The sequence below is a fragment of the Paenibacillus sp. BK720 genome (genome assembly GCF_011761545.1).
GTDB lineage: Bacteria > Bacillota > Bacilli > Paenibacillales > Paenibacillaceae > Pristimantibacillus.
The window spans coordinates 1-57,470 of sequence record NZ_JAASRQ010000013.1 but is presented as its reverse complement, the minus strand read 5'-3'; the positions used below and the strand labels follow the sequence as shown (position 1 = coordinate 57,470).

General features: G+C 50.7%; 58 protein-coding genes and 1 riboswitch. Of the genes, 47 read left to right on the top strand and 11 right to left on the bottom strand.

What is annotated here, in order from left to right; translation table 11 throughout:
* The first annotated feature begins 583 nt into the window (after positions 1–583).
* The 4 genes from FHT67_RS29130 to FHT67_RS30260 all read left to right on the top strand — a co-directional run bounded on the left by FHT67_RS29130 (position 584) and on the right by FHT67_RS30260 (position 3,204).
* Positions 584–946 (top strand): hypothetical protein, encoded by a 363-nt coding sequence (locus tag FHT67_RS29130; protein ID WP_167202097.1) that lies wholly within the window; start codon positions 584–586, stop codon positions 944–946.
* Positions 947–1,089: 143 nt separating this feature from the next.
* The gene (locus FHT67_RS29125) at positions 1,090–1,743 is read left to right on the top strand and encodes a DEAD/DEAH box helicase family protein (RefSeq protein ID WP_167202096.1); all 654 of its coding nucleotides are present in this window, start codon (positions 1,090–1,092) and stop codon (positions 1,741–1,743) included.
* Between the two features lie 469 nt (positions 1,744–2,212).
* Positions 2,213–2,662, top strand: coding sequence for a histidine phosphatase family protein (locus FHT67_RS30740; protein WP_167202098.1), 450 nt, complete (start codon positions 2,213–2,215; stop codon positions 2,660–2,662).
* Positions 2,663–2,817: 155 nt separating this feature from the next.
* Positions 2,818–3,204, top strand: coding sequence for an NUDIX domain-containing protein (locus FHT67_RS30260; RefSeq protein ID WP_347880139.1), 387 nt, complete (start codon positions 2,818–2,820; stop codon positions 3,202–3,204).
* Between the two features lie 50 nt (positions 3,205–3,254).
* Here the strand turns inward: FHT67_RS30260 and FHT67_RS29110 are convergent, their stop codons facing one another.
* The 3 genes from FHT67_RS29110 to FHT67_RS29100 form a co-directional block, all read right to left on the bottom strand.
* A complete protein-coding gene (locus FHT67_RS29110; RefSeq protein ID WP_167202095.1) occupies positions 3,255–3,656 on the bottom strand; it encodes a hypothetical protein in 402 nt (133 codons plus the stop codon).
* 501 nt (positions 3,657–4,157) lie between these two features.
* Complete coding sequence (locus FHT67_RS29105) at positions 4,158–5,399, bottom strand: MFS transporter (protein ID WP_167202094.1); 1,242 nt, start codon at positions 5,397–5,399, stop codon at positions 4,158–4,160.
* Between the two features lie 66 nt (positions 5,400–5,465).
* A complete protein-coding gene (locus FHT67_RS29100; protein ID WP_167202093.1) occupies positions 5,466–6,605 on the bottom strand; it encodes a winged helix-turn-helix domain-containing protein in 1,140 nt (379 codons plus the stop codon).
* 236 nt (positions 6,606–6,841) lie between these two features.
* Between FHT67_RS29100 and FHT67_RS29095 the strand changes: the two genes are divergently transcribed.
* The 5 genes from FHT67_RS29095 to groL all read left to right on the top strand — a co-directional run bounded on the left by FHT67_RS29095 (position 6,842) and on the right by groL (position 12,141).
* Positions 6,842–7,867: an aminoglycoside phosphotransferase family protein gene (locus FHT67_RS29095; protein WP_167202092.1), complete on the top strand. Its 1,026-nt coding sequence runs from the start codon at positions 6,842–6,844 to the stop codon at positions 7,865–7,867.
* Between the two features lie 286 nt (positions 7,868–8,153).
* Positions 8,154–9,320 carry a YhgE/Pip domain-containing protein gene (locus tag FHT67_RS29090; RefSeq protein ID WP_481856742.1) on the top strand — a complete coding sequence of 389 codons (1,167 nt, stop codon included), beginning with the start codon at positions 8,154–8,156 and terminating at the stop codon, positions 9,318–9,320.
* A gap of 34 nt (positions 9,321–9,354) precedes the next feature.
* A complete protein-coding gene (locus FHT67_RS29085) occupies positions 9,355–9,945 on the top strand; it encodes a TetR family transcriptional regulator (protein WP_167202090.1) in 591 nt (196 codons plus the stop codon).
* A 219-nt stretch (positions 9,946–10,164) separates the two neighbouring features.
* Positions 10,165–10,446, top strand: coding sequence for a co-chaperone GroES (gene groES / locus FHT67_RS29080; protein ID WP_132313193.1), 282 nt, complete (start codon positions 10,165–10,167; stop codon positions 10,444–10,446).
* A gap of 66 nt (positions 10,447–10,512) precedes the next feature.
* Entirely contained in the window at positions 10,513–12,141 is a 1,629-nt protein-coding gene (groL, locus tag FHT67_RS29075) for a chaperonin GroEL (RefSeq protein WP_132313195.1), read from the top strand.
* A gap of 102 nt (positions 12,142–12,243) precedes the next feature.
* Here the strand turns inward: groL and FHT67_RS29070 are convergent, their stop codons facing one another.
* Complete coding sequence (locus FHT67_RS29070) at positions 12,244–12,771, bottom strand: DinB family protein (protein WP_167202089.1); 528 nt, start codon at positions 12,769–12,771, stop codon at positions 12,244–12,246.
* 93 nt (positions 12,772–12,864) lie between these two features.
* A riboswitch (purine riboswitch) is annotated at positions 12,865–12,968 on the top strand.
* A 140-nt stretch (positions 12,969–13,108) separates the two neighbouring features.
* Here FHT67_RS29070 and FHT67_RS29065 point away from each other — a divergent pair.
* On the top strand, positions 13,109–13,717 hold the full coding sequence (locus tag FHT67_RS29065) for a xanthine phosphoribosyltransferase (RefSeq protein ID WP_132313199.1): 609 nt from the start codon (positions 13,109–13,111) through the stop codon (positions 13,715–13,717).
* Between the two features lie 3 nt (positions 13,718–13,720).
* A complete protein-coding gene (locus FHT67_RS29060) occupies positions 13,721–14,995 on the top strand; it encodes a nucleobase:cation symporter-2 family protein (protein WP_167202088.1) in 1,275 nt (424 codons plus the stop codon).
* A gap of 71 nt (positions 14,996–15,066) precedes the next feature.
* On the opposite strand, the gene FHT67_RS29055 is transcribed toward FHT67_RS29060, so the two are convergent.
* A complete protein-coding gene (locus FHT67_RS29055) occupies positions 15,067–15,402 on the bottom strand; it encodes a hypothetical protein (RefSeq protein ID WP_208403701.1) in 336 nt (111 codons plus the stop codon).
* Between the two features lie 206 nt (positions 15,403–15,608).
* On the opposite strand from FHT67_RS29055, the gene FHT67_RS29050 reads away from it, so the two are divergent.
* From FHT67_RS29050 to FHT67_RS29040, 3 genes are all read left to right on the top strand, one after another.
* Positions 15,609–16,469, top strand: coding sequence for an ABC transporter substrate-binding protein (locus FHT67_RS29050; protein WP_167202087.1), 861 nt, complete (start codon positions 15,609–15,611; stop codon positions 16,467–16,469).
* An 81-nt stretch (positions 16,470–16,550) separates the two neighbouring features.
* A complete protein-coding gene (locus FHT67_RS29045) occupies positions 16,551–17,222 on the top strand; it encodes an amino acid ABC transporter permease (protein ID WP_132313207.1) in 672 nt (223 codons plus the stop codon).
* Positions 17,215–17,937: an amino acid ABC transporter ATP-binding protein gene (locus FHT67_RS29040; RefSeq protein ID WP_132313209.1), complete on the top strand. Its 723-nt coding sequence runs from the start codon at positions 17,215–17,217 to the stop codon at positions 17,935–17,937. Before FHT67_RS29045 ends, FHT67_RS29040 begins: the two co-directional genes overlap by 8 nt.
* A gap of 90 nt (positions 17,938–18,027) precedes the next feature.
* On the opposite strand, the gene FHT67_RS29035 is transcribed toward FHT67_RS29040, so the two are convergent.
* Together FHT67_RS29035 and FHT67_RS29030 are read right to left on the bottom strand one after the other, a co-directional pair.
* On the bottom strand, positions 18,028–19,290 hold the full coding sequence (locus FHT67_RS29035) for an alkaline phosphatase (RefSeq protein WP_132313211.1): 1,263 nt from the start codon (positions 19,288–19,290) through the stop codon (positions 18,028–18,030).
* A gap of 142 nt (positions 19,291–19,432) precedes the next feature.
* Positions 19,433–19,927 (bottom strand): CAP domain-containing protein, encoded by a 495-nt coding sequence (locus FHT67_RS29030; RefSeq protein ID WP_167202086.1) that lies wholly within the window; start codon positions 19,925–19,927, stop codon positions 19,433–19,435.
* Between the two features lie 108 nt (positions 19,928–20,035).
* On the opposite strand from FHT67_RS29030, the gene FHT67_RS29025 reads away from it, so the two are divergent.
* From FHT67_RS29025 to FHT67_RS29005, 5 genes are all read left to right on the top strand, one after another.
* Positions 20,036–20,515 (top strand): GAF domain-containing protein, encoded by a 480-nt coding sequence (locus tag FHT67_RS29025; RefSeq protein ID WP_132313215.1) that lies wholly within the window; start codon positions 20,036–20,038, stop codon positions 20,513–20,515.
* Positions 20,516–20,664: 149 nt separating this feature from the next.
* A complete protein-coding gene (gene yjcZ / locus FHT67_RS29020) occupies positions 20,665–20,787 on the top strand; it encodes a sporulation protein YjcZ (protein ID WP_015842688.1) in 123 nt (40 codons plus the stop codon).
* Positions 20,788–20,925: 138 nt separating this feature from the next.
* Positions 20,926–21,930: a CobW family GTP-binding protein gene (locus FHT67_RS29015; RefSeq protein ID WP_132313217.1), complete on the top strand. Its 1,005-nt coding sequence runs from the start codon at positions 20,926–20,928 to the stop codon at positions 21,928–21,930.
* Between the two features lie 110 nt (positions 21,931–22,040).
* Complete coding sequence (locus FHT67_RS29010) at positions 22,041–22,520, top strand: hypothetical protein (RefSeq protein WP_132313219.1); 480 nt, start codon at positions 22,041–22,043, stop codon at positions 22,518–22,520.
* 303 nt (positions 22,521–22,823) lie between these two features.
* Positions 22,824–25,247 (top strand): EAL domain-containing protein, encoded by a 2,424-nt coding sequence (locus tag FHT67_RS29005; protein WP_167202085.1) that lies wholly within the window; start codon positions 22,824–22,826, stop codon positions 25,245–25,247.
* 58 nt (positions 25,248–25,305) lie between these two features.
* Here the strand turns inward: FHT67_RS29005 and FHT67_RS29000 are convergent, their stop codons facing one another.
* Together FHT67_RS29000 and FHT67_RS28995 are read right to left on the bottom strand one after the other, a co-directional pair.
* Positions 25,306–25,944, bottom strand: coding sequence for a hypothetical protein (locus FHT67_RS29000; RefSeq protein ID WP_167202084.1), 639 nt, complete (start codon positions 25,942–25,944; stop codon positions 25,306–25,308).
* 121 nt (positions 25,945–26,065) lie between these two features.
* Positions 26,066–26,845 (bottom strand): AraC family transcriptional regulator, encoded by a 780-nt coding sequence (locus FHT67_RS28995; RefSeq protein WP_167202083.1) that lies wholly within the window; start codon positions 26,843–26,845, stop codon positions 26,066–26,068.
* A 149-nt stretch (positions 26,846–26,994) separates the two neighbouring features.
* On the opposite strand from FHT67_RS28995, the gene pyk reads away from it, so the two are divergent.
* Entirely contained in the window at positions 26,995–28,416 is a 1,422-nt protein-coding gene (pyk, locus tag FHT67_RS28990) for a pyruvate kinase (RefSeq protein ID WP_167202082.1), read from the top strand.
* Positions 28,417–28,514: 98 nt separating this feature from the next.
* Here the strand turns inward: pyk and FHT67_RS28985 are convergent, their stop codons facing one another.
* The gene (locus tag FHT67_RS28985) at positions 28,515–29,261 is read right to left on the bottom strand and encodes a YqaA family protein (RefSeq protein ID WP_167202081.1); all 747 of its coding nucleotides are present in this window, start codon (positions 29,259–29,261) and stop codon (positions 28,515–28,517) included.
* A 379-nt stretch (positions 29,262–29,640) separates the two neighbouring features.
* Here FHT67_RS28985 and FHT67_RS28980 point away from each other — a divergent pair, with 379 nt between their 5' ends.
* From FHT67_RS28980 to FHT67_RS28855, 26 genes are all read left to right on the top strand, one after another.
* Positions 29,641–31,014 carry an asparaginase gene (locus FHT67_RS28980; RefSeq protein ID WP_167202080.1) on the top strand — a complete coding sequence of 458 codons (1,374 nt, stop codon included), beginning with the start codon at positions 29,641–29,643 and terminating at the stop codon, positions 31,012–31,014.
* A 34-nt stretch (positions 31,015–31,048) separates the two neighbouring features.
* Positions 31,049–33,502, top strand: coding sequence for an asparaginase domain-containing protein (locus FHT67_RS30590; RefSeq protein ID WP_167202079.1), 2,454 nt, complete (start codon positions 31,049–31,051; stop codon positions 33,500–33,502).
* A 167-nt stretch (positions 33,503–33,669) separates the two neighbouring features.
* Positions 33,670–34,905: a LolA family protein gene (locus FHT67_RS28970; protein ID WP_167202078.1), complete on the top strand. Its 1,236-nt coding sequence runs from the start codon at positions 33,670–33,672 to the stop codon at positions 34,903–34,905.
* 167 nt (positions 34,906–35,072) lie between these two features.
* Entirely contained in the window at positions 35,073–36,257 is a 1,185-nt protein-coding gene (gene alr / locus FHT67_RS28965; RefSeq protein ID WP_167202077.1) for an alanine racemase, read from the top strand.
* Between the two features lie 216 nt (positions 36,258–36,473).
* On the top strand, positions 36,474–36,755 hold the full coding sequence (locus FHT67_RS28960; protein ID WP_041613299.1) for a CopG family ribbon-helix-helix protein: 282 nt from the start codon (positions 36,474–36,476) through the stop codon (positions 36,753–36,755).
* Between the two features lie 3 nt (positions 36,756–36,758).
* Positions 36,759–37,109 carry a type II toxin-antitoxin system PemK/MazF family toxin gene (locus tag FHT67_RS28955; RefSeq protein ID WP_015842701.1) on the top strand — a complete coding sequence of 117 codons (351 nt, stop codon included), beginning with the start codon at positions 36,759–36,761 and terminating at the stop codon, positions 37,107–37,109.
* Between the two features lie 348 nt (positions 37,110–37,457).
* Positions 37,458–38,171 (top strand): flagella basal body P-ring formation protein FlgA, encoded by a 714-nt coding sequence (locus FHT67_RS28950; protein WP_132313239.1) that lies wholly within the window; start codon positions 37,458–37,460, stop codon positions 38,169–38,171.
* Entirely contained in the window at positions 38,168–39,016 is an 849-nt protein-coding gene (locus tag FHT67_RS28945; RefSeq protein ID WP_167202076.1) for a CpaE/TadZ family protein, read from the top strand. Before FHT67_RS28950 ends, FHT67_RS28945 begins: the two co-directional genes overlap by 4 nt.
* Before the next feature lie 77 nt (positions 39,017–39,093).
* Positions 39,094–40,380: an ATPase, T2SS/T4P/T4SS family gene (locus tag FHT67_RS28940; protein ID WP_243867550.1), complete on the top strand. Its 1,287-nt coding sequence runs from the start codon at positions 39,094–39,096 to the stop codon at positions 40,378–40,380.
* Entirely contained in the window at positions 40,377–41,312 is a 936-nt protein-coding gene (locus tag FHT67_RS28935) for a type II secretion system F family protein (RefSeq protein WP_132313245.1), read from the top strand. The genes FHT67_RS28940 and FHT67_RS28935 overlap by 4 nt, the downstream gene beginning before the upstream one ends.
* A 21-nt stretch (positions 41,313–41,333) precedes the next feature.
* A complete protein-coding gene (locus FHT67_RS28930) occupies positions 41,334–42,200 on the top strand; it encodes a hypothetical protein (protein ID WP_132313247.1) in 867 nt (288 codons plus the stop codon).
* Positions 42,184–42,420: a hypothetical protein gene (locus FHT67_RS28925; RefSeq protein ID WP_167202068.1), complete on the top strand. Its 237-nt coding sequence runs from the start codon at positions 42,184–42,186 to the stop codon at positions 42,418–42,420. The genes FHT67_RS28930 and FHT67_RS28925 overlap by 17 nt, the downstream gene beginning before the upstream one ends.
* Before the next feature lie 12 nt (positions 42,421–42,432).
* Positions 42,433–42,579 carry a hypothetical protein gene (locus FHT67_RS28920; RefSeq protein ID WP_165930840.1) on the top strand — a complete coding sequence of 49 codons (147 nt, stop codon included), beginning with the start codon at positions 42,433–42,435 and terminating at the stop codon, positions 42,577–42,579.
* On the top strand, positions 42,576–43,001 hold the full coding sequence (locus FHT67_RS28915) for a hypothetical protein (RefSeq protein ID WP_167202074.1): 426 nt from the start codon (positions 42,576–42,578) through the stop codon (positions 42,999–43,001). The genes FHT67_RS28920 and FHT67_RS28915 overlap by 4 nt, the downstream gene beginning before the upstream one ends.
* 20 nt (positions 43,002–43,021) lie before the next feature.
* A complete protein-coding gene (locus tag FHT67_RS28910; RefSeq protein WP_132313251.1) occupies positions 43,022–43,507 on the top strand; it encodes a hypothetical protein in 486 nt (161 codons plus the stop codon).
* Between the two features lie 134 nt (positions 43,508–43,641).
* A complete protein-coding gene (locus FHT67_RS28905) occupies positions 43,642–44,868 on the top strand; it encodes a M24 family metallopeptidase (protein ID WP_167202073.1) in 1,227 nt (408 codons plus the stop codon).
* 26 nt (positions 44,869–44,894) lie between these two features.
* Positions 44,895–45,374 carry a PH domain-containing protein gene (locus tag FHT67_RS28900; protein ID WP_132313255.1) on the top strand — a complete coding sequence of 160 codons (480 nt, stop codon included), beginning with the start codon at positions 44,895–44,897 and terminating at the stop codon, positions 45,372–45,374.
* A complete protein-coding gene (locus FHT67_RS28895; RefSeq protein ID WP_132313257.1) occupies positions 45,358–46,800 on the top strand; it encodes a PH domain-containing protein in 1,443 nt (480 codons plus the stop codon). Before FHT67_RS28900 ends, FHT67_RS28895 begins: the two co-directional genes overlap by 17 nt.
* 100 nt (positions 46,801–46,900) lie before the next feature.
* Entirely contained in the window at positions 46,901–47,281 is a 381-nt protein-coding gene (locus FHT67_RS28890) for an ATPase (RefSeq protein WP_132313259.1), read from the top strand.
* 142 nt (positions 47,282–47,423) lie between these two features.
* Positions 47,424–47,711: an Asp-tRNA(Asn)/Glu-tRNA(Gln) amidotransferase subunit GatC gene (gatC, locus tag FHT67_RS28885; protein WP_132313261.1), complete on the top strand. Its 288-nt coding sequence runs from the start codon at positions 47,424–47,426 to the stop codon at positions 47,709–47,711.
* A 32-nt stretch (positions 47,712–47,743) separates the two neighbouring features.
* Positions 47,744–49,204, top strand: coding sequence for an Asp-tRNA(Asn)/Glu-tRNA(Gln) amidotransferase subunit GatA (gene gatA, locus FHT67_RS28880; protein WP_167202072.1), 1,461 nt, complete (start codon positions 47,744–47,746; stop codon positions 49,202–49,204).
* Positions 49,205–49,218: 14 nt separating this feature from the next.
* Positions 49,219–50,661, top strand: a complete 1,443-nt coding sequence (gene gatB, locus FHT67_RS28875; RefSeq protein ID WP_132313265.1) for an Asp-tRNA(Asn)/Glu-tRNA(Gln) amidotransferase subunit GatB — start codon at positions 49,219–49,221, stop codon at positions 50,659–50,661.
* Positions 50,662–50,846: 185 nt separating this feature from the next.
* The gene (locus FHT67_RS28870) at positions 50,847–51,488 is read left to right on the top strand and encodes an MgtC/SapB family protein (RefSeq protein ID WP_165930842.1); all 642 of its coding nucleotides are present in this window, start codon (positions 50,847–50,849) and stop codon (positions 51,486–51,488) included.
* A complete protein-coding gene (locus tag FHT67_RS28865) occupies positions 51,470–53,308 on the top strand; it encodes a DUF4097 family beta strand repeat-containing protein (RefSeq protein WP_167202071.1) in 1,839 nt (612 codons plus the stop codon). The genes FHT67_RS28870 and FHT67_RS28865 overlap by 19 nt, the downstream gene beginning before the upstream one ends.
* Before the next feature lie 75 nt (positions 53,309–53,383).
* Positions 53,384–53,818, top strand: coding sequence for a peroxide-responsive transcriptional repressor PerR (gene perR, locus FHT67_RS28860; RefSeq protein WP_132313271.1), 435 nt, complete (start codon positions 53,384–53,386; stop codon positions 53,816–53,818).
* Positions 53,819–53,990: 172 nt separating this feature from the next.
* The gene (locus FHT67_RS28855; protein WP_243867552.1) at positions 53,991–55,700 is read left to right on the top strand and encodes a glycosyl hydrolase family 18 protein; all 1,710 of its coding nucleotides are present in this window, start codon (positions 53,991–53,993) and stop codon (positions 55,698–55,700) included.
* 65 nt (positions 55,701–55,765) lie between these two features.
* Here FHT67_RS28855 and FHT67_RS28850 read toward each other — a convergent pair whose 3' ends face one another.
* On the bottom strand, positions 55,766–56,110 hold the full coding sequence (locus tag FHT67_RS28850; protein ID WP_165930843.1) for a YgzB family protein: 345 nt from the start codon (positions 56,108–56,110) through the stop codon (positions 55,766–55,768).
* A gap of 162 nt (positions 56,111–56,272) precedes the next feature.
* Here FHT67_RS28850 and FHT67_RS30585 point away from each other — a divergent pair, with 162 nt between their 5' ends.
* A complete protein-coding gene (locus FHT67_RS30585) occupies positions 56,273–57,142 on the top strand; it encodes a nucleotidyltransferase-like protein (protein ID WP_167202069.1) in 870 nt (289 codons plus the stop codon).
* The last annotated feature ends 328 nt before the right edge of the window (positions 57,143–57,470 follow it).

The window sequence follows — 57,470 nt, the reverse complement described above, 5'->3', positions numbered from 1 at the left end:
TTGGTTTAGTGAAGAAACGATGTTACAGGATATCCCCCAGTTTACAACATTGTCGTTAGCAGCTTAGATTCTATGCTTTCTTAGTAGAACATTAGTACGGAATACAGACAATTGAAGCACGGATGAGTCGGAACAGAACTATCATACGGACGAAGATCCTGTCGGGCAGCATATCCGACCTCCACCTCATGGACAGGTTGAATGAAGGAATGTGGGAGCGAAGACTCTGTGAGACATGGGAGGGTTGACCGCCATGAGCCTAAGTGGAGATCCAAAGGTGCGACCATATATCTCCAGAATGTCCACTTTTTAAAACGAGTGGTCTGGGTGGATATATTTTTGCGCTTTCTCCGCCCCATATTTTACATCTTCTACAACCTTGTTCCATCTAATGATTGTCTGGTATGAAAGAAAAACGTTCAAAATCTAAGGAAACATGAGAATTTAAGAGAAAAGTGATTCTTCATAGAGGGAGGACAGTTCCAATATGTGGTATTATGAAGTGATGAACAAGCCGCGACAGTTGCTATCGAGGAACTATAGTTTCAATACAAGGTGATAACTAACATGAGGGGGGAATGTAGTGCGTGCCGGTAAGAAAATTGGGGTTTTGATTATCTTGTTGCTTATAATGGTTACTCTGGTTATTGGATTGTATCAAATTCAAAAGCCTCTTCTTCCGGAAGATCAAGCCCTATCCAAAGCAATAATGTACCTTGATGCAGTAAACCGTAACATGGATTTAACATATAACACGAAAAACGGTGCTGAAAGTAGTTGGTTAAATGAAGATACATTCTGGAATCAATTAACTAGAGATAGAACCTGGACCATTAATATTGATGGCGTTGCTGTTGATCTTGATGCATATACAGGGGAATTTATAGATATGGTGTTCCCTATGGATGGTGTTATAACAAGAGGTGAGCATCCTGACTGGTTTTAGATAGATATTGATAATTCTTAAGGGGTTGCACTAACGGAGAACATTAGTTTCAAAGCATGCATAATACGGCTGCAGATTAGAGATCCGCTGCCGTTTTTTATGGAGTAAAAGAGGTTACCGCAACAAATTATGGAGGAGAAGGTATGACCATTATAAGTATCGAAGGTGCTAGTGCTGTAGGAAAAACAAGCACATCCTCTGAACTGGCTGCCATTCATGGGGCTTTTCATATCCCTGAAATTAATACCTGGTGGAAAGAACGACCTAACCCTGAATATAGAGAATGGTGGTTTGAACGTCAGGCAGATCGATGGAGAATAGCCTTGGAAAACAGGAATAAGCACTCATTTGTTGTTATAGACATCGATTTATTTCAACCCTTTTGGTATAACTGGGCGTATGATTTTACTTTATTTGATAATCAGTCGTTAGAGTTTATAGCCGATTACTATCGGAATCTGATTCTAGACCAAAAAATCGGATTCCCTGACAGATATTATCTACTCAGCTGCAGTGAGGATGAACTAATTAAACGGAAAGAATCGGATTCTTCGAGGAAACGAGGGGGCTTTGATATGAATTTACAGTTCATTAAGCCACAAAAACATTACTTCGAAGCGCTTAATAAAGAGGTTCCCGGTCTAGTCCATTTTATAGATTCCGTGAGCGTTGATAGAAATATTGGGGAAATCATTACATCGATTCCGAGTACCCAAAATAAGCATACTTACTCAATCGAGTTGTTTGATTTTATGGTGTATTGGCTATCTCGAAATAAAGCTGATCAGTTCAGATGAGCCGTTACGCTATCGGGGAACATTAGTTGAACTATCTAGGGAGCAGACTGCCGGCGCAGCTGCTCCCTGTTTTTATTAAACGAAAGGGATAGCGCAACAAATGGAAATTAATTACGTCTAAACAGCTATTAAGAATAAGGTGAAACTGAAAGGGCCATAAAATGAGACAACGCATTGCACTGATAATCTTATTATTTTTATTGGTCATATTAGTAGCTTATTTTTTCGATAAATAGAATAAGATGAGCCTTTTTTTGAGTGACCAGTGTCACTGAAGTTAAAAAGGAGATTCGGAAAAAGAAATGGAACTTCTTATTTTTATTGCGCTTATAATCGGTTATATCGAGGATCTGAACTGGGAGAATTGCTCAGCGATCGTTAATGGCAAGGGATCGAAGCAGCGAGAAGTTTACTTTACTATAGAGTGCAAAGTATGGCTAAAGAAGTATCTAGCCAGCCGTGAGGACTCCTGCAAGGCCTTGTTTGTTACCGATACACATGGACAACAAAAGGACTTGAAGTAAATATAAATAAAGAGCTTCGGGAAATCAACACAGGTGACGCGGCAGGTAAAACTAAAGAATGGGCGAGAGCTAATAGAAATCCGAGAGTCGATAGTAGTTTTGATTTGGACTATCAAGAATTTCAAAATGGCGAAACTTGGAGACAGTTTTATGGAAGGGTTTGTAACTGCTTAGAGTTACTATGTAAAACGAATGAGAAGAATTTACTAATAATTACCCATGGTGGTACCTTAGCTTATATAACGGCTTGGTGGCTCCAATTTTCCGAACAGATGCTAGAGAATGCATACTTTTCAGCATCTCCAGCTAGTATTTCTATCTTGACTAGGAACGCTTTTAATCAGAATGTTTTGGAGATTTTTAATGACTCCGCTCATTTGTCATTATTAAAGTAACGGGATACGATAGCTTGATACACACCTGCGACGAAAATAGGGGGATTAAATTCAATGGAGGAAAAGTTTTATCGCCACATAGGTGTTTACGGAATATGTATAGTTAATGAAAAAATTCTAGTTATACGAAAAAGTATAGGCCCTTATGCCGGCCAATTGGACTTGCCTGGGGGCGACTAGAAGGATCGGAGTCTTTAGAGCAGGGCTTAAAAAGGGAGTTTAACGAAGAAACAGGTTTCAAAGTCAAAGAACTCAACAATATTGGTGTTTGTGATTTTTCTGTGTTATGGACGCTTCAGGATAACACTAATGAGTGTGTGCATCATATTGCGATTTTGTATGAAGTTATTATTGTAGCTAGAAAAATTGGGGGTCCTGTGGTTCAATTCGAAGGACAAGACTCTAATGGTTATGACTGGATTTTAATCGATGATGTTACACCGATAAATTCATCACCGTTGGTCCAGCAAGCGGCCAATTGGTTTCGTACGAAGACAATCCCCGTTAGTAGAAGCTCATATGACTACAGATCTTTAAGCTAACGGGGAACGATAGTTGAAACTTAAACGATAGTAAAAGACAGCTGCAAAAATCACTCAGCAGCTGTCTTTTCTAAGACTTCATTAACCTTAATTGCCTCGATTCTATATTCACACAGGTCTAAAAACGACCCTAGACTAAAGAGGAAGTACTTAATTTCGTCGTATCTCTGACTCTTACGTATAGTAAGGAATTCGAGAAAAATTCGCGTACCGCCGATTTGATGTTCTTTAAGTTTAAATGCTTTAATTCTTCTATCTTCTCCCCAAGTCCAAGAAGAAGCTAAAGAGAAAACCATGTTAGAATCAATTTCATCAAGCGGTTTATCAATCTTTACTTCGATATTAAATATGGTTCCCTTCTTATGTATGAAGTTGGGGGATTGGTAATATTCCAGTATCCCTGTCCATTCGAATTCCTTGTCTGTATAGTAGTCAAAATTGTCTTTAGTCACCTTTTTGCCCCTTCAATTAGCCCATTTCTCAGACGGGGTAATTCATTACCTCATCTAACACCATTCAATTTAGCATGCATTGTATTGCTTTTGTACTGGATATTTTTATCATTTGTGTTTTCAACTAACGGAGAACGATAGCTTAATGAGTGAAGCAGCCAGCCCGTCATTAATGACCGGCTTCAGACGTTTCTTGACGGCCTAAAATTTAATCGGGAGAAGAAGTTTAACGACATAATATTCCCGATTTAGAACCTTGATATTAACAAGGTTCTTTTTCATTTGTACGTATTTTCTTGTCGTTTGTTTTAAGACGTGAATATCCCTTTATACTGCACTAACGACAAAAGAGTCACTAAAATAAAGTGTGACAGCCTAATCTTCATTAGCGGAAGAACGTTAGTTTAACACAACAAACCGGCAGCAGATCAGAGAACCACTGCCGGTTTGTTGTTGAAGTAGTGGGAGGTTAGTTTTGTAACTGGCTTTATTAAAATAAATTTAAGCGTTGCGCGAAACCTCCTGCCTCCGGGTATCCGTCCTTCCCCACAGCTGCCAACGCAGCACAATTCCGACGAAACCGATTATCCCAACCGAGAGCCCGACGAACAAGAACGTGCGGCTCGCGCCCATTAGACCAATCAGCGCGCCGCCGCTGAGCGGAGCGATGACAAAGATGACGCTACTTAAGGATTCAAATATGCCGCTGACGCGGCCTACGGCATCGGGTGGCGTTTCTTTTTGCAGTATGTAGTTCATGCCCGAGGAGGTAAAGCCGGTTCCGATCCCTCCGATGAAGAATACCAGCAGCATAAGCCACAGTGGACTGTCTTGCCGGAAAACGCCTGCAGCCGCGAACATCAGGCCGATCAGCGCCACGCCCCCACCGAGCAGCCGTCCATATGCCGTAAGCTCTTGGTACCGGCGAAGCCAAGTAACACTTACGAGTCCACCAGCACCGATCGCGGTTACGAGCCAGCCCATTAAATCGGGTTGTTCCGGGGCAATCTCGCGGAAGAGGATGGCGAATTGGGCATCAATCATTTGGATGCCGGCCAGCCCGATTAAGCTGAAGAGAATACTCATGCGCAAGGTGCGGCTGCGCCAGAGAAGGCGCCATCCATCACGCCATTCGCCCCGCAGGCCCTTCTTCTCCCTGGTTGCGGATGCTGTGACCGGTACGCGCCCATCGACGGCGGGGACAAGCAGGAGCAAGAAGGCGGACACGACGTAGCAGCCCGCGTTCACCGCCATGCTGAAAGAGGGGGAGAATACAGACGCCGCGGAGGCGCCAAGCAAAGGCCCGAATATTTTGGACAGCTGGAAGACGGCGCCGTTAAGAGAGGTCGCCTGCAAGAGTTGATCCGGTGCAACAACGGTCCGCGTCATCGATTGTTGTGCGGGAAAGTGGAAGACGCGGGCGGTCGATCGGATTGCGATCAAGCCGAGCAGAACTCCCGCGTTTGGGGCGAAGATGAGAATGACGGTTAATCCGGAGCGCAGGAGATCGGTGGCGATCATCAGATTCCGTTTGTTCCAACGATCCGCCAAAATACCTGCCAACTGGCTGAATGCAATGCCGGGCACGGCAAAACACAGAGGCAGCAGCGCGATCGTCATCGCGTCCTCCTTCCAGATGAAGCCGAGAAGAATCGTGACTGCCATAAAGTCGAAATAATCGCCGAAAGCCGAGAGGCCGTAGGCGGCGAACATTTTGGAGAACGATCGGTTTTTTCTTAACATTGGATGCAACCCCCGTGAATGAAATCGTTATGATTCCAATCGTAGCAGGGGAATGTCAGAGAATGATCAGAGATGCTTTATAAGCAACTGCTCCGTTTGAGGCAGCAGCTCTTCAAAGCGGTAACGGACAGCAAGCTGGTCCCACTGCCGTTGATAGGCTAGCCGATACGTTTCATCGCATTCATGGATGGACAGAAATCGCAGCATTATACTTAAGCTAAATAGCAGATGGGGGAGGAACTCCGTATGGCGGAGCGTCTCCAACCCTTCATCCAGCGCAAGTCTCGCGGCGGGAATGTTGCTTTGCCGGTACAGGAGCAGTGCCATGGCCACGAGATAAGCTCCCCGCTCGCGCTTGATTGGATAACGCAGCAGCAGCTCGTCGCATTCGCGCAGCTTGGCGTCCGCAGTCTCAAGCTTCCCCGTCCATATCGCCAGATACGTTTCCTTCAGCAGAAAGAGCGCCTTGAAGCTAGGGGAGTCGAGCGCTTCAATCTCCTGCCGGATCGCTTTGAGAACCTTCCGCGCATTATCCGGCTTGCCGGCTTCCGTATAGAGGAGAACGAGGCTTAGCTGCAAGTCATACCGCCATGCCAATGTGTTGGCTTTGTCTTTGGCAAGAAGCTTTACGATATAAGGGAGCGTAGCTGCAGGCTCCGGTTGAATGATGGAGTGGATATACACGGCATACGTCAGCTTCTGCCAGAGGGAAACGCTGTCCGTTGTCAGGAGCCATTCGAAATCGCCGCGAATAAAACGCAGATAGGCGTCATTGTAAGGGTCGCCGGGCAAGCTTAAAACTTCACGGTTCTCCGATAACAACTGCATGGCCGCTCCCATGCCAAGGCTGTGATACCTGGAGAACAAACGCTTCATGTCCATCGCGAACTGTTCGTCGTAGCTTAGCGGATTATCGTTCGACTCGTGAGCGCGGCGCACGAGCTTGTAGCCCTTGCCCCGGACGGTTTCCACGCGGAGCAGGTGGTTCCAGCCGGCCAATTTTCTCCGAACGCGGTAAATGTGGTCGTCCACGGTCCGGTCGGTCGGGGCTTCCATCGGCCATACGGCATCAAGCAAGGCCTCCCGGGTGAACGAGCGTCCAGCATGCTCGTATAGAAAGCGAAAGAGCGCGAACTCCTTGGGCAAGAGATTCACGCGTTCTCCCGCATATGCGACTTGATAGGTATCCGAATTGAAATGAATCATGCCAAACTCCCTGCCCTTTCACTGTACGCTTGCCAATAGTTCTTTTCTTGATGATGGCATGGCGGGTCGGAGAAAGCAAGCAAGCGTCTTCCATCCTTTGCAGATGATAGGTTACGGGCAGTTGGTAAATCGGCTGTTGTTTTCGTAGATGGGTATCTATGCCGCGCAACATGATAAAGATTATGCCCAGGATAATACGCGCTGCCTCATCGGCAAAGAAGAAGATGGAGGAATTAATGAACATTAAACTTGAACAGCTGATTTATGCCTTAAACCGACGGTTTAAGAAGGATATCATCACGGCCGACTGCCAAACTATGCCTCTACAGGGCGGGACCGTGGGAAATGTGTACCTGGTATCGGGGACCGCCGAAACCGCAGAAGGTGAAATATTGCCGTACCGTATTGTACTGAAGATCCAAAAGAAATGGGAGCGTTATGGTGATCCGGGTTCATGGCGTCGGGAATATGATCTGTATTCGTCTGACTTGGGGGCGACTTTCTCGGAAGCCCTCCGCTGGCCGACATGCTATCATGCCGAGTTCAATTCCGAAGTTAATGAATACCAGTTGTGGCTGGAATACATCGATGGTGTAACCGGATTAGACTTAACCAGTGACATGTATGAAAAGGCCGCTAGGGAGTTAGGGCGCTTTCAAGGAAAGCTGTATGCGCAGCAACCCGCCGTGCTGCAGAGCTTGACCAACCTGAGTCATGTGGATTTTATGAAGAATACGTATTTGCATTACAGATCATGGCCGGTCGTCTACGATTATATACGATCGGAGGACTGCGAATTGTTGTTGCACGTACGGCAAATGCTCATCGAAATCGATGAGCAAGCAGACGAAATATTCGACCGTATTGAAAAATTGCCCCTCGTTCTATGTCACAGGGACTTCTGGGTAACCAACCTTATCTATGCTGATGGGAATATCGCGCTCATTGATTGGGATACCAGCGGATGGGGCTATCTGGGCGAGGATCTCGCAAGCCTGATCGTGGATGAACCGGATATCGATCACATGGTCGAACACTATCAGCGATGCATCCCTGCGTATTACAAAGGCTTTTCGGAGTATGCGGATGTATCCCGAATCGCCGATCATTGTGTGTACGAGATAATCCTTCTTGTATTCGGGTACAGGCTTGTGGAGGGGTATCTCCACAATGAGGCTGATGACGAGAAGAGGAAGCATGTCCAAACTCTCCAAAAAATCTATGAAATGAAGACCATACCCTTAATCGTCACATCTGGTTAAATAGCCTAAATTAATTGGGAATTTTAGTTTAATAGGAACAGTGCAGCAGCCGGTCAATAATGCCAGGCTGCTTGCTGACGTTGCTCTACTATGGGCAGTTGAATGCCTGGTTCATAACTTAATCGGGATTTTCATGTCGCTAATGAGGTGATTTTCTTGTCGTTGTACTTCTGAACCGCCGACTCTGGTGAATTTGTTTGCCATCATTGACAAGGGAAGAATTGCTTGATAATGTATTAAACAGTTGTTTTAAACATATGTTTAAAACGAGAGATAGATAGAGGGAGTGGAGAGATTGAAACAAGCATTGCAGGCATTTATGAAGCGCCCGACCACATGGATCGGGATTATTACGGCACTGATGTTCCAGATCATATTCTCTTTGATTTGGATGACGGGCTACGACGGGGTAACGGACCGTGCCGATCAGCTGCATATTGCGGTTGTCAATAAAGATAAGCAGCTTGGAGAGCAGGTAGCGGCAAATCTGTTGAAAGAGTTGCCTTTCCGGATGTCCCGGCTGGATGATTTGGACGCTGCCAAGCAGCAGCTGGATGACCGGAAGCTTCAGATGATTATTTATATGCCGGAGGATTTTACGCAGAAGGCGGCGTCTCCAGGCGGGCACGCGAACATTCAGTATTGGATTAATGAGTCGAATCCTGCTTTAATTAAAAGTATGATGGGCGGGGTAGCCGAGCAGGTTACGGCCGAGGTCAACAAGCAGGCAGTAGCTGCCGGCGTTAAGACAAGGCTTGGAGAGGCTGCAAAGATTCCGGAGGAACAAGCTGCAACGGCTGCGCAAAGTTTGGCTGAGCGCGTAACGGCGGATATTCAGTCGACTAACGCCATACATGGCATGAACAATCAGATGGTGCCGATGATGATGGTGCTTGCTTCTTATGTCGGTGCCATGATTATGGGCATGAACCTCGAGCAGTCGGCGATGGCCGTATCGGCCGGGGTAAGCCGCTGGAGAAGATTTGGCGCGAGGAGTATCATTAATATTGCGGCAGCAGCTGTTGTATCATTAGTAGGCTCGACATTGCTGTTATCGCTTGGCGGACAAATCGAGCAGGGCTTTTTCCATCTATGGTTGTTTGAAATGCTGTTCCTGCTCACCTTTATGTTCGTATCGCAAATGTTTCTCTACCTGTTCGGGATGGCAGGCATGCTGTTTAACATTATGCTTCTGTCGGCGCAGCTGGTATCTTCGGGTACGATTGTGCCTCGGGAGCTGTTATCGGATTTCTATACCGGGCTTGGTTCCGTTCTTCCCGCAACGTATGCGGTGGAAGGAAACATGAACTTACTGTTTGGCGGACCCGGCGTAGGCCATGAGGTAGCGGTTCTCTTCCTGATTACGGCGGTAGCCGTAGCGGTGAGCGCTGCAGCGACTGGGCTGAAACGCAGCGCCGTCCGAAAGCATGAGGCAGCGGTTGCGGCCAAATAAATCGTTCTAATAGATAGGCTTGGAGGATAAGACAATGACAACGAATGAGAGCGATGTGAAGTCCCGCATCCTGCTTGCGGCAAAGAAGCTGTTTGCCAGCCAGGGCTTTGACGGGACGACGGTAAGGCAAATTTGCGAGGAAGCGGGCGGGGCTAACGTCGCTCTCATTTCGTATTATTTTGGCGGGAAAGAGAATATGTTCGCGGCTTTGTTCGATGCCTATTTTCCTAGTCACCAATTTGTCAAAGTGGACAAAAGCCTTCCTCCGCTTGAGGGCGTCAAGCTGGTAATCTCGGAGGTAACCAAGTTCCGTTACAGCGATCCGGAGCTGGTTCAAATCATCCAGCATGAAATCCTGCTGAACACCTCCCGTATCGACAAGATCCGCTATTACGTCATGCCGCTGTGGCAAGCGCTGCGGCAGTGGCTGGAGGCGGGCCGCGAGCAAGGCGTGTTCCGGTTCAATTCGGTTGATCTTACTCTGTACTCTATTGCGGGCGTATTATTGTTTAACCGCAACTCCGAGTATTGGCAGGTTATCCGCCGCGAGGGGCCTTACACGCTGGAATACACGATAGAAGAGATGACTCATTTTATTTTAGGCGGCTTGCAAGTCAAGCCGTAAATGAAGACGGCATGCGCATCATTCGCGTATGCCGTCTTTTAGCTAGGGCTATAATGGTGAAGGTGCCTTCGCTCAGTTGTTAAATAACTGCAAAAATGATTCAAGACACTTGAAATCAGACCCGAAAATGAGTATGATAAAAATGGTTGTTAGCACTTAAAGCTTACGAGTGCTAATTTAAAACAATAAGCGACAAATTTTTTAAGGAGGCTATTTTCAATGATCAGACCTTTAGGTGAACGCGTATTGATCGAACCGATCGCAAAAGAAGAAACGACTGCAAGCGGCATCGTTCTGCCGGATACGGCTAAAGAAAAGCCGCAAGAAGGCAAAGTGGTGGCAGTTGGCAGCGGCACGCTGAAAGACGGCGTTCGCGTTGCGCTTGAAGTTCAAGTTGGCGACCGCGTCCTTTTCTCGAAATATGCGGGAACAGAAATCAAATACGAAGGCAAAGAGTATTTGATTATGAAGGAAAGCGACATTCACGCGATCTTTGGATAAGCCCGTTTTCTAACATAGAGGGCAAGACGGAAGATACTTATTATACTTTTTGGGAGGTAACTGGTAATGGCAAAAGAAATTAAATTTAGCGAAGACGCTCGCCGCGCAATGCTGCGCGGTGTTGATCAACTTGCAAACGCGGTTAAAGTAACGCTTGGTCCTAAAGGCCGCAACGTGGTGCTGGAGAAGAAATTCGGCAGCCCGCTCATCACGAACGACGGCGTTTCCATCGCGAAAGAAATCGAGCTGGAAGACGCATTCGAGAACATGGGCGCTCAACTGGTTAAAGAAGTAGCGACGAAGACAAACGACGTTGCCGGCGACGGTACGACTACGGCAACCGTTCTGGCTCAAGCGATGATCCGCGAAGGCCTGAAAAACGTTACGGCCGGCGCTAACCCTATGGTTATCCGCAAAGGCATCGAAAAAGCGGTTAAAGCTGCGGTTGAAGAGCTGAAAGCTATCGCTAAGCCAATCGAAGGCAAACAATCGATCGCGCAAGTGGCATCGATCTCCGCCGCTGACGACGAAGTTGGCCAACTGATCGCTGAAGCGATGGAAAAAGTGGGCAACGACGGCGTTATCACAGTAGAAGAATCCAAAGGCTTCGTAACCGAGCTTGAAGTGGTTGAAGGCATGCAATTCGACCGCGGTTACGTTTCCCCTTACATGATTACAGATACAGATAAAATGGAAGCTGTCCTCGACAATCCATACATTCTGATCACGGACAAGAAGATCTCCAACATTCAAGAGATCCTGCCGGTTCTCGAGAAAGTTGTTCAATCCGGCAAACAGCTCCTGATCATCGCTGAAGATATCGAAGGCGAAGCGCAAGCTACGCTCGTCCTGAATAAACTGCGCGGCACATTCACTTGCGTAGGCGTTAAAGCTCCGGGCTTCGGCGACCGCCGCAAAGCGATGCTGGCTGATATCGCTGCACTGACTGGCGCGCAAGTAGTAACGGAAGAACTCGGCCTTGAGCTGAAATCGGCTACTGTGGACCAACTCGGTTCCGCTCGCCAAATCCGCATTACGAAAGAAAACACGATCATCGTGGACGGCAGCGGCAACCCTGAAGATATTCAAGCTCGCGTTAACCAAATCCGCGTGCAACTGGAAGAAACAACTTCCGAGTTCGACCGCGAGAAGCTGCAGGAGCGTCTGGCTAAACTGGCTGGCGGCGTAGCGGTTATCAAAGTCGGCGCGGCAACCGAAACCGAACTGAAAGAGCGCAAGCTCCGCATCGAAGATGCCCTGAACTCGACTCGCGCGGCGGTTGAAGAAGGTATCGTATCCGGCGGCGGTACAGCTCTGATCAACGTATACAAAGCGGTTGCAGCTGTTCAAACGGCTGGCGACGAGCAAACTGGCGTTAACATTGTATTGCGCTCCCTCGAAGAGCCGCTTCGCACAATCGCTGCGAACGCTGGTCAAGAAGGTTCCGTTATCGTTGAGCGTCTGAAAAACGAAAAAGTTGGCGTTGGCTACAATGCCGCAACCGGCGAATGGGTAAACATGTTCGAAGCGGGTATCGTTGACCCTGCGAAAGTAACTCGTTCCGCTCTGCAAAACGCAGCTTCCGTAGCGGCTATGTTCCTGACTACCGAAGCGGTTGTTGCCGACAAGCCTGAGAAAGACAAACCGGCTATGCCTGATATGGGCGGCATGGGCGGTATGGGCGGCATGATGTAAGAATTGGACAGAACGTCCAATTCGGAAATCAGTCATCTAACAAGAGAGGCTGCAAACGAGCTGTTACAGCGCGTTTGCAGCCTCTCTTTATTATATTCCGCATTATTTCCTATTCAGAATCCCCAAGTATTCATGCCACGGTCCCACGTCCCCGACATAACGGTTTGCCATAACCCTGACGACTTGGGCGATATGCGTCATGTCGTGTACGGCCCAAGTAGCAATTAACTCCCGTACCTTTACGACGCCGAATGCAGGATGGGAACCGGTCTTCTCAAGACTGGATTCATCCTTTACGAGCTCCTCGAGTCTCGCGATATTAAGGGTCCGGATTTCAATAAATTCAAGTAAAGACTGTTCAATTGACCGGGGGGAGGTAGGCTTCAAATGGGCGAAACGGTTAAAGGAGGGAAACGGCGCTTGTTCGCCTTCGGCAAGGATAAATTCGAGGCGCGGAATCCAATTGCTTTTCTCTCCCTCAATCAGATGGTCAATGACCTCCCGCGCATTCCAAGTCCCTTCGCCTTCGCTGGATGCCAGCCAGCCATCAGACAAACCGGATAAAAAAAGCTGTAAGGTTTGGGGCGTGCGTTCCAATACTTCGATCGCTTCCGTGAGATTAAAATTCATTTGATTACTCCTCTCCTAGAAACCGTTCTGTCGTAATAGCCAATCATAAAAAAATACCACTTGTAATCCAGGCTTCTTTCCTAGTATGATTAGAAATGCATTTTTAAAAAGACTCATATAATCATGGGAATACGGCCCATAAGTTTCTACCGGATAACCATTGCAACTATCCGACTATGAGTGATCGCTTTTTTACATTTAGCTTTGCTATGCTTCTCTGTACCGGAAGTAGTGGGAAAGTGGAAGAATGTAGTTCAGCGTGCACGAATTCGTTTAACGTAGGGACAGGCCAATTATAGGCTTGTCCCTTTTTTTATCAACTAGAGGAGCGAAAAAGATGAAACTGCTGGAAGATCGCATACGCAAAGAAGGATTAATATTGTCCGATACGGTGCTGAAGGTGGATTCCTTCTTGAACCATCAGGTAGACACGGAGCTTGCTCTGGAGATTGGCAAGGAATTGGTCGCCCGGTTTGCGGATAAGACCATTACGAAGGTGCTCACGATCGAAGCGAGCGGCATTCAATTTGCGATGGCTGCGGGCATTGCGCTTAAGGTTCCGTTTGTATACGCCAAGAAGAAAAAGGCGGTTACGCAGTCGGAGCAGGTCTATTCGGCGTCCGTTCATTCCTTTACCAAGCAAGAAACGTATCAGGTGACGGTTTCTAAAAATTATTTGGGACCCGGCGACAAGGTCCTTATCGTAGACGATTTTCTCGCGACGGGCGCAGCCCTTGTTGGCTTAGTTGAGATCGTGAGAGAATCCGGTGCCGAGCTCGCCGGCGTTGGCTGCGTGATTGAAAAAGGATTTCAAGAGGGCAGGGGATTGCTGGAGCAAATGAATGTCAGCGTCGAGTCGCTTGCAACCATCTCCAGAATGGCGCCGGGGGAAATATATTTCGAGGAACCTGCGATAAGCAAAAAGCTCGTAAAGGAGACGGTATAAGAGATGCTGGGCAAACAGAGGGCATTTACATTAGGATTTCAGCATGTCTTGGCGATGTACGCGGGCGCCGTTGTAGTTCCGATAATCGTTGGGGGTCAGCTCCACTTGACTCCAGCACAGATGGCTTACCTGATTGCGGCGGACCTGTTCACTTGCGGTCTTGCAACGATTCTGCAGGTGCTGGGCACCAAATATTTCGGCAGCAGACTGCCGGTTATTCTCGGCTGCACGTTCACGGCCGTTGGCCCGATCATAGCGGTTGCGTCTGCCTCGAATCTGGCTACGGCTTACGGGGCCATCATTTTATCAGGCTTATTCGTTGTATTGGCAGCACCGCTATACGGGAAGCTGTTGAAGTTCTTCCCGGTTATCGTTACCGGTTCGGTCGTTACAATCATTGGACTTTCGCTGATACCGGTGGCCATGAATAACGTTGCCGGCGGGCAGGGCAGCGATGACTTCGGATTGCCGCGCAATCTGTTGCTGGCGCTTGGCACGCTTATCGTGATTTTGCTCGTTAACCGTTTCGCCAAAGGCTTCTTGCGCTCCATTTCCGTGTTGATTGGACTTGCCGTTGGCACGATCGCCGGGTATGCGATGGGAATCGTCAGCTTTGCGCCGGTAAACGATGCTTCCTGGTTCAACATGGTTCAGCCGTTCTACTTCGGCACGCCGCAATTCAGCCTGACTGCCGTGTTCACGATGATTATCGTCAATATTGTCAGTATGGTGGAATCCACGGGCGTTTACCTGGCTGTCGGAAGAGCGACGGATCAGAAGGTGGAGCAAAAGCAAATCATTAACGGTCTCCGCTCGGAAGGCGCGGCCATTATGCTTGGCGGATTATTCAACGCGTTTCCTTATACGGCCTTTTCGCAAAATGTCGGTCTGATCACGTTGACCCGCGTAAAGACCCGCGACGTGATATTTGCGGCCGGCGGCATTATGGTTGTGCTTGGCCTGATCCCGAAGCTTGCCGCGATTACAACGGTTATCCCGAACGCGGTGCTTGGCGGAGCAATGATAGTGATGTTCGGCTCCGTTGCGGCATCCGGCATTTCGATCTTGTCGGAAGTCAATTTGCGCGAGGAGCGGAATTTGCTTATCGTTGCATGCAGCATCGCCGTTGGTCTCGGATCCTCTGCGGTCCCTCAAGTCTTCGACCAGCTGCCGGATTTTGCGAAGATGCTTCTGCAGAACGGGATCGTAACCGGCTCGCTTACGGCAATTTTGATGAATTTATTATTATCCGGCAAGAATAGCCCGGAAGAAGCTTAGGTTTCATGCGGGTTGTTTATGGGGATGTAACCGGATAGGGGTTACATCCTTTTTTGCTTCAGTAAATCGTCTCAGATTCCTTTTTCCTTAGCCAGTTGAAGCCGAAGCTCGGCGTTTTTTACGGACAATTGTTTGGCCAGACCCGTTTGCGATTCCGCCAATTGCACGGCTTGAGCGCTGAGCTTTTTGATTTGGGTCATTTTACTCTGGTCCGCCGGCGAGGAGCCTTCCGGTTTATCCGTTTGCAGCTGTTTGATTTTGGCGTTTATTTTAGCGATTTTACTTTTATCTTGAACAATCTGCCGCTCTATTTCCGCTATATCTCGTTTTAACCGGCTGATGATCGACGACGTGAAACTGATGGACATGGCAAGCACCTCATTATCGTATTGGGAAGCACGCCTCATTCTACTATAAAAAGGAGTATGCCGTATATTGGCTTCTATTACTCGTGCTCTCGAGTGAGGATGAGGTTATTTGGGAATGCTTCCATAGTAGGGCTGACGACTTAGTAAATCTGAAAATTATGGGAGAAAAAACCTGTATCTTTATACGCGATAATGAATTATAATCAACTGGTTTTCTAATGATTAGACATCAGGAGCTGAATGACATGACGTTTAAAAAAAGCTTAGTTTTTATTTTGACTTTAGTCGTTGTAATGACGCTGGCAGCATGCGGCGGTAAAAACAACGCGAATAATTCTTCCTCTAACGAAAGCCCGGCTGCATCCGCGGATAACGGTGCCGCAGCGGCTACAGGCAAGCTGGCCGACATTAAGAAAGCGGGCAAAATCGTTCTGGGCACAAGCGCCGAATACGCGCCGTACGAGTTCCACAAGAATGTTGAAGGCAAGGATCAAATCGTAGGCTTCGACATTGAAATCGCAAAGGAAGTTGCCAAGGACCTCGGCGTTGATCTGGAGATTAAAGATATGGACTTCGGCAACCTGCTTGCGGAGCTGAAGCTGGGCAAGATCGACTTCGTTATCGCGGGCATGACGCCGGATGAGGAACGCTCGAAGGCGGTAGACTTCTCCAAGATTTATTACGAAGCAAAGCAAGGCGTACTTGTGCGTGCGGAGGATAAAGACAAATTCACGACGATGGCTGACCTTGAAGGTAAAGCGATCGGCGTTCAAATGGGCTCGACGCAAGAGAAAATCGCTCAAGGCATCAAAGGCGCGAAGCTGAAATCCTTGGGCAAAACAACGGATTTGGTACTTGAGCTGAAATCGAAAAAGGTTGATGCTCTGATTGTCGAGCTTCCGGTTGCGCAAGGCTATGCCAACGTAAACTCGGATCTCGCGTTGACAAGCATTTCCCCTGAATACGAGTCCGGCGGTTCCGCGGTAGCGGTTAACAAAGGCGAAAAAGACCTTCTGGCTGAGATTCAAAAAACGCTTGATCATCTGACCGCGGACAAGAAGATCGATCAATGGGTATCGGAAATGACGCAAATCTCGGAACAATAAACCGCGAAACGTATGCGGCTCCCTTAGAGGGAAGCCGCATACGTTTACGCTTGCGCGAATACAAAAGGCAGGGTAGACATCATGGAATTAGCGTATCATTGGGATTTTTCTTTTCTAAACGACTACGGTTCGTACTACTGGATCGGCATTAAAAAGACGTTAGAGGTATCGCTGCTCGCCGTGCTTAGCGGTCTTGTGCTTGGCACTCTCGTGTCCCTTCTGCGCTTGTCGGGATTGTGGCTGCTTCGTTTCATCGGAACGGTATATGTTGAAATCATACGCGGAACACCGCTTCTCGTTCAGCTGTTCTTGTTCTATTACGGGCTTCCGATCTTCCTTGGCTTCGATATCGGAATCTTTACGGCCGCTTATCTGACTCTTACCGTCAACAGCGGGGCTTATATTGCCGAGATTATGCGCGCGGGGATTCAGGCGGTGGACAAAGGGCAAATGGAGGCCGCCCGTTCTCTGGGGATGTCGAAGGGCTTGGCGATGCGTCAAATCATTCTTCCTCAAGCCTTCAAAAACGTATTGCCCGCGCTTGGAAACGAGTTTGTCGTTGTAGTGAAGGAGTCGTCGGTGCTGTCCGTTATCGGGTACGCCGAATTGACTTACCAGGCCAATGCGATTAGGGGCGCGACCTATATTTCCATTGAGCCGATGCTTGTTTCGGCGCTGATCTATTTCGTCTTGATCTTTACGTTGTCCAAGCTGCTTGGCATTGGCGAACGGAGGTTGAAAACAAGTGATTAAAGTAACCGGACTTAAGAAATCTTTCGGCAAAGCGAATATTCTGAACGGCATTGACGCGGAGATCGCGAAAGGCGAGGTTGTTGTCGTCATCGGACCAAGCGGCTCCGGCAAAAGCACCTTCCTCAGATGCCTGAACCTGCTCGAGACGCCTACGGACGGCGTAATCGAATACGAAGGCAAACGTCTAACGGACCGCAACACCAATATCAACGAGCTTCGTCAAAGCATGGGCATGGTGTTCCAGCAGTTTAACCTGTTCCCGCACAAGACGGTGCTGCAAAATATTACGCTTGCTCCAACCAAGGTGCAGAACGTCGCAAAGGCGGAAGCGGACAAAATCGGTCTTGAGCTCCTGCGCCGCGTTGGCCTTGAGGAAAAGCGCGACACGTACCCGAACCGCTTGTCCGGCGGCCAGAAGCAGCGCGTAGCGATTGCGCGAGCGCTTGCGATGCGCCCGCATGTGATGCTGTTCGACGAGCCTACGTCGGCACTCGATCCCGAGATGGTCGGCGAGGTGCTGGATGTCATGAAGTCGCTCGCGAAGGAAGGCATGACGATGATCATCGTCACCCACGAGATGGGCTTTGCGCGCGAGGTCGGGGACCGCTTGTTGTTTATCGACGGCGGCCAGATTGTCGAGCAGGGACCTCCGCGGGAAGTTTTCGCGAATCCGCAGCATCCAAGAACGAAAGAATTCCTCAGCAAAGTGCTATAAGGATTATAAGAAATACAGAAAGAGACCTCGGATGGCGCATCAGCCAAACGAAGTCTCTTTTTTGCCTAACGGGGATTGTTCAAGCGGGGTTTACTTCTTGATCGTAATATTCAAAGCCTGAGCCAGCTTGTTGAAAATGGAGGTATTCTCGAAAATGCCCGTGAACAGCTCCGACCCTGCGCCTGTTGCCGTAACCGGAACGTCAACGCCCGTATGGCCGGAAGTTGTCCAGTCTACGACAAAGTTCAATTTAGAGTTCGCGATTGCGAACGGACCGTCTTCGCCGGAGATGGTCTTGCCGTCCGTAGACTCGTCGGAATCGTCTACCTCTTCAACCGAGAAGCCGCCTGTTTCGTGGTCGGCGAGAACGAGCACCAGCGTATCCGGATGCTGCTTCGCAAAGTCCTTCGCTACTTTAACCGATTTGTCGAGCTCTTGACCGGCTTTGATCGTGAGCTTCGCGTTGTTGTTGTGAGCCATTTCGTCCGTTGCTTCCTCTTCGACCATAAGGAAAAAGCCTTTTTTATTTGTTGACAGAGTATCCAGCGCCTTTTTCGTCATGTCGGCAAGCGGCACGATCGGGTTGTAGACATCGCCTTGGCCTTCCGGCTTTTGCTGGAACATTTCTTCGTTGGCAAACAGACCAAGCAGCTTGCCCTTCGCTTTTGTCATGTCCGTTTTGTTCGTTACGTACGTATAACCAAGCGACTTCGCTTTTTTCACCAGGTCGCCTTGCGTTCCTTTGCTTTTCTCGGAAGGATCGGCCGCCGTCTCATCATCGAAAGCGCCCTTGTTGCCTGCAGGATACCAGAAGTCTTCGCCGCCGCCAAGCAGCACGTCAACCTTCGACTTCGTCAAATATTGCAGGGCGATATCGCTTTGCTTGGAGCGGTCCTCTACATGGGAAGCGAAAGCCGCAGGCGTTGCGTCCGTAATTTGGCTTGTTGTAACAAGGCCGGTAGACATGCCTTTATCCTTCGCGTACTCCATGATCGTTTTTACGCTTTTTTTGTTTGCGTCCACGCCGATTGCGCCGTTGTACGTTTTTACGCCGCTCGCGTATGCGGTTGCGGAAGCGGCGGAATCCGTAATGGCCGTTGTGGAGCTTGTATGAATGAGGCCGACGTAAGGCATCGAATCCATAGCCAGCTGTCCGCTTTCGCCAACTGTAGCCAGCCGGATGGCATCACGCTGCGCGGTGCCCATGCCGTCGCCAACGAAGAGTACAACGTTTTTTGCTTTTTGGTTAGCAGCGTTAACCTGATTGCTGCTCTGAATACCTGTATAACCGGTAACAACAAGTGCGGCTGCTGCTGTGCCAAGGAGTGCCGTTTTCAAAACTTTGCCTTTCATACTTGTATCTCCTCCTAATTGATCGCTCGTATTCAATTGCATCTTAACGAGCCTCTATTAGGAGAATGTATAGGAGAGGTGAAGGTTTTGTAAATTAGTAACAAAAATAGGAGTAAAGTTGGATTTTGGCGAAAAATCGGAACTATAGTCTTATAAACTCCTGCACCCAATAAGCCCGGTAGCGGCTGTCCGTTGTCCCGGGTGCATAACCGATTCCCAGATGCGTGAATTTAGGAGACAAAATATTAGCCCGATGCCCCGGACTATTCATCCAGGCTTCCATGACGGCGTCCGCCGTCCGCTGACCTGCGGCTATGTTTTCCCCGTAAGCGGTCCATTCCACGCCAAATTGCGCCAGCATTTGCCCGGGAGTGCCGTATGTGGGAGAAAGATGATCGAAATAATGGTTGTCTCTCATATCCTGCGCTTTGGCTTCCGCCGCCTCGAAAAGCACTTCCAGTCTGGTGAGCGCCTGCAGGCCGGCCGCCTCCCTTGCTTGATTGACCAGGGCAAACACTTCGTCCTCAAAGTTTTCCTGCAAAGGATAGAGCAGATCGGTTTTTGCGCTTTTGCTTTCCGTGTTCGTTTTCTTCGTTGCGCTAGATTTTTTCCTTGTTGCGGTTTTCTTCTTCGTCACCCAAATTATCCCCCTAATCGCTCGTGCTGCCGGAATATGATATTCTATTCATACGATCAAGTCTGGTTTGGATGGTTGGTCAGGTTGATAGAGTAGGAGTGATATAAAATGTTTAACGCAAGCTTGTATACGGGCACAAGAGAAGAAAACTATTCGCTGCTTATCAAGCAATTAACGGGCTTGGTGGAGGACGAGAGCAGCCGGATCGCCAATCTGGCGAATGCCTCGGCGCTTCTTCAGCAGTTCCTGGACGATATTAATTGGGTGGGCTTTTACTTGCTGGAAGGAGATGCGCTTGTCCTCGGGCCATTCCAGGGGAAGCCGGCCTGCACGCGTATCGCGGTTGGCAAGGGAGTATGCGGCACGGCCGTGGCGCGCAAGGAAGCCGTTCTGGTGGAAGACGTCCATCAGTTCCCGGGGCATATTGCCTGCGACAGTGCTTCCAACTCCGAACTCGTTATTCCGCTATACGGCGGCGGACAGATGATCGGCGTGCTGGATATCGACAGTCCGTCGTTTGGCCGCTTTGACGAAACGGATCTTAAGTATTTGACTATTTTTTGCGAGCGCTTAGGAGAGTATCTATAATATCCTGCTAAAAAAGGGGTACATGCTCAGTTTTCTTGGCAATGTGCATCATTCGTTAAAATTCAGCAAACGCACAATTTTGATGAATGCCTATACCGTTTGGGTTTTTAAACATAGGATACTGTACATTAGTTAAAGGAGATGAACAAATGAGCTACGGAGTAGGTCCTGTTGCAGGTGCCGGTTGCGGATATGGCGGCGGCAGTGCTTTCGGATTCATTCTTGTCCTCTTCATTCTGTTGGTCATCATCATCAGATCCGTATGGCTTTAATGTCGATTAAATAAAAGAAGGCTGCCCGCGCCATCCCATGGCGCGGGCAGTCTTCTTTCCGCTGCGGCGGGGCATGGTTGCAGGCGGCCGCGGTAGCGCTATAATGAAGGGAATGACAGACGGAAGGGAACTACAGCGATGAACACGAACATTATACCGATTTATTTGCTGTCGGGGTTTCTTGGCAGCGGCAAGACGACGCTTCTAACCGGTTTGCTGGACCACTGGCAGGCTCAAGGGCTGAAAGCGGCCGTTATCATGAATGAGCTGGGCGATATTAATCTGGACGGCCAGATGGTCGGGGATAAGGTACCGATGTCGGAAATGCTGAGCGGCTGCATCTGCTGCACGATCCGAAGCGATCTCAGCCTGGAGATCAAAGCCCTCATCGATACGCATCAGCCGGATGTCATCGTGATCGAATCGACCGGTGCGGCGAATCCGATGGAGATTATGGACGGGGTAACGGAAGCAGCCTTGTATTGCCGGATCGAGCTGCAGAGCGTTATTACCGTCGTGGATGGTCCTGAACTGCTGCAGCGGAGCCGAAGCGGGAAAGGCAAAACGTTTAAGCTGATGCGCGACCAGATCCGGTGCGCCACAAGGCTGCTTCTGAACAAAGCGGACAAGCTGGCCCCGGACGAACTGGTGGAGGCCCAGCAGCTGGTCCGCGAGATGAATGCCGTTGCTCCGGTGTTAACAACGGTCCGCTGCCGGGTGGAGGATTGGACTTTCATCGAGCGGCAAGCGGGGGAGGCCCCGCGGCTATCCGGCGCGAATCGAGAAGAGGCGGCAAGCGAACATGGTCATCATGAAGGTCATCACCATCATCACACGCATGAGCATGTTATGGTTATGACGCATTACATGAACGGGGCGGTTGACAGCGAAGCGTTTGAGGCGTTCTTGAAGCAGCTCCCGGATCAGGTGTACCGGGCGAAAGGAATCGTGTCGTTCTCGGATACGGCCAGCCGCTTCTTGTTCCAATACGCTTACCGGGAGACGGACTTTATCCGGATCACGCCGCAGGGCGAAGTGAATGACGTAGCCGTCTTTATCGGCGAGCATTTCTCGAAGGATGCTTTGCTAGAGGAGCTTCGTAAGCTCGAGCGTGAGGGCGAGCCCAGCAATTCGACAGAATAATCGTCTATGCGACAAGGTCATGTCTATCTATTCGTATGCTTGGGAAAAATAATTCATGAGGGGCATCAAAGCTCCGGCATCACGAATTGGATAGGAAGGTGTGGCAAGGCATGAAAAGAAAAATCATCGGCGCATTCGCAGCGACTATGCTGCTGCTATCGGCTCCAGTCTATGCGGCGCAGCCGGAGGAGAAGGCTCCTGCAGCTCAGGATAACAGGATCGAGGATGGCCCTGAGCATGGTCATCATCATCATGACGGTATGTTCGGCAAGAACAAAGAAGAGCACCGGATGGAGAAGCTCCGTTATATGGCCGATTACTTCGGCATCAAGACGGAGGGTAAGACGGCCGAGCAGCTCCGAACGGAGCTGGAAGCAGCAAAGCAGAAGGATAAAGCGAAATGGGAAGCCTTCAAGACGGAGCATAAAGCGAAAATGCTGGAGCATCTGCGTCAGAAGGCCAAGGAAAACGGCATTGCAACGGAAGGCAAGACGGCCGAGCAGCTTCGCCAGGAGCTTCATAAGCTTCACCGGATGCACCACAAGAGCGATGCGCAGCAAGAGCCTCAGCGGGATGTCAAACAGGGCTGAACGAAGCCAGGACTATAGAATCAATAGGATAGAGGCTGCTCCGCTAGCGAGCAGCCTCTATTTGTTTTCAGAAATTTTGATAAGTTACAAAATTCGACATTAATATGTCGAAGAATTGATTATTCTGTCATATTAATTCCCGATCTTCCGTTGAATTTATCTTATTTTGTCAAGTATACTAGAACCATATCATATATTGGAAATTACGCATGACTAGGTCTTTGGAAAGAGAAGGAGGATAGAATTTTGAGGAAAATAAGGCTCAGCATCGCACAGAAACTAATTACTGCATTGGGAGTTCTAATGCTGACGTCTTATTCTTTGTTGGTTTCTTTCTATCTCACCAAGCTCTATCATAACAGTCTGGAGAAGGGCGAACTGCTCGCGCAAAAGCAATCTATCCAATATATCGACCAATTCACCGCATCTATTAATACAAGCCTAGCATCTCTTACTACGGTAAGGGATGCTTTGCTTCAAATGCGCTCGGATGGCGTGCAGAGCCGTTCTTATGCCGTGCATATGCTCGAAACCGTCGTTCGCAACAATCCGGATTTGATTGGCTGCTATACGGTGTGGGAGCCGGATGCCTTTGATCGGCAGGATGCGAAGAACCGCATGGCGAGCAGCTACGATGACGAGACAGGGCGCTTTGTGCCTTATGTCGTGCGAACCAATAACGGACTTGAAGCCATACCGACCGTTGATTACAACATGCTGAACGGGGACGGGGATTTTTACCAGGTCGTCAAGCAATCGAGGAAATTCACCTTGTTTGATCCTTACCCCTACAATCTGAACGGCAAGGATATTGTCGTTACTTCCTTTATTCTGCCGATTCTCGAGAACGGACGGTTTCTCGGAATTGTCGGCGGCGATATTTCGCTCCAGACGGTACAGGACAAGATTCGCAGCATCCGGCCGCTCGGCGGCCATGCCAGCATCATTACGTCCAATAACTACTATCTGGCTAACGGCGCCTATCCGGACCTTGTCATGAAGCCGTATGAGATGTGGGAGGGCGGAGACTCCATTAACGACTATAAGAAGAGCTTCTCCACCATTCAATACACGCCTGACAGGCATGCAGACGGGCAAATGCTCCGGATACTGATTCCGATTCGGATTCAGGATTTTACGTGGCATTTCGAAATGGTGATCCCAAAGAGCAACATGCTGACGCAGTATTACTCGTCGTTATGGAGTTCGATTCTGATCGCTGCCGCAACGGTTATCCTGATGTCTCTGCTGGCATGGTTGATGCTTAAGAAAATTGTTCTGGGAAATATAAAAAAGGTGATTCAGGTTACCTCGGCCGTTGCGATCGGCAACGAAAAGCTGAAGCTCGATATCCGGTCGAACGACGAGTTCGAGACGATGGCCAATCACTTTAACCGGATGGTTGATTTCCGCAAGGAAGCCGAGCATCTGATCCAGCATCAGGCGACCCATGATCTGGTTACCGGGTTCCCCAACCGTTACGGTTATTCGCGCTATGCGGAGACGATAACGGGCAGCAACGGTCAATTTGCCTTGCTGTATATCGATTTGGACCGGTTTAAAATTATTAACGAGACGCTGGATTATACGATGGGGGATATGCTGCTGAAGCAGGTCGGCAATCGGATCTTTGAAGTAACGGGTCAGGCCGGCCGGGTATTCCGGTTTGGCGGCGACGAATTTGTCGTGCTTTTGGATGAAATCAGCTACCTCGGACAAGCAATGGCGGTTGCGGCGCGGATTTTGAGCGTTATTGCGGAGCCCATCAAGATGAAGGGAAGACTCTTCTACCTGACCGCAAGCATCGGGATGAGCGTTCAACAGGAATGGACGCCAGGTACCGGCGACCGTCTGGTGAAGGAATCGGATATCGCCCTGTACGTGGCGAAGAAGCAGCGCAATACGTACAAGCTGTATTCCCCGATGATGAACAATGTTCCGACCAAAGAGCTTATATTGGAGAACAGTATGTTCGAAGCGCTGGAGTCCAACCAGTTCATGCTTCATTATCAGCCGAAGCTGGAGATTGGAACGGGCCGTATTCACGGGGTTGAAGCGCTGCTGCGCTGGAAGCATCCGGAGTTTGGCATGGTGTCGCCGCTCGAATTTATTCCGATAGCCGAGAAGACGGGCTTTATTATTCTGCTCGGGGAATGGGTGTTAAGGACGGCCTGCCGGCAGGCGAAGCAGTGGGAGCGGATGGGGCTTGATTCGATACTCGTCAGCGTAAATATGTCCATGCTCCAATTCCAGCAGCAGGACATTGTAGCCGGCATCAAGTCGATTATTGAGGAGGCTGGTGTCCGTCCGGAGCAAATCGAGCTGGAGCTCACCGAGTCGATCTTTATGGAAAATCCGGAGCATACGCTGCGAATTCTGCATGAGCTGCAAGCGCTTGGTTTAAAGCTGTCGCTTGATGATTTCGGTACGGGCTATTCCTCCTTGAGCTACCTGCAGAACATTCCGATTCATTATTTGAAGCTGGATAAATCGTTTATCCGGGGAATCGTGACGGATATCCGAAAGCAGATGATTTTCAAATCGATCATTGTAATTGCGCATAATCTCAATATGAAGGTGGTCACGGAAGGCGTGGAGACGGCGGAGGAGCTGCAGATTATAAAAGAGCATAATTGCGATCTGATGCAGGGCTATCTGTTCAGTCCGCCGGTTACGCCGGAACGCTTCGTTGAATTGTTCCGGTCGGACAAATGCCCGGAAGAATAAACGCTTAAAGGAAAAGGCGCTCCCCCGTCACGAAGACGGAGGAGCGCCTTTGATATGGTTAGATCGTCCATTGGGAATGGACGATGGCAATTAGGTACCAGGCGCCGTTATGCTCCTCGAGGACCAGGATCAGGCTTTCCCAATCCATGCCGCTAAGCTCCGGATCGAATCCGCTGAAATAATAATCAAAGTAGGTGCTGCCCGGATAGATCTCCTCAATATTGACAAGCATATTGCCTTTGCCGAGTATTTCGTTACGCTTGACCTTATCGGCCTCCGCGAAGTTTTGATCATAGACGAATTTATTGAAATAATCGCGGAACGCTAGGCTGATCGGTTCGCCCGAGCCGTCGTAGCTTCCCCATGTATATAGCTTCGGATCGTCCCAAGCGGGCAGCTCGCCGGCCTTGAAGGTCAAGGCGGCGTCCTTTTCGATATGACCGTATGGAGAGAACAATAGTCCCTTCTCGGGATGAATATAGCCGGACAGCTTCTCAAGGTCGTGCTGCTTTATGGCGTTGATCACAGCTTTGGCCGCTTCTTCCGCCGTTGCCGTCGGCGTCGAAGTTGGAGTTGGCGCAGGCGTAGATGCAGGCGTAGGTGTAGGTTCGGCCGACAGCAAATTATCATTACCTCCTAGACCCAAGCATCCGCCAAGTACCAGCATGACGGCCAAAATACTCAATAGACGCCACATAAGCCTCACTCCATTTTCAGCGTATTTTATTTTATCTTACCTGTTTTCTTATCCTATTAAACGGAAATCCAACCGGGATGTTGCATCTGCCGTTTGTTTTCCGCTATTGTACGGCTTTTGTTTAGGACAAGGGCTTGGGGCGGTCCTTCATGTACGCGGTTGGCGTTTTGCCGGTCTCGCGTTTGAAGATGCGCTGGAAGTAAGACAGGTCGCGGTAGCCGACGGATTCCGAAATTTCCCCTACCGTAAGATTGGAATCCACGAGGAGATAGATTGCTTTTTTCACCCTCGCTTTATGGACGTATTCGCTTATGGTCTGTCCGGTAACCCGCCGGAAAAGCGTAGCCGCGTAATTCGGACTTTTGTGAATATGCTCGCCAAGCTCCTCTTTCGTAATTTTCTGCTGATAGTAGTTCATGATATAGCTTTTCATCCGTTCGACCTGCTGATGGGCGGCGGACGTAGCCGGTCCCTCGTCAAGCTCCCTGTTCCAGAGGGCCAGGCATTCGTACAAGATCGCAAGGCCAAGCACATCGGCATACAAATGCTTCTCCGTCCATTCGTTATGCATGGTCTTGATCCGCTCCAGAATCAACTCATACGCGCCGGTTCTCGCTTTCACCCAATGATTGTTCTGCAGGAGAGGGAGCGGCGGAGTATCCGCGGTAAATTCAATGACATACTTCTCATGAAACACGGTAGGCACACATTTGCCATAGTAAGATTGGCAAGCCGGGATATATAATAGATCGCCTTTTTCTAAAATAATTTTCTCGTTCCCGACCCAGTATACCACCTTGCCGTAACTCGCCAATACAAGCGTGGATACGCCCTCCGGGCGATTGCCATTGTCGAACCAGTCGGTGCCTCTGTCTTGTCTGATTTGCTGCAGGGTAAGCATCTAGAACGATGTCCTCCAATTCCGTTGTGTACTATATTTCTATAAGAGTACTATATTTCATGGTCGATTGGGAAGAAACGAGCTACAATAAGGTTATTCTTGTTTACCACAAATACAGACTTGTACAACCAGGAGGAATCAGCGACATTATGCGCAAGACGAAAATTGTTTGCACCATGGGACCTGCATGCGAATCGACGGAAGTATTGATTGACATGATTAAAGCGGGGATGAACGTTGCCCGTTTGAATATGGCACACGGAGAGCTGGAGGATCATGCGGCGCGTATTGCGCGTATTCGCGAAGCTGCTGCGGCTACGAATAGCATAGTTGCGATTTTGCTTGATATTAAAGGTCCGGAAGTGCGGATCGGCAAGCTGGAGGAGGCTTCTTACCTGCTGAAGGTTGGGGAGAAGCTGACGCTGACTACGGAAGAGATTATCGGTAACGGCGAACGTATTCACGTGAACTATGCGGAGCTGCCGCTAGTCGTGAATCCAGGCAATAAAATTTTACTCGACGACGGTCTTATCGAACTGGAAGTTGTGTCGGTGGACGGAACGGAAATCGAGTGCTTGATTCTGAACGGCGGCGTCATTAAAGCAAGAAAAGGCGTCAACCTGCCGGGCATCCGCACAACGCTTCCCGGCGTAACGGAACGCGACATCCGCCACATCCAATTCGGCATCGAGCAGCAGATTGATATCATCGCTCCTTCCTTTGTGAGAAGAGCGGAGGATATTTTGCAAATCCGCGAGCTGCTTCATGACGGCGGCGCAGGGCATATTCAAATTATCTCGAAGATCGAGAATGAAGAGGGCGTTAATAACCTGGATTCGATCATCGAAGCTTCGGACGGCATTATGGTTGCCCGCGGCGACCTTGGCGTAGAGGTGCCGGCTTGGGACGTGCCGATGATCCAGCGCGAAATGATCGCGAAATGTAACACGGCGGGCAAAGTGGTTATTGTTGCGACGCAAATGCTGGATTCGATGCAGGTTAACCCTCGTCCATCCCGCGCGGAAGTAAGCGACGTGGCGAACGCCGTCCTCCAAGGCACGGACGCGATTATGCTGTCGGGCGAGACGGCTGCCGGCAAATATCCGGTAGAATCGGTCAGCATGATGGCTTCGATCGCGGTGAAGGCCGAATCCATGATGGATTACTTCGATGAGTTCCAGCAGCGCAGAGGCGCTCAACCAACCACGATTACGGAAGTTATCAGTCAAGCGGTCGTAAGCTCGTCTCTCGAGCTGAACGCGAAAGCGATCGTGACCCCAACGGAGAGTGGCTTCACGGCACGCATGGTATCGAAATACCGTCCGAAATCGCCAATCATTGCGGTTGCTTCGGATGAGAAGGTTCTGCCTCGCCTGGCTGTTATGTGGGGAGTTATCCCTGTTAAGGGCGGCCGGCCTAATTCGACGGACGATATTTTTGAATCGGCCTTAACAAACGGCGGCAGCACGGGCCTTCTGGAGAAGGGCGACTACGTTGTTATTACGGCGGGTACGCCAACAGGCAAAGCAGGCGCTACCAATCTTGTGAAGATTGCTCAATACGGCCTATAATAGATCGATATAAAGCGTTACATGTAGATTTGCAGTAAATACCGTTTAAGACACAACAAGCCCCTTCCCGGCCGGGAAGGGGCTTGTTGTATATCCGCTTAGGCGTTGCTTACGGGAGTTGCTGCAGGGATTGGGGGTTCGCCGGCAGTCTCGCGGGTCTCGCTTGGAGCTTCATCTGTTTGCTCAGCCGATTCCTCTGCGGCTGCGGATGCAACCGCCGAATGCTCCTGAACCGTATCTTCTTCTGCGCTTGCCGCAGCCGCTTCCGCCGCTGCTTGAGCGGCTTTCTTCTTGCGGTGTCTTTTTCGGAAGAACAGAAACAAGACGATTAGCGGGACGGCGATAGCGAACAAATAATACGATGCGTTATGTACCATCTTTTCGGCCGCTTGGCCATAGAAGTAAATCAGTCCGCCGACCAAATAAAACTTTGCCGCTCTGCCCACTGCCGCGTACATAATAAGGCGCCACAAAGGAAAGTTCAGCGCGCCCGACAAAATCGTAAACACTTTGAATGGAATGGGGGTAAAAGAACCGATCAGTACTGCGGTGTCTCCATTCTTCTGGAACATGTTCGTAGCGGATTCGATCCATTCCTTTTTGAGGATTTTGTACAGAATGGAATTACCCAATAATTTGCCGATCATATAGCCGATAGGGGTGCCTATCAAACAACCGATATATCCTACGGTAGCCAGCATAAACGCGTCATGCGGATTTACGAGGCTTAATGGAACCTGGAGGAATAAGGCCGGTATTGGAAAGATGATTGCATCAATCATGGAATGAACGAACAAACCCCAGGGGCCAAATTTCATTAGGAAGTCTACAATTTCTTGGAGCATGAAAATGGCACACACCTCTCTACGCATGGAAAGCCGTAGTTAATTATACGATAGTTTAGGACTTAGGTTTCACTTTTTTTCTGGTCACGCAAGAATGATAAGTAAATTCCTTTATTTTCGACGCCTTCTCCTGCCTCGATTTTGTATCTCCGTTACGCTTGATACCTTTTATGTTCAGATGGTGTTAAATACATGTTAGTTTATTTAACAATATTATCTACTAGAAATTCTCAAGTGTTCAGGAAAAATAAAGAAAAACCTAGATATATGCTGATGATAACGCTTAAATGGTGCTAAATGAGGTTTGTTAATATATGTAACATAAAATAGACTTATAGATGTTCGACATAAATAGATAGAATAGGGAGGAAGACAAATCATGACAAACGTTGTAAGAGGTGTGTTGGGTAAAAGGTTTATTGTACTGCTTTTGCTGCTTTCCATGGCGGCAGGGACGGTTGGGATCGTTGTTTCGAGAAACTTGGCGAATGCTGCCGAACCCGTGCAGCTCCCAACGTTCAACATTCCGCCGGTCTCTGCTGAATTCGAAGCTTCGGAAAAGCCGAATGTTCTTGTCATTGCTACCGGAGGCACGATTGCGGGAGCGGCAAGAAACGGCGACAAAACAAACTTCCAGAACTATGCCGCGGGTACATATACGATGGCGGACATGGTAGCTCAGCTGCCGGTGCATAAGACCGCGGACGTATCGACTTTCCAGTTCGGCAATAAAGGCTCAGGCAGTTATACGATAAAAGATTTATATGATCTCTCCCTGGCGGTTGATACCGCTCTTGCGGACTATGACAGCGTAGTCGTTACGACGGGGACCGACACGATGGAGGAAATTGCTTATTTCCTAGACCTGACGGTCCGCAGCGAAAAGCCCGTAGTCGTTACGGGTGCTATGAGACCTTGGGACGTTATCGGAACGGATGCTCCGGCAAACCTGTACCAAGCGATCAAGGTAGCAAGCAGCAATAAAACAAAATGGTTTGGCACCGTGTTGATGCTTAACGACGTAATTTACGCGGCTCGCGAAGTGACCAAGACGAACGCGCATCGTCTGGATACGTTTGATGCCCCGATGTTTGGCGCCCTTGGCTATGTGGACGATCCGGCTGTTCGGATTTATCGCGCGCCTGCCAGAGCGATTAAAGCCGGCACGGAACAATGGGCAACCCCGTTTGATCTGAAAACGATCTCCAAAGACAGCCTTCCCATTGTGGAAATTGCGTACAGCTACCAAGAAGCAGGCGGCGGCGCGATCCGCGGATTCGTGGAAGACGGCGCGAAAGGGATTGTAACAGCGGGAACCGGCGCCGGCGGCATCTCCTCCAAGATGAGTCAGGCGCGTTCGGCAGCTATTCAACAAGGCGTAGTATTTGTTACGACTACTCGGACAGGCTCCGGTACGATGTACGACAGCGGAACGGGCGCAACGATCGGCGGGGATAACCTGAATGCGGCGCATGCCCGCATGCTGCTTCTGCTGTCCTTGGCGTTCACAAGCGACCTGCCGACTATTCATTCCTGGTTCCAATCGTTTGGTACGGGAGATGTTGAAATTTCGGTTGACGAAAATACGGTATTGAAAACATCGGTTGAAGAAGAAGCGGAAGAGCCGGTGGTAGAGGTGCCTGCATCGGAAGAGCCTTCGGTTGAACCTTCGGCAGAGCCATCCGCCGAGCCCGTTGTGACGGAGCCGGTAGAAACCGCGCCTGCGGTAGAAGAGCCTGTTGGCGCGCATTAAACAGGAACCGTACACGAAGGGAGGGTAACCGGATATGACTGTCATCGGCAATAATCGAATGCTGCGGAGATTTCTCTCTCCTCTCCTGATCCTAGCGCTGCTCTCCGGATTTATGGGGTATGCGCGAGCGGCGGAAGAAGCAGCTCCACAGCTTCCCACTTTTGATATCCCCGCCTTATCGGCGGAGTCTGCGGCATCGCCGCTTCCCAATATTATGGTTGTGGCAACCGGAGGTACTATCGCGGGAGCGGCATCGCGCGGGGATAAAACAAATTTCCAGAACTATGCGGCCGGCACGTACAAAATGGCGGATATGGTCGCGCAGCTTCCAAGCCATAAAAATGCCGACGTATCGACTTTCCAGTTCGGCAATAAAGGTTCGGGCGGCTATTCGATGAAGGATCTGTACGATTTGTCTCTGGCCGTCGATCAGGCTCTTTCGGTTTACGACGGAGTAGTCGTAACAACAGGCACGGACACGATGGAGGAAATCGCGTATTTCCTTGATTTGACGGTGCGCAGCGAGAAGCCGGTTGTAGTGACAGGGGCTATGCGGCCATGGGATGTTATCGGAACGGACGGTCCGGCTAACCTTTATCAAGCGATTAAGGTAGCGGCCAGCAATAAGACCAAATGGTACGGAACGGTTATTATGCTCAACGATGTCATCCAGGCGGCGCGCGAAGTAACCAAGTCGAATGCCCATCGCCTCGATACCTTTGATACTCCGATGTTTGGAGCGCTTGGGTATGTCGATGATCCAGCCGTTCGGATGTACCGACTGAATGCCCGGGCTCTGAAAGCGGGAACGCCGGAATGGTCGACTCCGTTTGATCTGCGGACGATATCGAAGGATGATCTGCCGCTAGTCGAGATTGCCTACAGCTATCAGGAAGCGGGCGGCGGCGCGATTCGCGCGCTGGTGGAAGACGGTGCCAAAGGGATTGTCACCGCCGGAACCGGAGCGGGCGGCATTTCCTCGAAGATGAGCCAGGCGCGCAGCGCGGCGATTCAGAAGGGCGTAATCTTTGTTACGACAACCCGGACAGGCTCCGGCACGATGAGCGGCAGCGGCAACGGAATTATTGCCGGGGATAACCTGAATCCGCAGCATGCTCGCATGATGCTTCTGCTTTCACTGGCCTTTTCAAATGATTTTAATACGATAAAAGATTGGTTCGAGACCGTAGGCGCGCAGGATATCGTAATGGATGATCCGGCTCCTCCGGTGTGGCCGGCTAATGCGGCGCTTGTCTCGGATACGCAGACGACGGACAGCATTGCTTTAAGCTGGCCTCAGGCTGCCGATTCTACCCGCGTGGCTGGTTACGCCATCTATCAAGGTTCGGAAGAGACGCCAATCGCCAAGGTAGCTTCCTCGGCTAGAACGTATATAGCAAAAGGTCTTTCTTCCAATACGTCTTATACCTTTACGGTCAAAGCCTTTGACGATAAAGGAAATGAGAGCGTTGGCCTCACCGGTTCGTTCAAGACGGGCTCATCCGGCTCAGGCTCCGGCTCAGGCGGCGGAACAGGTACTCCTCCGGGCAGCAACGAGCTTATCGTTCCGCCTGGCGGCTCCGGCGAGCTGAGCGTCTTTGACAACAGTCTTACGGTGAAGGTGCCAAGCGGAGCGTCCAAGGAGCAGCTTATCGTTTCCATTCAAAAGCTGACGCAGGCCGGCGGCCTTATCGATGCGGATGATGTGCTGCTGTCCTCCATATTCGAAGTGCTCAAAAACCAAGCGGGCAACTTCCTGGTTCCGGTAACGTTGACCTTCAAATTTGATGCTTCGTTAGTGAAGGAAGGCAAAAAGCCTTCGGTCTTCTATTATGATGAGACGAAAAAGCAATGGGTGGAAATGGGCGGAACGGTTAACGGAAGCACGATCTCCGTGCCAACCGACCATTTCACGAAGTTTGCCGTATTTGCGGTAGACGCGGATCCGGCGGCACCGGACTTCTCCGATATCGCGGGACACTGGGCAGCAGCTTCAATCCGCGCCGCGGTAGCAGCCGGTATCGTCAACGGCTACAGCGACGGCACCTTTAAGCCGGAGCTTACCGTAACCCGCGAAGAGTTTATTGCGATGCTGATGCGCGCGCTTAAGTCGGAAGAGCCAGGAGCGGACTTGACCTTCAAGGATAACGGTTCAATCGGCGCATGGGCGAAAGCAGCCGTAGCGCAAGCGGTCGCCGCAGGAATTACAAGCGGTTATCCGGACGGAACGTTTAAGCCGGGCAACAAGATCAGCCGCACCGAGATGGTCGCGATGATCGCGAAGGCTCTGAAGCTGACAACGGGGGAAAATGCCGCAACGAGCTTCTCCGACAATGCCGATATCCCGGCATGGGCGAGGGGCGCGGTGAACGCGGTGGCGGACAAAGGCATTATCCAGGGCCGTCTGAACAACCGTTTTGTTCCCGCGGGAACGGCAACGAGAGCGGAAGCCATTACGGTTATCATGAAGCTGCTCGATGCCAAATAAGATGAGATAAAAGCTGCTCCGCATGGCTCGACATGGCCCTAGCGGAGCAGCTTTTTGATTATTTTTCATACAAGCTCCGGCTTGTCAAACTAGTCCGCATAATTGGCCAAGTCCCTTCATAGACATGTTACCAGTGGGAAAAACATTGTGAAGAGGGGATGATTGTAATGCGTCGCATGACATGGGCAGCGGCAATCTTGTTAGTGTTTTCACTCGTTCTTAGCGCATGCGGGAAGAAGGACGCCGAGTCCGTGGTCAAGGAGCTCGACAAGGTTGTAAGCAACATGGAGAGCTACCAAGGGACAGGCACGATGAAGCTTCATACGGGGCAGCAGGAGCTGACTTACAACGTTGAAGTTTCTTACCAGAAGCCCCATTATTACCGTATTAAATTGACGAATGCAGAGAAGGATATTACGCAAATTGTTCTGCGCAACGATGACGGCGTGTTTGTCCTTACGCCGCGTCTGAACAAAGTGTTCCGCTTCCAAAGCGACTGGCCGCAAAATCAAGGGCAGGTATATCTCTATCAAACGCTGATTCAAAGCATTTTGACGGACAACTCGCGCCAGTTCGCGGTTGACGATAAATCCTACGTCTTTGATGTCATGGCCAACTATAATAACGGCACGCTTGCCAGACAAAAAATTTGGCTGAACAAATCGGATTACAAGCCGGTTCAGGTTCAAGTCAGCGACGCAAATGCTTCCGTGATGGTGCAAGTCGACTTTACGAGCTTCGAATTTGGTCCAAGCTTTGACAAAACGACGTTCGAGACGGAAGCAAACATGCAGTCTTCGCCTTCGAGCGGAGGCACCAGCGATCAGCCGACACTCGCCGATCCGGATCAAACGGATGTGAACGGCAGCGCAAACGAAACTTCCGGGGACGGCAACAGCAAGGATGCCGTAACGCCGGATAAATCCACCGAATCGAAAGACGACAGCAAGGCTGACGGCAAAACGGACGATAAAGCAACAAAAGACGACGACAAGAACGCGGCGGCGGAAGACGAAGAGGATGCGGACGATACGGCAGCCAACCCGCAGGCGGATGCGGCAGCCGATCTCCAGGTTATGGTTCCGACGGACCTCCCGGAAGGCGTCGTTATGAAGGATAGCATGGATATCGTATTCGGCGGCTTGCCTGGCGTTGTATCCCGCTATACGGGAACTTACGACTTCTCGCTGATTCAGACCCAGCCTAAAGATATGGCAGCAACTTATTCGGGAGGCACCTTCCTTGATCTCGGATTCACGATTGGCGAGCTGACCGGCGGAGACGATCAGAAGACGCTTACTTGGATCGTGGACGGCACTGAGCTTCGTCTGACAAGCAGCACGCTTCCTGAGACGGAAATGATCCGAATTGCCCAATCCGTTCAAGCGGATACGACCAAATAAGATACTGCTAGGTTAGAGCGGACGAATTTTTTTTCCAAGACGTGCTATCCGATTAAGGCCGCCATTTCATTGACAGCCCAAGCGACAACGTATAACATTAATCCTATTGATGTTTACAGTTGCTCGGGATTGCTCGGGGCTGCCGAATGAGGAGAAGGTGAACCGACTTGGAATCGTATTATCGCCCGACAAGGGTAGAAATTTCGCTTGATGCGCTGAACCGCAACCTGCAAGCGTTCCGCAGCGCTATGCCTGAAGGGCGATTGCTGATGGCTTCGGTCAAAGCGAACGCGTACGGGCATGGCGCAGTGGAAATCGCCCGCGAGGCAGAGCGGTTCGGCGTTGATTATTTGGGCGTAGCCTTTCTGGATGAGGCGCTGCAGCTTCGGGAAGCCGGGATCGCGACGCCGATTCTTGTGCTTGGATTTGTCCCGGCAGCTGCGCTGGCTATCGCGCGCGACAAGGATATAACCGTCGCGTTGTTCCGCGAGGATATATTGACGGCGGCGGCGGCTCTTCCTCTTCACGCCGATGGAAAGAAGCTGAAAGTCCACATTAAGATCGATTCCGGAATGGGGCGGCTTGGGATAATCGGCAAGGATGAGGCGATTGCTTTTATCCGCAAAGCGCTGGATGTTCCGCAGCTGGAGGTAGAGGGCCTGTTCACTCACTACGCCAAAGCGGACGAGACGGACAAGAGCTATACCCGCCAGCAGTATGAGCGCTTTCACGCTGTTGCGGAGTATGTGCGCAGCCATCGGCTGCCGATCCGTATCCTTCATGCCGCGAACAGCGCAGCGGGTATTGATACGCCGGAATACGGCGGCGACATGGTTCGCCTTGGCATCAGCATGTACGGTCTTTATCCTTCGGATGAAGTAAGCCGCGAGCGGATCAAGCTTGAACCGGTGCTTTCGCTCAAGACGGAAGTCGTCATGGTGAAGAAGACCCCTCCGGGCTGGGGAATCAGTTACGGCACCCGGTATGTGACCAGCCAGGAAGAATGCATTGGCACGCTGCCTATCGGATATGCCGACGGTTTCAGCCGGATGCTGAGCGGCAAGGCCCATGTGCTTGTACGGGGAGTAAAGGTGCCTGTGCGGGGGACGATCTGCATGGACCAGTGCATGATTGCTTTGGATCCCGCGGTAGCGGATGCAGCTGTTGAGCCGGGCGAGGAAGTTGTGCTGATCGGACGGCAAGGCGGGGAAGAGATATCCGCGGAGGAGCTTGCTTTGCAGCTTGGAACGATCAACTATGAGGTAACCTGCATGCTTGCGGCCCGCGTGCCCCGCGTCTACGTAAGAGACGGACAGGTGGCAGCGGTATCGAATCCGCTCGTTTTAGGTTAGGAATTATTTACTAATCGCAACTTTTCGCGAAAAATAGAGGATTTCCGTTGTCGATCGCGAATTAGTTAAGACAATTTGGATATGCACGGAGATGCAGTAAATTCATGCAGCATATTTGATATACGCATAACATAGCTATGATAAAGTATAGTGACAGCGATTTAATGCAATAATGAATATTAATGGTTTTGGAAAAGTTTTGGGGGTGCTAGTTCGGTGGCCAATATGCAGAACACCAAGAGGATCATGATCAGCTTGCCGGATCAATTGCTGGAGGAGGTCGACGGCATCGTCGCCAAGGAAAATTCCAACCGCAGCGAGTTTATTCGGCAGGCCATGAAGCTGTATCTTGTGGAACGAAAAAAACGGCAGATCCGTGAGTCCATGCAGCGTGGGTATCTGGAAATGGCGAAGATCAACTTGAACATGGCCTCCGAAGCTTTTCAAGCGGAGGAAGAAGCCGATCATACGTTAGGCCGTCTCGTAAGCGGGGTGTAGAGGTTGATCGTAAAACGCGGAGATGTGTTTTTTGCGGATTTGTCACCAGTCGTCGGATCGGAACAGGGCGGAGTAAGACCCGTATTAGTCATTCAGAACGATATCGGCAACCGCTTCAGTCCGACGGTTATCGTCGCGGCCATTACGGCGCAAATCCAGAAAGCCAAATTGCCTACGCACGTTGAAATGGAAGCGGCGGCTCACGGCTTCGACAGAGACTCCGTCGTGCTGCTTGAGCAGATTAGGACGATCGACAAGCAGCGTTTAACCGACAAGATCACCCACCTGGACGATGAAACGATGCGTAAAGTGGACGATGCTCTGCTGATCAGCGTTGGATTAATCGATTTTTAACGCAGGGATGGAACAAGGACGGCCATGTGCTGTCCTTGTTTTTTTGATGTCGTCGCATTTTATCGGAAAAATGGATATTTCAAAAAACCTATAGACAACTATTTAATAAATTTGCTATTATATGGTCAATTGGTTGTTAAATTACATATACGTGCACGGCTTAGCGAAGAACGCTAGCAGATCAGCCTTATTTAGGCTACTGCTGCGTTCTTTTTTTTTGTCAAATATAAGAAAGTATAAGTTTTTTATATACTACGCTTATATTTCATCCGCGAAACGTATGCTGCCCCTCCTAAGGACGGCGCAGCCGTTTACGCTAGGCCGGGCGGACTAGAGAGGGGAGAGTCGATGAACAAAAGGAGAAATGCAGGCATTGGATTGCTTGCTGCTTTGCTGTCAGGGGTTCTGGTGTATGGTTTGTTTCAGCTGCAGAAACTGCAACTCACACGCGAGGAAACGGTGGAGGTTGTTGTGGCCAAGCAGTTTGTTGAAGCGGGCAGGCGGTTAACGGAAGCGGACATCGCCTATAAACGGATCCCCCGCGAAGGCTACGAGCAGGAAATGCTCGTTGACGCCAAGCAGGCGGTAGGCATGGAGACTGTAATTCCGCTAGGGACTAACGAGCCTATTCTGGGCTGGAAAGTCGATAAGTACCATCTGCTGCCGACGGGCACGGAATCTACCTTTCAAATTCCGCGCGACTACGTTCGTTCCATCTCCAACGGCATTCGCGCCGGCGATAAGGTAACCGTCTATTTGTCCGGCGAGAATGAGCCCTCCAGGCGGATATTCGATTCGCTTGTGACGGTTGCGTCGGTTAAATCCTCAAGCAATGTGGAGATTGACAATATGAAGGATCCGAACCTGCTGTCGCTGGCGGAAGGGGATAAGGAACGGATGTATGCTTCCCGGCGCGATGCGAACGGAATGATCGAATACATTAATTTGAATCTGACGGAATCGCAGTGGCTGCAGATCGACGGTTATTGCAAGAACGGTCTTCATAAGCTGGTTATCGCCTACAGTCCGGAATCGTTGCAGCTGGAGGAGGATCATACGTGAATGCGAACGCGGCACCGTTAATCACCTTTGTCGGGACTACGCCTAATATTGGAACCACCTCGGCCGCATTTGCCGCAGCGTTTCGGGTGGCGGAAGCAAGCGGGAGGGCGATCGGTTATTTATGCCTGCATTTAAAGAGCGCAAAGCTTCACCGGTATTTGGGCATCGCCGAACCCGCCGTGACGCTGGACAAGCTGAGGCCGGAGCTGAATTCCGGATCCTTAACGCCGGATAAGCTTCAGCGCGCAATGCAGCCGGTTAGAGGAATGCCGAATCTGCATGTATTGTTCGGCAATATGCTGAGGGATCAGGCAGAATTTTATTCGCCGGAGGAGATGGAGCATTTGCTGCGGATCGCCGGGCAGACGTTCTCCATGGTTGTTATTGATGTAGGCGCTTATTGGGATAACGCGGCTACGATATGCGCTCTGCGCGAGGCGGATACGCGCGTTATCGTCACAACCGATGCCTTATCCCACTTCCAGGAAGACGGAAAACGCTGGATTTCCCAAGTATCGCCGCTGTTTGGACTATCAACGGATCAATACCACACGGTTGTCATTTACTCGCCATGGAGCACAGGAGGATATCGGATGAAGGACATTTGCAAAGAAATGGGCACATCGAAACTTGGAGAATTACGGCTTGGTCATTCATTCTATGCGCAGCTCGACAGCGGTCATTACGGGCAGTGGCTGAAGGAGGATCCTGCAGGCAAGCTTGCCATGCAGGAGAGCGCCGAACGGTTGATGGACCGTCATCATATACGCAGGGTAACGCCAACGCTTGCCGTACAGCCTTGGTACCGCAAGCTGCTGGCTCACCGCAACGGTGTAGGCTCTTGAATTCGGGGGCAAGCAGGTTTTCACCGTCGGATTATTCTGCGCGGCTAAGGCTGGATCAATCTTCGGTCGCGGATTCTTTGGATAGAGGGGAAACGGCAGGACGCGGAGCGGATTTCGGAAGGCTGGCCGAAGAGATCAGGTCTTATCTGGCAGCCCCCAGAGGGCTGACGGAGGAAGAACGACGGCAGTACAGCGAGACCTTGAACCGGGCCGTGCTTGGCTTTGCATCGGAGAGGGAGCAGGTGCTGGCGATTATAGCCGATAGGCTGATTCGTCTCCGCATACACCAGTTGGATGGCTATAAGCATCCGTACGCGACGCTTGCCGAAGCCTTGTTCGCGGAGGTAATCGGACTGAATGTGCTTGAGCTTGTACTGGCCAGGAAGGACGGTCTCGAGGAGATTCAGGTTGTCGGTTCGCAGATATACGAAGTGAGAGACGGTCAAACCATGCTGTCGTCCTATCGCTTCGACCATGAGAGGGACGTGGAGCGGATTCAGCAGAACCTGGTGCTGTACAACAACGACCGGATCAATCCACGGAAGCGGTGGGCGGAGGTGATGCTGAAGGACGGCTCGCGCGTCACGATGACCGGCTTTGGCTTTACGTCGAAGCCAACGCTTACGATTCGGTTCTTTACGGTCAGGTGCTTTAGCCTGGAAGCTTTGTGCTCCGCTCCGTACCGTACGCTCAGCCATGAGATGAGGAACATGCTGCTGGATGTGCTTGAAGCGCGGTTTAATCTGGTCATTATCGGACCGACCAACTCGGGCAAGACGCATCTTATGAAGGCTTTGATTGCCGAGCTGCCGGATGAAGAGCGGATCGTCACGATTGAGGGAAGGTTCGAGATGATGCTCGGGCGGGATTTTCCCAACAAAAATACGGTTGAATACGAAGCGGACGAGGATGATCCGCAGCACAAGGCCGAGCAGGCGTTCAAGCTGGCGCTCCGCCAATCCCCGCAACGAATCGTGCATGCCGAGATCCGCGATATGGATGCCAATATTTATGTGAGGGCATGCACCAGGGGGCATTCCGGAAGCATGACCACGGTTCACGCCAATACGCTGGAGGATGTGCCGGAAGCGATTACCGACATGTGCATGCTGGACGGAAGAGGCATGAATCCGGAGCGTTTGACGAAGAGGATTGCGGAATACGTTACCCAAGTGGGCATTGAAATGCGTTATTTGGGAGGCAGGCGGGTTATCGCCCGAATCGGTGAATTGAGCTGGGCGAATAACGAGGTCATTGTCCGGGATTGGGCCCGATTCGATGAGACAAGCGGGCAGTGGATATACCCCGAGAAGCCTTCGCCTAAAGCCAAGGCGCGTCTTGCCGAGAGGGGGTGGCGGACTTGATCAAGCTGTCCGTCGCCGCGTCGGCACTACTGCTCTTCAGCTTATGGTTTATTTCCTTGTCCAGCTGGCTGCTGGTATGGACGGAACGTCAGGAGCGAAGGGACAGATTGACATATCAAGCGAGGAACCGTCTGGGTTACCGGCTGACCGAAAAGCTGAAAAGATTCGAGAGGGTATACCGCCACCTGTCCGAGCTGCTCGAGACGCTTCAGCTCAAGCTGAAGCCATCCGGTCTCGTCATCGGATCCATGCTGCTCCTTCTGGCCGGCGTTGCCATTGGCGGTTTGTTCTTTCAGAGCATCAAAGGAACCTTGCTGTTCGGCCTTGTTGTCGGTTGCTTGCCCTATACGGTCCTGCGGGCCATGCTTGTCCAGAGACAGATGCAGCTGCAAATGGATTTTTTGCCGGCTATCGAGCTGTTCTATCAATGTTATTTGGTCACCGGAGGTCGACAGGTTCGAACGGCTTTGCAGCGCACGGTCGAAGAGCGGAGACTGCTTGGTCCCATGCAGTCGGTGTTCGAACAGCTGTACCGGAACCTGTCGGTTCGCGGCGACGACGAGGCAAGCCTTCGCATTTTTTCGGCTGCGCTTGGCCATGTGTGGGGGGACTATTTCGTCAATATTATGCGGGTAGCTTTAGCGGAGGGATCGCCTATCGCGGAGAGCCTGAAGGAACTGCTCGGGGATATGCGCAAGGCGCGGCGGGCGAACGAGCAGGAGCGGAACAAGCTGCTGGAGATCCGGATTGCCAACTTTACGCCGGTCCTGTTCCTGGCATTTTATATCGGCGTCAATGTTCGCTACAACCGGGAGAACTCCTATTACTACTACCTGATCGATCCGCAGGGAAGAGACATGCTGCTTAACGCCATTGTTCTAATATTTGCTTCTTTTCTAATGGGGCTTTGGCTGTCGCGCAAAAAGATGTAGAAAGGAGGCTTATGCTGCCTTATGGAGTCGATTATTCGCCTGCTTATCGCCGCCGGGGAGTTTCTGTTTGGCTTTCTGGGCGTTTATATGATTTTGCAAGCCTTGCCACGCAGGAGACCCAGATGGCTCCATCTGGAAGCCTTGAACTGGAGGACGGACGAGGTGCCGGATCAGTGGCTGAAGCTGCTCCGTTTATCGCGGGAGAAGGAGGCTTTTATCGAACGGGCAACCCTTCTCGCGGGCTGCGGGGTTACCGCGGACGCGGCCTGGTACTCGGCGGCAAGAAGAATCCTGCTTTTTCTGCTTCCGGCCATTGCCGCCCTGTACCGCGGCTTGTCTCTCGAACGGGGGGCGTGGCTATGCTACACGCTGGTGCTTTCGGGATTTGTGCTCTTGTATTGGGATCTGCCTTGGCTGCGCTCTTTCCGAAGGCTGCGCGCGCAAAGGATTACGAAGGAAATTTATTTAATGAGCAACCAGCTGCTGTACCTATCCGAGTCGGCTCTTCATATCCATACCAAGCTGACCCGCTGCGTTCCGTTTACCCGGACGCTGCGCGGGGATCTGGAACGGCTGCTTGCCGAATGGTATCACGATGCGGAGCAGGCGCTGCGCAGGTTCAAGCACCGGATCGGCACGGATGACGGAATGAGCTTTGCGGAGACGATCGATTCCTTGCGGCTTCACGAGAGCCCGGAATATTACAGGCTTCTCCGCGAGCGGATTCAGGACTACAAGGAGAAGCTGGAGCTTGCCAAGGAAAGCCGGAAGGAGTCCACCTCTTACTTTTTGTTTATCATTGCGGGAATACCGATTTTGTACACCTTCCAGATCTTTATTTACCCCTGGGTGCAGGAGGGGCGCAAGTTGTTTGAATCTTTGGGCTGAACGCGCAATCGCCCGGATTCAAATGCGGAAAAATGCCGCGAAGGAGGTGAGTCAAAATATGCGCAATATTCTGATGACCGTTATGCTGCTAGTTGTCGTCATTATCCTGTTCAACAACATTATCGCCAACGATACAACCGGAACAAGCAAGCAGATTCAGACGCAAGGCAGCTCGGCTAACACGAAGATCGGCTCTATGTTATCTACCGGTTCGAACTAAGGGGGAGCAGCGATGCGAAGTCTGCTAATAGCGATGCTGCTTCTGGTGACCGTCATTTTGCTGTATACGGGCATTACCGGAGGCGAAGGCGGCACGAAGCGGCAGGTGGAACGTTCCGGGGCGGCGATCGGTGCCTATATCCGGCAGATGAGCCCATGAGAAATATATTGGTGTTTGTGTTGTTTGCCGCTATGGTGTGCTGGATGATGTTCTCGCCTATATATAAGCATGTTCTGATTGCAAGGCAAGCGGTCTTGCAGCAGGAGACCGATTATCTGCTGGAGGTTGGCGCTAGCGGGAGCTACGGCTACATCGATGCCGTTATGATGGAGCAGTCGCGTGAGCGGCTGGCCGCTTTCGGGATGAGGCCCGAGCTTGTCCGGTTTGAAGTGACGGCGGATAACGGCCTCGCAGCGACGGAACCAACTTCTCCGCTGCCCAGGGGCACCGGGATCATGCTGAAGATGAGCTATCCCTATGAGAACTTGTTTGAGATCGATAGATTGATTGGGCTGGAGCCGATAACGGAAGGCAGCCGCATGCGGACGTTCGGAATGAAGATGAGCGAGTACATGCCGTAAGGCGCGGACAAGGAGATGCCATGTACAAGCTGATGTTGATCGTATTGATGATGACGGTATGGGTCTCGGTGCACTTTTTGCAAACGGACGAGGAGATGGCAATGAAGCTTCTTTATCAGGGGAAGCATGCCCTTAACCGCGCTGCCCATGCAGCCTCGCAGCAGCTGGATCCGGCAGCCATGGCCGAGGGGGTTATGAGGATCGATCCGGATGCGGCGGAATCGGCCGCTGCTGCTTATCTGCAGGCGAACCTGCAGCTGGATGCGCTTGGGAATCCGCTGCCGAACTCCCCCGTCCGCGAACGGGTGAATGTGCTCGTATTCGAAGTCATAAACAATGATCGTATTTTCCCTTATACGTACAGAAACGATCAATATGATTACGAGGCCATTCTTCAAAGGCCGGGAGTCGTCCTAATTATCCATGTCGTCTACCCGCGCGCGTTTACGCTGCTTGATCCAATCGAATGGGACATCAAAGGCGTGTCGGAGCTGACGGTGAGGTAGGCGTAATGAATATAATTTGATTACTATTTGGTTTAAGGGGGCCAGAACGAAGCGAAACTTTCGCTTCCTGTTGACGATCCATCATAAAATTGATCTAATAAAGGGGGAATACGGAAGTTAGGAGTTGGCTTTGAATGGAGATAAAAAAAGACGTTTCCGAGGTAGTTGTTCGAGAAAGAATAACCAAGCTGCAGGAAGCAATGCGCGCCTCGGCGATGGACGGGTTTCTTCTGACCCAAAACATAGATCTTTATTACTACACCGGCTCTATGCAGAACGGATTTGCTTTTATTCCGTCGCTTGGGGAACCGGTTTTCTTTGTGAAAAGGAGCCTTGAGCGGGCTAAGCTCGAGAGCGGCATTTCCGTTAAGGAGCTTGGAACGTTCCGGCTGTTTGGCGAGACGCTGGCACGGGAATATCCTCAGGTCTTTAAAGCCGGAACGGGAAAGCAGGCTGTTGTGGCCGCCGACCTGGATGTGCTTCCCGCTCAAACCTATCTGAAGCTGTCCGGATTGCTGCAGGCCGCCGGTGCAGGTCCGGTTGTTGACGGTTCGGCTGTCATTCGAAGACAGCGGATGATCAAATCGCCGCTTGAGATCAGCCGGTTCGAATCGGCAGCCGCCGTTGTTGACGAGGCGCTCAACGAGGCGCTTAATTTCCTAAAGCCCGGCGTAACGGAATTGGAATGGATGGCACGCGTTGAATACGAGCTGCGTATTAGAGGACATATCGGCTTGATGAGAATGCGGGGTTATAATCAGGAAATTGCGACGGGTATGTTTATCGCCGGCTCCGCAGCGGCTGTTCCTACGTATTTCGACGGTCCCGCCGGCGGGCTTGGCCTTGGCGCAACATCGCCGCAGAGCGTCAGCCGCAGAGCGATTGAACGAAATGAGCCTATTCTGATGGATATCGGCTGCTGTATCGACGGTTACGTGATTGACCAGACCCGTACGGCGGTTATTGGAGAACTGCCGGAAAAGCTGGCTTATGCCTATAACGTATCCGAAGCCATAATCCGGGAAGCGGAGAACAAAATGGTGCAAGGGGCGATCTGCTCGGCTCTGTACGCGAGAGCTCTCGAGCAGGCGGATGAAGCGGGACTCTCCCCGCATTTTATGGGCTATGGCGCTGATCAGGCCAAGTTCCTTGGGCATGGTATCGGGCTTGAGATCGACGAATGGCCGGTTCTAGCCAAAGGCTTTGATATTCCGTTGGAAGCAGGAATGGTGATCGCCGTTGAACCGAAGTTTACGTTTCCAGGCGATGGTGTAGTCGGTATAGAGAACAGCTATTTAATTACGGACGGCCGCCCTCGGGCTTTGACATTTACCAGAGAAGGACTAATCCAACTGCCATAATCAGGTATGCCAAGGGGGCTTGCTGGATGGACCGTTTATTATCGAAAAGGCTTCACCGGGATTACATTACTGTGTATCGCTTAAGCTCGCTTATTACGCATCTTGTGCTGTATGTGATTGTTATTGCCTATCTGACGTTTGCGGCCTGGAAGCATTGGACGTATATCCCGGGCTTCATCGGGCTGGCTGTTGTAAGTCTGTCTGCCGTGCTGTTTGTATGGTTTTTTCCGGAGATCAAATACCGGCGTTTTCAATACGAGCTGTTTGACGAGGAGCTGGAGATCAAATCCGGGCTTATCGTGATCCGAAATGTCCTTGTTCCGATGGTGCGCGTACAGCATGTGGAGCTGGAGAGCGGACCGCTCATGCGCAAATACGAGCTTGCCAGCGTCGCGGTGGTAACCGCGGCAACCACGCACCGGATCAGCGGCCTCAAGCAAAGCGAGGCGCATTTTCTGAAGAGGCGGATCGGCCAGCTTGCGAAGGTAGATGATCAGGATGATTAAGAGAAACAAACCGCGCAGGCTGCATCCGATCTATATGCTGTTCCCGCTGTTCAATACGGTAAAAGGGCTGCTGCCGCTCATCATCATTACTTTGCTGCAGGGCGTGAACTGGTCGGGGGTAAACGGATACGTCTATCTCGGGATTCTGGCCGCCGTAACCTTGCTTATGTTCCTTGGATTGTTTGGCTGGCGCAAATTTTCCTTTACGGTGGAGGATGACCGGATCGTCATCCGCAAAGGGATCCTGTTCAGGGACGAGAAGACGATCTACTTCGGCAGGATTCATTCGGTTAACCTCGAGCAGCCCATTCTGCAGCGGCTGCTTGGCGTCACGCAGGTCAAGATCGAGACGCCTGGCGGCAACAAGAAGGCCGACGGGATTCTAGCGGCCCTGAACGAGAAGGATGCAAGACAGCTGCAGAGGCTTCTGCTGGCTCCGCATGACCAGCCTGCGGAGGCAGCCGTGCAACAGCAGCAACAGCCTAACTATCAGCTAACCCCTGGCCAGCTGCTGCTTGCGGCGGCGACCTCGCTAAATTTTGGGCTGGTTGTTGCTTTTATCGCGGGGATATTCTCGCTGGCGGATGATTTCATTAACGAGCTGGCTCCCAACCTTTATTCCACGCTTTACAAGGAATCTACCAGCGTAAATCCAAGCTATACCGTTATAGCTGTAATCGCGGTATGCGGGCTTGCCGCTGCGTGGCTGCTTTCCCTTGTCTTGTATGTCATAAAGTTTGCGGGGTTTACCGCTAATAAACAGGATGATCAAATTTCGATCTCCTACGGTCTCCTGGAGAAGAAGGTGCATCATTTCGATGCCGGCAAGGTACAGGCGGTTATCGTGGCGGAAGGGCTTCTTCATCAATGGATCGGATTTGCCCAAATTCAATTGCAGGTTGTATCCTCGGATAAAACGGAGCGGCTGATGCTTCATCCTTTTATTTCCGCAGCGTCGCTGCAATCCGTTTTGGCCTGTTATGTACCGCAGTTTACGGCCGCAGAGATTCGGGCATCCGCCCCGAAGCGCGCATTTTTCGACTACGTTTGGAAAGGCCAGCTCGTTACGATTCTCCTATGCGCTTTCTTTATTTATTTCTTTCATATCCACGGGCTATGGTCTCTTATCCTGCTTCCCTTAGCCGCAGCCTGGAGCTGGAGCTGTCTTTCGGCGGCCGGGATGAGTCTGGAGGACGGACAGTTAACCCTTCGCAAACGGAGCCTGACGAGAATGACCTATTACATGCGCAGGCCTCAGATTGTCTCCATGACGACAAGGCGGACGAGAGGGCAGCAGAAAAGACGGCTGCTGACGGTCTCGGCCCATGTGCTTGGCAGTCCTCAGGCCTACCGCGTTCATTGCCTCGAGCGGGATGATGCCGAGAAGGCATGGCGTTGGTACAGCCGGCATCAAGCAGGAAAATAAAATGGGGGGGCAGCCGTCTGCTCCCTGCAATTGGACACCGCTATTATTTTTTAGTAGGATAATAGAGATAGACAGCGGCTGATAGACAGGAGTGAAGACAATGCTGAGTTTAGGGGCAAAGGTTGTTATTATCGCTGACCAATTCGAGCAAAATCTCCCTCTTGGGGAGTATGGTTATATAATCGCTTACGACCGCAATCCGGACAATGTGTTCGATTATGTGGTAAGAGTGCCTGCGGCAAACCGCAATTTCCTTGTTCCTGACGAGGATGTTGAACTGGAGGAAGTGCTGCTGCAGGAAGAGGTTGACCGGGTCGAGAGGGAGGCGCTGATTGATTACGCGCTGGCCACATTCAACGAAGAGCTGTTCAACCGGATTGTAAAAGGCGAAGAAAAGCTCGAGGAGAAGGACAATGCAGGCGGCGAGAGCCAGACAACGGAAGACTTTATTCGCCAGGTTAATCTGAAGGCGTGGATATAACGGCAATCATCTTAGGCGGAGCTTATCCCTTACCGGGAGAGGCTCCGTTTCATTTTGCCTGCTTGACCACTTTGTGAAATGGCGATTATAAGCTATAATAGGAGGAATGAGTAGAAGGCTTGAAAGGGAGGACGAAGCATCCATGAGCATTACGATTAAAGACGTTGAGCATGTTGCGAATTTGGCGCGGCTGGAGCTCTCGAATGAAGAAAAAGAACAATTTACGGGACAGCTGAATGCGATCCTGAAATATGCGGAAAAGCTGGACAGCCTGAACACGGATAATGTAGAGCCGACCAGCCACGTGCTGCCGATTACGAACGTGATGCGGGAAGACATTACCCGTGAATCGCTGCCGATTGAGAAAGTGCTGCTTAACGCACCGGATGAAGAAGACGGCCAGATCAAAGTGCCGGCTGTATTGGAATAGAACTTACGGGTATTTGAAGGGAGGAACTGCTGTTGTCACTGTTTGATTTACGCCTACAGGATGTACATAGCAAGCTCAATAACAAAGAATTGACGGTTTCCGATTTGGTGGATGCGTCTTACCGCCGAATTTCCGAAACGGATGAAACGATTAAAGCTTTCCTTACATTAAATGAAGAGAGTGCCCGCCGCCAGGCGGATAGCCTGGACAAGCAGCTTCTGGAGGGCGGCGAACGCGGCCTTTTGTTCGGCCTGCCTGCCGGCGTGAAGGACAACATTGTTACGGAAGGGCTGCTTACGACCTGCGCGAGCCAATTCCTGAGCAATTATAATCCGATTTACGATGCAACAACCGTATCCAAGCTGAAGTCCGCCCAATCGGTTACGATCGGCAAGCTGAACATGGACGAGTTTGCGATGGGCGGCTCGAACGAGAACTCGAGCTACTATCCGACCCGCAACCCGTGGAACCCGGAATACGTTCCGGGAGGCTCGAGCGGCGGATCCGCGGCTTCCGTTGCGGCGGGACAAGTTTATTTCTCCCTTGGCTCCGATACGGGCGGTTCCATCCGTCAGCCTGCAGCATACTGCGGCATTGTTGGCCTCAAGCCGACATACGGCCTGGTATCCCGCTTTGGTCTCGTAGCGTTTGCTTCTTCACTCGATCAGATCGGTCCTCTTACGAAAAATGTTGAAGACTCCGCTTACGTGCTGCAAGCGATCGCGGGTTACGACGAGAAGGATTCGACATCCGCCAACGTCGATATTCCGGACTACACAAGCGCTCTTACCGGCGATGTGAAGGGTCTTCGCATTGGCGTGCCTAGAGAGTATCTGGGCGAAGGCATCGATCCGAAGGTGAAGGAAGCCGTTATGCAGGCTCTCAAAACCTTCGAAAGCATGGGCGCAACCTGGGAGGAAGTATCGCTGCCGCATACCGAGTACGCGATTGCGACCTACTATCTGCTCGCTTCCTCGGAAGCTTCGTCCAACCTGGCGCGTTTCGACGGCGTTCGTTACGGCGTTCGCGCGGACAACCCGGAGAACCTGATCGACCTGTACCGCAAATCGCGCAGCCAGGGCTTTGGCCCGGAAGTCAAACGCAGGATAATGCTGGGCACTTATGCGCTTAGCTCCGGATATTACGATGCGTATTACCTGAAAGCGCAAAAGGTCCGTACGTTGATCAAGCAGGACTTCGACAATGTCTTCAACCAATACGATATCATCATCGGCCCTACGGCTCCGACAACCGCGTTTAAGATCGGGGAGCAGGTCGGCGATCCGCTGACGATGTACCTGAACGATATTTGTACGATTCCGGTAAGCCTTGCGGGCATTCCGGCAATCAGCGTTCCGTGCGGAACGGCGGACGGCATGCCGATCGGCCTGCAAATCATCGGCAAGGCATTTGATGAATCGACCGTGCTGCGCGCGGCTCATGCGTTCGAGCAGCAAACCGAATTTCATAAATTGCGGCCGCAGCTAGGGTGAAGGGAGAAATAACGATGTCTGAAGCGACTCAATACGAAACGGTAGTTGGTCTCGAAGTACACGTGGAGCTGCATACCAACAGTAAAATTTTCTGCGGCTGCTCTACGGCATTCGGAGCTCCGGCTAATACTCATACATGCCCCGTATGTCTCGGGCACCCGGGCGTTCTGCCCGTCTTGAACAAGCAAGCTGTCGAGTACGCGATGAAAGCGGCAATGGCGCTTAACTGCGAAATCGCCGACATTAGCAAGTTCGACCGTAAAAACTATTTTTATCCGGATTCGCCAAAAGCGTATCAAATCTCGCAGTTCGATCAACCGATCGGCCAGAACGGCTGGATTGATATCGAAGTAAACGGCGAGACCAAACGAATCGGCATAACCCGGCTGCATCTGGAGGAAGACGCCGGCAAGCTGACTCACGTTGACGGCGGATATGCTTCCCTTGTGGACTTTAACCGCGTCGGCACGCCGCTTGTCGAGATCGTATCCGAGCCGGACATCCGTACGCCGGAAGAAGCGAAGGCTTACCTCGAGAAGCTGAAAGCGATTATGCTGTACTGCGAGGTATCGGACGTGAAGATGGAAGAGGGCAGCCTCCGCTGCGACGCTAACATCAGTCTTCGTCCATACGGGCAAGAGAAGTTTGGCACGCGCGCCGAGCTGAAGAACATGAACTCCTTCCGCGGCGTTCAGCGCGGTCTTGAATACGAACAAATCCGCCAGGCTGAGATTCTGAATGAAGGCGGGCAAGTCGTGCAGGAGACGCGCCGCTTCGATGATACGCTAGGCAAAACCTTCTCGATGCGCGGCAAGGAAGAATCGCATGATTACCGGTACTTCCCGGATCCGGATTTGGTTCGCCTGAACATCAGTCAGGAATGGAAAGACCGTGTCCGCGCTTCGATTCCGGAACTGCCGGATGCGCGCAAGGCGCGTTACACAAGCGAATACGGCTTGCCTTCCTATGACGCCGAAGTGATTACTTCTTCGAAGAAGCTTGCAGATTTCTTTGAGGAAAGCTTGAACTATACAAAGGATGCTAAAGCGGTATCCAACTGGATCATGGGTGATCTTCTTGGCTATCTGAACGCGAACAGCCTGGAGCTTTCCGAAGTGAAGATTACCGGCCAAGGTCTTGGCGAAATGATTGGTCTGCTCGAGAAGGGCACAATCAGCAGCAAGATTGCCAAGACGGTCTTCAAGGCGATGCTGGAATCGGGCAAGCTGCCGCAGCAGATCGTGGAAGAGCAGGGACTCGTCCAAATCAGCGACGAAGGCGCGCTTGTAGCCGTGGTGGATCAGATCATCCAAGCGAATCCGCAATCGGTAGAAGACTTTAAAGCAGGCAAAGACAAAGCGATCGGATTCCTGGTCGGCCAAATTATGAAAGAGACAAAAGGCAAAGCGAATCCGGCTCTCGTGAATAAGCTCCTGCTTGAACGTCTGAAAGCCTAGTTGCCGATCTTTTGACGCCGCTCATCCTATGCGATGGGCGGCGTCTTTTCATGGAACGCAGGTCCATATGCATACTAATATGGTACAATTATCATGATGAAAGGTTGTGCTGCCACTTGGGTCATGATCTCGCGAATCCCTGGTATATTAATGAGCTTCATCTCGGGTTAAGGCTGCTTCTGGCCATGCTCCTGGGCGGACTGATCGGCCTCGAGCGCGAACAGTCGAATCACGCGGCTGGGCTGCGCACGAACATTTTGGTATGTATCGGTTCTTGTTTGCTCATGCTCTTATCGATATATGGTTTTTCTTCTTTTGTTAATGAGACGAACGTCCGCGTGGATCCCGCCCGTCTGGCTGCCGCCGTCATTACCGGAGTCGGGTTCCTCGGAGCAGGCACGATTTTGTTTACGGGCAAGTCCATTACGGGCCTGACGACCGCCGCATCTTTATGGGTTGTCTCGGCTATCGGGCTTGCGGTAGGCGCCGGATTTTATTTTGCCGCGGTAACCACAACGGTTCTGGTTCTTCTTATTCTTTGGGCCTTCAATAAGCTGGAGAAAAGATACATCAGCACGAAGCGGGAGCATAAATTGGTCGTTCAGGCAGACGAACAGTCGACCATTGTCCTTACGCTAAACGCTTTGCTCGCCGAGAAACAGATTGTGATCCGCAAGGTCATGCTGGAGGAAAGCGCGAAGCAAGAGCAGGGGCTGCGGCAGTTTATGCTTCATTTGACCGTGCAGCTGCCGAAGAATGAATCGTTATTAGCTTTACTGGAACAAATCAAGCATATGGAGGGCGTGCATTGCGTGAGTTCGGATTAGATCGGCCAAAGAGCAGACTTCTTACTTTATTGCTCGCATTTGTGCTCCCCGGAGCCGGGCATTTATATACGGGGCGTTATCAGAGAGGACTGCTCCTGACCGCCGGTCTAGTTCTTGATATTGCTGCTATCATCAGGCTGGCAGATGCCAATGCGGCAAGGCATCTGCTCTTTATCGTCTATTTGGGAATTACGCTGCCGGTCTATTATTTTGTCAGCGTGTTTGATGCCTTGCAGACCAGAGCCGATGCCAAAGACGGTTCAACGGATCAATTGTCACCGGCAATCGGCTTGCTTATTATGGCTGCCGGTGTATTGCTGTTTATTCTGACGGACCCGCCCGCGGCCCTTATTCCGTGGATGGACGACCTGGCGGAAATGGCGGTAGGACCGTTCTTGTTAGCGGTGGCGCTTGTTTTATGGTTCTCGCGAGCGAAGGGAGATCAGTCCATGTTTCGATTGGGGCGGTTCACAGCCGCCATATTTATAATTGCAGTTGGGGGCCTGCTCTTATGGGACCAGGTGAAGGGCCGCAACGACGTTGCCTTATTGGGCAAGTGGTGGCCCGCCGTATTTATTTTGCTTGGAGCCGAAATCATTATCTATAGCATCGTTTACCGGAAAGCGGCGAGAAAGCTGCGGTTTGATTTTACAGGCGCCATTATCGCTATTGTTATTTCCGTTGTTGCCTTTACGGTGACCCAATACGCCGAGCTTCCGTTCCGCTGGCTTGATCAGTACGTTGATTTGAACGGAACCCAGGATTATGGCGAAGAGAAAGGCTTTAAATTTGTGAAAGATACGGATACGGTGCCTTTTGACGCTGCGGCCATAACCAAGCTCAAAATCACCAATCCGAACGGGAAAGTAACGGTGCGGGGCGGGGACACGGATCAGCTCGTTATTGATACCGAGGTATGGGTAGACGTGACGGATGAGCAGGAAGCCGAACAGATAGCAGCCAAGTCGGCCGTAGAAAGAGTATCGGATGCCGATTCGATGACCATAACGGCGAAAGGCGAGCCGTATGGTACGAACGGAAGCCGTAAACCGCGCATGAATATCGTCGTTACGGTGCCGCAGACAGCCGTTACGTCTCAGGATCCTGCGGCAAGCACGGACAATCCCTCTGCGGATCCGAACTCGATTTCAGATTTGGAGGCAACGGAGACATCGTTAGAAGATTCGGAAAAGAATTCCGTTCCCAAGATGGAGGTAACGGTTGATGTCAATAACGGTCCTGTTTCCGCCAGCGGTTTGATCGCGCCTGGCGGTGTCCAGCTGAAGAGCGACAATGGCGACATTACGGCCCAGCAGATTGAAGGACCGCTGGTGATTCACGGTCTGAATGGAGGAATTAACCTCCAGACCGTAACGGGAAATGCCGAATTGTCCACGAAGAACGGCGCGATTACTGTTGATGCTTTGACCGGCAATCTGACTGCAGAAACCTGGAATGGAGCGATGACACTAAGCGGTATTTCCGGCAGCGTGGGAGCGGACACGAAAAACGGCAAGATTGCTATGAAAGAAGTATCCGGAGAAGTGAAAGCCTCTACGTTAAACGGCAACATCGAGCTGGCTAGCCGGGTAGTCGGCGGAGATTGGGATTTGGACAGCACCGTTGGAGAGATCAAGCTTCGCGTTCCGGCGGCAGGGGACTATTCCGTGTTTGGTTCGGTAACATTTGGAAGCATCACAACCGATCTGCCGCTTACGGTGAACAAGAAAACCGTTCGCGGAACCATAGGCTCAGGTACTTACCGAATTCAGGTGAATGCAACGAACAGTATTTTCATACAGTTGTATGAGGCGGGCTGATGAGCGCTTTCATTGACAAACCATTTTGAATGAACGTACAATAGCTTTATCCAGTAAAAGAAAGGCGTGAGGGGAATGGGAGCCAGCGTAACCGAAGCTATTGAACAATTGAAGATGAATGGCGTCCGTATGACCCCGCAACGTCACGCCATATTAAGTTATTTGATGGGCTCGATGTCACATCCGACAGCCGATGAGATCTATAAGTCGCTGTCTCCGAATTTTCCGAGTATGAGCGTGGCTACGATATATAATAACTTGAGGTTGTTTGTCGAAGCGGGTCTAGTTCGCGAATTAACCTACGGCGACGATTCCAGCCGTTTTGACGCGGATTTGTCCGACCATTACCATGCGATTTGCAAAAGCTGCGGCCAGATCGTAGATTTTGAATACCCGCCGCTGCTTGAAGTGGAGCGCGCTGCTTCCCACAAGACCGGGTTTATGGTGGAAGGGCATCGCATGGAAATTTACGGGGTATGCTCCAGCTGCAGTGAGACGGCGAAAGCGTAAATGGTGGGGTTGTTATAAAGTTCAAGTTCACATGGAATAAGGCGTGCATAGATGCGGTAATTCGCTGATTTGCACGCCTTTTTATTAAAGGCGAAGCAAGAATCATCACAAGCAGCCCTAACCAGGCTGCTTGTGTGATATTTCTTTTTAGGAGAGTGAGCAATTGGAGACGATGTACACCAGAGCGCCGCGCCGCCGTAGGGGCGGGGGAGCATGGTATACGATGCTGTTCCTGTTATTTATCGCAGCAGCGATGGGCGTTTGGTTTATCTACATGAAGTTTATCCCGAATCAGCATATAACGGTTCCCGACTATGGAATGGAACATCCGATAACCTTTCAAGGCGAAATCATGGATCAAGGCGCAACTATACAAAATGGTGAAGTCATGCTTCCGATATCCGCTTTGCAAAAGGCGCTTGGACCGAACGAGCCCGTATATTATGAAGTGGAGACCGGCTCCATTATTTTGACAACCACCAATAAAGTGTTAAGGCTGAAGACGGATGCTCTGACGGCGGAGCTTAATCAGAAGCCATACGAATTGCACATTGCCGCGCAAACCAAGGATGATGCCGTTTATATACCGATTTCGCCGCTTGAAGAGCTTTATGGCCTCAAGACCGAGTACAAGTCCGATTCCGGCATCGTTATTTTACTCCAGGCAGGGGAATCTATTCAGCAAGGAAAGGCATTAAAGTCGAAAGGAAGCGCGATTCGGACCAAGACAAGCATCCATTCTCCAATCGCTGAAAAAGTACCTAAAGGCGAGACCGTGCGGATATGGGGCGAAGAACACGGCTGGTTATTCGTGCAGGGTCCGCAAGGACAGCTGGGTTATATGCAGAAGTCCAATGTGGAGCTGGCCAGTATAGAAAAGGTTCCTCAGGCAGCCAAGGAAGAGGCCTTTATACCATGGAAAGTACTTGGCAGCAAAATTAATCTCACCTGGGAAGCCGTTTACGAGAAAAACCCGAATCCGGATTCTATCGGTACGCTTAAAGGGGTTAACGTAGTAAGTCCGACGTGGTTTGAGCTGCAGGATGGAAAGGGTACGATTAAAGGCAAGGCGGATCCGGCTTATGTGCGGTGGGCGCATGATCAAGGGATGCAGGTTTGGGCTTTATTCAGCAATGGCTTTGAGCCCGATCGGACAACGGAAGCTTTGGCTAAGGCCGATACACGCTTCAAAATGATCCGTCAGCTGCTTGCATTTGCGCAGACGTATCATCTACAAGGCATTAATATCGATTTCGAGAATGTCCGGACATCTGATAAAGCCAATCTGGTTCAATTCGTAAGAGAACTAACTCCTCTTCTCCATGAACAGGGGCTTGTGGTATCGATAGACGTAACGCCGAAATCCAACAGCGAGCTGTGGTCCTTGTTCCTCGACCGCTCGGCACTTGGGCGTACCGTCGACTATATGATGGTAATGGCCTATGACGAGCATTGGGCTTCCAGTCCGGAAGCGGGCTCTGTGGCATCGTTGGGCTGGACGGCAAGCGCGGTAAAACGCATTATCGAAGAAGATGGCGTATCCGCGAACAAAATCATTCTAAGCATGCCGTTATATACCCGTATTTGGACGGAACAAAACGGAAAGGTGACTTCCAAGGCGGTTGGCATGGACAAGGTTAAAGAGATTATCGCGAGCAAAAAGCTTACTCCTAAGCTCGACGAGGCTGCAGGACAGAATTACGTGGAGTATAAAGAAAACGGTGCTCTAAACCGGATATGGATTGAAGACGCGTTGTCGATCCAGTCGCGGGTGAAGCTTATGCGAGAGCTTGGTCTAGCCGGCGTGGCTACATGGAACCGTTCTTTCCAGACTTCCTCGATCTGGCCCGTCATTGACGAAGCAATTAACAAACGGCCTTAATAATTATTATTGTTGTTACAAAAGAAGCAGCCCCGGTGACGAGCACCAAGGGCTGCTTCTTTGTTTTATTCAACCGACGGTTCATGAGTTGCCTGAGCGGGATCAAGCGTAAGCATCGTTTTGCAATACATGCAGCGGTCGGTTTTTCCGAGCATCTTTGTCGGGCGGTGGCATTCAGGGCATTCCAGCATGGTGGCGCTTGTAGACATCATGCCCGCCCAGAAATAAACGACGCAGCTAATAAGGAGAGAGATCATTCCGATGACCATAAAGATCGCCGCGAAGATTTTGCCTGCGTGTCCCCACCAGACAATCCCGCCGGTTCCGATAATCATTACTCCCATGCCAACTAGCGTAAAGACGAGGCCCCACAAACGGAATTCATTGATTTTTGCCGATTTGAAAAAAATCTTATTCACTATTCCATTCCTCTCTATGACGATTGACGTATGTAACGTTAACGGTTTTCTTCTTTTGCAAGCAGGAAACCGCCACACTTTGTCGAAAAAGATAGTACTATACAGATAATTATTATAGCTTAATCTAAATGGATTAGCTATACGGAGGCCGAAGTGAATACGAAACAGTATTTTATTGAAACGTATCGTTCGCAGCTGGATGTAGTGGGTCTGGTGGCTATCGAGAATCCGTATCCTTATAATCCTCTGATTGAAGGATTGGACGTTTTAGTTCTTGTTGTGCGAGAGAGTGGGGCTAATGAAACAACCCAGCATGTTTGCCAGCACGGTAAACGGACTATGGTTCGGACGTTTGACACCGGTCGTTTGGAGCAATGGATTGCTGGCAGAAGCGGCAGCGTGATCCAATGGATGGTTCGGGGGGAGATATTGATGGAGCGCGACAATTACTTGACGAATATTCGTGAGCAATTGATGTTATTTCCAGATATCATGCGTGAACAGAAGCGTTTCGCCGAGTTTTCCGGATTCTTGCGTACCTATCTGCAAGCGAAGCAGGATCTTGAGAACAATCATATTTTGGATGCGCACAGTCATGTTATGGCGGCACTTCATCACTGGGCACACATCGTACTTATAGAAGAAGGGCATCACCCGGAGCTCACCGTTTGGAAGCAAATTCGCAGAGTTCATCCGGGAGTCTACAAGCTGTATGAGGAGTTGACGGCAAGTCCCGAGTCTTTGGAGCAGCGCGTCCGACTGGTGATGCTGGCATGCGAGTTTACCGTAATGAACAAAATGAAATCCTGCTGCTCCTTACTGTTCGAAGCATTCAGCAGCAGACAGGAACCATGGACGATATGCGAGCTGCAGAACTATCCGCCGATTCAGGAGCTGCATATTGATCTATCTCTGATTGTTCAGAATCTGGTCAAGCGGGCATATGTCCGCGAGGTAGCGGTTATGCCCGCTAACGGAGATCCGGATGTGATGGAACTAAGGTATTTGCTAACGGCCATCTAATAAAAAGGAATAGGATACCCGTTGCCTTTGCGCGGGTATTTTATTTTTGAAAAGGGTTGACTTAGTATTTTGGCATGTGGTACATTAATACTCGCCGATTTTGAGGCAGGTCAAAATAAGTCGAAATCGACAATTGAAAAAAATGTCGAAAGACGAAAAAAAGTGCTTGCAATCATTTAGGCGAATATGATATATTATGAAAGTCGCCGCTGAGAGAAACGGCGATTAACGAAAAAAAATTGTTCTTTGAAAACTGAACAACGAGCGAAACTGCCCCGTTAGAAATAACGGAAAAGCGATAAAACAAGTAATGAGCAAGTCAAACACC

Excerpts from the sequence above, each read along its gene's own strand:
- gatB (WP_132313265.1), top strand. The coding sequence starts at position 49,219 with ATGTCTGAAGCGACTCAATACGAAACGGTAGTTGGTCTCGAAGTACAC.
- FHT67_RS28910 (WP_132313251.1), top strand. The coding sequence starts at position 43,022 with ATGTACAAGCTGATGTTGATCGTATTGATGATGACGGTATGGGTCTCG.
- FHT67_RS29095 (WP_167202092.1), top strand. The coding sequence starts at position 6,842 with ATGAACATTAAACTTGAACAGCTGATTTATGCCTTAAACCGACGGTTT.
- FHT67_RS28950 (WP_132313239.1), top strand. The coding sequence starts at position 37,458 with ATGAACAAAAGGAGAAATGCAGGCATTGGATTGCTTGCTGCTTTGCTG.
- FHT67_RS28905 (WP_167202073.1), top strand. The coding sequence starts at position 43,642 with ATGGAGATAAAAAAAGACGTTTCCGAGGTAGTTGTTCGAGAAAGAATA.
- FHT67_RS28855 (WP_243867552.1), top strand. The coding sequence starts at position 53,991 with ATGTACACCAGAGCGCCGCGCCGCCGTAGGGGCGGGGGAGCATGGTAT.
- FHT67_RS29125 (WP_167202096.1), top strand. The coding sequence starts at position 1,090 with ATGACCATTATAAGTATCGAAGGTGCTAGTGCTGTAGGAAAAACAAGC.
- FHT67_RS28895 (WP_132313257.1), top strand. The coding sequence starts at position 45,358 with ATGATCAGGATGATTAAGAGAAACAAACCGCGCAGGCTGCATCCGATC.
- FHT67_RS29045 (WP_132313207.1), top strand. The coding sequence starts at position 16,551 with ATGGAATTAGCGTATCATTGGGATTTTTCTTTTCTAAACGACTACGGT.
- FHT67_RS29025 (WP_132313215.1), top strand. The coding sequence starts at position 20,036 with ATGTTTAACGCAAGCTTGTATACGGGCACAAGAGAAGAAAACTATTCG.
- FHT67_RS29010 (WP_132313219.1), top strand. The coding sequence starts at position 22,041 with ATGAAAAGAAAAATCATCGGCGCATTCGCAGCGACTATGCTGCTGCTA.
- FHT67_RS29100 (WP_167202093.1), bottom strand. The coding sequence starts at position 6,605 with ATGATTCATTTCAATTCGGATACCTATCAAGTCGCATATGCGGGAGAA.
- yjcZ (WP_015842688.1), top strand. The coding sequence starts at position 20,665 with ATGAGCTACGGAGTAGGTCCTGTTGCAGGTGCCGGTTGCGGATATGGC.
- FHT67_RS28985 (WP_167202081.1), bottom strand. The coding sequence starts at position 29,261 with ATGCTCCAAGAAATTGTAGACTTCCTAATGAAATTTGGCCCCTGGGGT.
- perR (WP_132313271.1), top strand. The coding sequence starts at position 53,384 with ATGGGAGCCAGCGTAACCGAAGCTATTGAACAATTGAAGATGAATGGC.
- FHT67_RS28915 (WP_167202074.1), top strand. The coding sequence starts at position 42,576 with ATGAGAAATATATTGGTGTTTGTGTTGTTTGCCGCTATGGTGTGCTGG.
- FHT67_RS28930 (WP_132313247.1), top strand. The coding sequence starts at position 41,334 with ATGGAGTCGATTATTCGCCTGCTTATCGCCGCCGGGGAGTTTCTGTTT.
- FHT67_RS29035 (WP_132313211.1), bottom strand. The coding sequence starts at position 19,290 with ATGAAAGGCAAAGTTTTGAAAACGGCACTCCTTGGCACAGCAGCAGCC.
- groES (WP_132313193.1), top strand. The coding sequence starts at position 10,165 with ATGATCAGACCTTTAGGTGAACGCGTATTGATCGAACCGATCGCAAAA.
- FHT67_RS29050 (WP_167202087.1), top strand. The coding sequence starts at position 15,609 with ATGACGTTTAAAAAAAGCTTAGTTTTTATTTTGACTTTAGTCGTTGTA.
- FHT67_RS29105 (WP_167202094.1), bottom strand. The coding sequence starts at position 5,399 with ATGTTAAGAAAAAACCGATCGTTCTCCAAAATGTTCGCCGCCTACGGC.
- FHT67_RS29065 (WP_132313199.1), top strand. The coding sequence starts at position 13,109 with ATGAAACTGCTGGAAGATCGCATACGCAAAGAAGGATTAATATTGTCC.
- FHT67_RS30590 (WP_167202079.1), top strand. The coding sequence starts at position 31,049 with ATGACTGTCATCGGCAATAATCGAATGCTGCGGAGATTTCTCTCTCCT.
- groL (WP_132313195.1), top strand. The coding sequence starts at position 10,513 with ATGGCAAAAGAAATTAAATTTAGCGAAGACGCTCGCCGCGCAATGCTG.
- FHT67_RS29070 (WP_167202089.1), bottom strand. The coding sequence starts at position 12,771 with ATGAATTTTAATCTCACGGAAGCGATCGAAGTATTGGAACGCACGCCC.
- FHT67_RS28870 (WP_165930842.1), top strand. The coding sequence starts at position 50,847 with ATGCTCCTGGGCGGACTGATCGGCCTCGAGCGCGAACAGTCGAATCAC.
- gatC (WP_132313261.1), top strand. The coding sequence starts at position 47,424 with ATGAGCATTACGATTAAAGACGTTGAGCATGTTGCGAATTTGGCGCGG.
- pyk (WP_167202082.1), top strand. The coding sequence starts at position 26,995 with ATGCGCAAGACGAAAATTGTTTGCACCATGGGACCTGCATGCGAATCG.
- FHT67_RS28970 (WP_167202078.1), top strand. The coding sequence starts at position 33,670 with ATGCGTCGCATGACATGGGCAGCGGCAATCTTGTTAGTGTTTTCACTC.
- FHT67_RS28920 (WP_165930840.1), top strand. The coding sequence starts at position 42,433 with ATGCGAAGTCTGCTAATAGCGATGCTGCTTCTGGTGACCGTCATTTTG.
- FHT67_RS28900 (WP_132313255.1), top strand. The coding sequence starts at position 44,895 with ATGGACCGTTTATTATCGAAAAGGCTTCACCGGGATTACATTACTGTG.
- FHT67_RS28890 (WP_132313259.1), top strand. The coding sequence starts at position 46,901 with ATGCTGAGTTTAGGGGCAAAGGTTGTTATTATCGCTGACCAATTCGAG.
- FHT67_RS28995 (WP_167202083.1), bottom strand. The coding sequence starts at position 26,845 with ATGCTTACCCTGCAGCAAATCAGACAAGACAGAGGCACCGACTGGTTC.
- FHT67_RS29060 (WP_167202088.1), top strand. The coding sequence starts at position 13,721 with ATGCTGGGCAAACAGAGGGCATTTACATTAGGATTTCAGCATGTCTTG.
- FHT67_RS29085 (WP_167202090.1), top strand. The coding sequence starts at position 9,355 with ATGACAACGAATGAGAGCGATGTGAAGTCCCGCATCCTGCTTGCGGCA.
- FHT67_RS29005 (WP_167202085.1), top strand. The coding sequence starts at position 22,824 with ATGCTGACGTCTTATTCTTTGTTGGTTTCTTTCTATCTCACCAAGCTC.
- FHT67_RS29015 (WP_132313217.1), top strand. The coding sequence starts at position 20,926 with ATGAACACGAACATTATACCGATTTATTTGCTGTCGGGGTTTCTTGGC.
- FHT67_RS28980 (WP_167202080.1), top strand. The coding sequence starts at position 29,641 with ATGACAAACGTTGTAAGAGGTGTGTTGGGTAAAAGGTTTATTGTACTG.
- FHT67_RS29055 (WP_208403701.1), bottom strand. The coding sequence starts at position 15,402 with ATGAGGCGTGCTTCCCAATACGATAATGAGGTGCTTGCCATGTCCATC.
- FHT67_RS29000 (WP_167202084.1), bottom strand. The coding sequence starts at position 25,944 with ATGTGGCGTCTATTGAGTATTTTGGCCGTCATGCTGGTACTTGGCGGA.